Origin of the sequence: Methylobacter sp. (assembly GCF_036845245.1) — a bacterium.
Lineage (GTDB): Bacteria > Pseudomonadota > Gammaproteobacteria > Methylococcales > Methylomonadaceae > Methylobacter_A.
Map to the genome: position 1 here is coordinate 1 of NZ_DAIUEH010000034.1, position 42,056 is coordinate 42,056.

33 protein-coding genes and 2 tRNA genes are annotated in these 42,056 nt (G+C 47.6%); 14 read left to right on the forward strand and 21 right to left on the reverse strand.

The genetic code is table 11. The features are described from left to right. Positions 1–112: 112 nt before the first annotated feature. The 4 genes from V7051_RS15205 to V7051_RS15220 all read left to right on the forward strand — a co-directional run bounded on the left by V7051_RS15205 (position 113) and on the right by V7051_RS15220 (position 7,217). Positions 113–388 (forward strand): hypothetical protein, encoded by a 276-nt coding sequence (locus V7051_RS15205; RefSeq protein ID WP_333876274.1) that lies wholly within the window; start codon positions 113–115, stop codon positions 386–388. Between the two features lie 219 nt (positions 389–607). Further along, positions 608–4,120 (forward strand): sensor domain-containing protein, encoded by a 3,513-nt coding sequence (locus tag V7051_RS15210; RefSeq protein WP_333876276.1) that lies wholly within the window; start codon positions 608–610, stop codon positions 4,118–4,120. Positions 4,121–4,224: 104 nt separating this feature from the next. Next, positions 4,225–4,440 carry a hypothetical protein gene (locus V7051_RS15215; RefSeq protein WP_333876277.1) on the forward strand — a complete coding sequence of 72 codons (216 nt, stop codon included), beginning with the start codon at positions 4,225–4,227 and terminating at the stop codon, positions 4,438–4,440. Next, positions 4,344–7,217, forward strand: coding sequence for a bifunctional diguanylate cyclase/phosphodiesterase (locus tag V7051_RS15220; RefSeq protein ID WP_333876278.1), 2,874 nt, complete (start codon positions 4,344–4,346; stop codon positions 7,215–7,217). The genes V7051_RS15215 and V7051_RS15220 overlap by 97 nt, the downstream gene beginning before the upstream one ends. 49 nt (positions 7,218–7,266) lie before the next feature. On the opposite strand, the gene V7051_RS15225 is transcribed toward V7051_RS15220, so the two are convergent. From V7051_RS15225 to V7051_RS15255, 7 genes are all read right to left on the reverse strand, one after another. Next, positions 7,267–8,862, reverse strand: coding sequence for a sensor histidine kinase (locus V7051_RS15225; protein ID WP_333876280.1), 1,596 nt, complete (start codon positions 8,860–8,862; stop codon positions 7,267–7,269). Then, complete coding sequence (locus V7051_RS15230; RefSeq protein ID WP_333876282.1) at positions 8,859–9,380, reverse strand: YfiR family protein; 522 nt, start codon at positions 9,378–9,380, stop codon at positions 8,859–8,861. Before V7051_RS15230 ends, V7051_RS15225 begins: the two co-directional genes overlap by 4 nt. A gap of 52 nt (positions 9,381–9,432) precedes the next feature. Next, positions 9,433–11,424: a TonB-dependent receptor plug domain-containing protein gene (locus V7051_RS15235; RefSeq protein WP_333876284.1), complete on the reverse strand. Its 1,992-nt coding sequence runs from the start codon at positions 11,422–11,424 to the stop codon at positions 9,433–9,435. 545 nt (positions 11,425–11,969) lie between these two features. Then, positions 11,970–14,438 carry an EAL domain-containing protein gene (locus V7051_RS15240; protein WP_333876285.1) on the reverse strand — a complete coding sequence of 823 codons (2,469 nt, stop codon included), beginning with the start codon at positions 14,436–14,438 and terminating at the stop codon, positions 11,970–11,972. A 32-nt stretch (positions 14,439–14,470) separates the two neighbouring features. Then, the gene (locus V7051_RS15245) at positions 14,471–14,914 is read right to left on the reverse strand and encodes a response regulator (RefSeq protein ID WP_333876287.1); all 444 of its coding nucleotides are present in this window, start codon (positions 14,912–14,914) and stop codon (positions 14,471–14,473) included. 152 nt (positions 14,915–15,066) lie between these two features. Next, positions 15,067–15,672 carry a TetR/AcrR family transcriptional regulator gene (locus V7051_RS15250; protein WP_333876289.1) on the reverse strand — a complete coding sequence of 202 codons (606 nt, stop codon included), beginning with the start codon at positions 15,670–15,672 and terminating at the stop codon, positions 15,067–15,069. A 22-nt stretch (positions 15,673–15,694) separates the two neighbouring features. Continuing rightward, positions 15,695–16,612 (reverse strand): LysR family transcriptional regulator, encoded by a 918-nt coding sequence (locus V7051_RS15255; protein WP_333876290.1) that lies wholly within the window; start codon positions 16,610–16,612, stop codon positions 15,695–15,697. Between the two features lie 188 nt (positions 16,613–16,800). Here V7051_RS15255 and V7051_RS15260 point away from each other — a divergent pair, with 188 nt between their 5' ends. The 7 genes from V7051_RS15260 to V7051_RS15290 all read left to right on the forward strand — a co-directional run bounded on the left by V7051_RS15260 (position 16,801) and on the right by V7051_RS15290 (position 22,681). After that, positions 16,801–17,382 carry a beta-class carbonic anhydrase gene (locus tag V7051_RS15260; protein WP_333876292.1) on the forward strand — a complete coding sequence of 194 codons (582 nt, stop codon included), beginning with the start codon at positions 16,801–16,803 and terminating at the stop codon, positions 17,380–17,382. A gap of 293 nt (positions 17,383–17,675) precedes the next feature. Then, complete coding sequence (locus V7051_RS15265; RefSeq protein WP_333876294.1) at positions 17,676–18,182, forward strand: NUDIX hydrolase; 507 nt, start codon at positions 17,676–17,678, stop codon at positions 18,180–18,182. Next, entirely contained in the window at positions 18,179–18,943 is a 765-nt protein-coding gene (locus V7051_RS15270) for a Nif3-like dinuclear metal center hexameric protein (RefSeq protein ID WP_333876296.1), read from the forward strand. Before V7051_RS15265 ends, V7051_RS15270 begins: the two co-directional genes overlap by 4 nt. Before the next feature lie 57 nt (positions 18,944–19,000). Continuing rightward, positions 19,001–20,947 carry a heavy metal translocating P-type ATPase gene (locus V7051_RS15275; protein ID WP_333876298.1) on the forward strand — a complete coding sequence of 649 codons (1,947 nt, stop codon included), beginning with the start codon at positions 19,001–19,003 and terminating at the stop codon, positions 20,945–20,947. A gap of 13 nt (positions 20,948–20,960) precedes the next feature. Then, positions 20,961–21,656 carry a VIT1/CCC1 transporter family protein gene (locus V7051_RS15280; protein WP_333876300.1) on the forward strand — a complete coding sequence of 232 codons (696 nt, stop codon included), beginning with the start codon at positions 20,961–20,963 and terminating at the stop codon, positions 21,654–21,656. Between the two features lie 4 nt (positions 21,657–21,660). Then, positions 21,661–21,936 (forward strand): GIY-YIG nuclease family protein, encoded by a 276-nt coding sequence (locus V7051_RS15285; protein WP_333876301.1) that lies wholly within the window; start codon positions 21,661–21,663, stop codon positions 21,934–21,936. Between the two features lie 97 nt (positions 21,937–22,033). Then, entirely contained in the window at positions 22,034–22,681 is a 648-nt protein-coding gene (locus V7051_RS15290) for a uracil-DNA glycosylase (protein WP_333876303.1), read from the forward strand. A gap of 117 nt (positions 22,682–22,798) precedes the next feature. Here V7051_RS15290 and V7051_RS15295 read toward each other — a convergent pair. The 14 genes from V7051_RS15295 to V7051_RS15360 all read right to left on the reverse strand — a co-directional run bounded on the left by V7051_RS15295 (position 22,799) and on the right by V7051_RS15360 (position 39,131). Beyond that, positions 22,799–22,875, reverse strand: a tRNA-Pro gene (locus V7051_RS15295). 102 nt (positions 22,876–22,977) lie between these two features. Continuing rightward, positions 22,978–23,331 (reverse strand): MerR family transcriptional regulator, encoded by a 354-nt coding sequence (locus V7051_RS15300; protein ID WP_006893012.1) that lies wholly within the window; start codon positions 23,329–23,331, stop codon positions 22,978–22,980. Continuing rightward, entirely contained in the window at positions 23,315–23,611 is a 297-nt protein-coding gene (gene ihfA / locus V7051_RS15305; protein ID WP_292549411.1) for an integration host factor subunit alpha, read from the reverse strand. The genes V7051_RS15300 and ihfA overlap by 17 nt, the downstream gene beginning before the upstream one ends. 2 nt (positions 23,612–23,613) lie before the next feature. Next, on the reverse strand, positions 23,614–25,989 hold the full coding sequence (gene pheT, locus V7051_RS15310) for a phenylalanine--tRNA ligase subunit beta (RefSeq protein WP_333876312.1): 2,376 nt from the start codon (positions 25,987–25,989) through the stop codon (positions 23,614–23,616). Between the two features lie 68 nt (positions 25,990–26,057). After that, positions 26,058–27,077, reverse strand: a complete 1,020-nt coding sequence (gene pheS / locus V7051_RS15315) for a phenylalanine--tRNA ligase subunit alpha (protein ID WP_333876314.1) — start codon at positions 27,075–27,077, stop codon at positions 26,058–26,060. A 132-nt stretch (positions 27,078–27,209) separates the two neighbouring features. Further along, complete coding sequence (gene rplT / locus V7051_RS15320) at positions 27,210–27,572, reverse strand: 50S ribosomal protein L20 (protein WP_333876316.1); 363 nt, start codon at positions 27,570–27,572, stop codon at positions 27,210–27,212. 14 nt (positions 27,573–27,586) lie between these two features. Continuing rightward, positions 27,587–27,784 (reverse strand): 50S ribosomal protein L35, encoded by a 198-nt coding sequence (gene rpmI, locus V7051_RS15325; protein WP_292433401.1) that lies wholly within the window; start codon positions 27,782–27,784, stop codon positions 27,587–27,589. A gap of 146 nt (positions 27,785–27,930) precedes the next feature. After that, positions 27,931–28,455 carry a translation initiation factor IF-3 gene (gene infC, locus V7051_RS15330; protein WP_333876370.1) on the reverse strand — a complete coding sequence of 175 codons (525 nt, stop codon included), beginning with the start codon at positions 28,453–28,455 and terminating at the stop codon, positions 27,931–27,933. Positions 28,456–28,476: 21 nt separating this feature from the next. Then, positions 28,477–30,384, reverse strand: coding sequence for a threonine--tRNA ligase (thrS, locus tag V7051_RS15335; RefSeq protein ID WP_333876319.1), 1,908 nt, complete (start codon positions 30,382–30,384; stop codon positions 28,477–28,479). Positions 30,385–30,446: 62 nt separating this feature from the next. After that, positions 30,447–30,523, reverse strand: a tRNA-Val gene (locus tag V7051_RS15340). Between the two features lie 96 nt (positions 30,524–30,619). Continuing rightward, entirely contained in the window at positions 30,620–34,321 is a 3,702-nt protein-coding gene (locus tag V7051_RS15345) for a pyridine nucleotide-disulfide oxidoreductase (protein WP_333876321.1), read from the reverse strand. A 599-nt stretch (positions 34,322–34,920) separates the two neighbouring features. Then, on the reverse strand, positions 34,921–36,648 hold the full coding sequence (locus V7051_RS15350; protein WP_333876323.1) for a hypothetical protein: 1,728 nt from the start codon (positions 36,646–36,648) through the stop codon (positions 34,921–34,923). A 327-nt stretch (positions 36,649–36,975) separates the two neighbouring features. Continuing rightward, a complete protein-coding gene (gene rsgA, locus V7051_RS15355; RefSeq protein ID WP_333876325.1) occupies positions 36,976–37,863 on the reverse strand; it encodes a ribosome small subunit-dependent GTPase A in 888 nt (295 codons plus the stop codon). After that, the gene (locus V7051_RS15360; protein WP_333876326.1) at positions 37,863–39,131 is read right to left on the reverse strand and encodes a M48 family metallopeptidase; all 1,269 of its coding nucleotides are present in this window, start codon (positions 39,129–39,131) and stop codon (positions 37,863–37,865) included. Before V7051_RS15360 ends, rsgA begins: the two co-directional genes overlap by 1 nt. A gap of 88 nt (positions 39,132–39,219) precedes the next feature. Between V7051_RS15360 and orn the strand changes: the two genes are divergently transcribed. From orn to serS, 3 genes are all read left to right on the forward strand, one after another. Beyond that, the gene (gene orn, locus V7051_RS15365) at positions 39,220–39,765 is read left to right on the forward strand and encodes an oligoribonuclease (protein ID WP_333876328.1); all 546 of its coding nucleotides are present in this window, start codon (positions 39,220–39,222) and stop codon (positions 39,763–39,765) included. A gap of 3 nt (positions 39,766–39,768) precedes the next feature. Beyond that, the gene (gene crcB, locus V7051_RS15370; protein WP_333876330.1) at positions 39,769–40,476 is read left to right on the forward strand and encodes a fluoride efflux transporter CrcB; all 708 of its coding nucleotides are present in this window, start codon (positions 39,769–39,771) and stop codon (positions 40,474–40,476) included. Positions 40,477–40,633: 157 nt separating this feature from the next. Then, entirely contained in the window at positions 40,634–41,905 is a 1,272-nt protein-coding gene (gene serS, locus V7051_RS15375) for a serine--tRNA ligase (RefSeq protein WP_333876332.1), read from the forward strand. The last annotated feature ends 151 nt before the right edge of the window (positions 41,906–42,056 follow it).

The following is a 42,056-nucleotide window of genomic DNA, read 5'->3' on the forward strand; positions in this document are numbered from 1 at the left end:
TTTAGAGTCATTTTCCAGTATTTTTGTATTTGCCGGGTAATCACGAAACACAAAAAATGGGTAACGACTATGAGTAAGCTTTAGACTACAATAATAATGAGGAATATATAAAATGAAGTTGTTTGAGCTCGGAAAAATCACTATGACTCCATCGGCGATTTCGATTATAGCTAGCTTTAAGGTGCCGATTGGAGATCTGCTGGACAGGCATGAGAGAGGTGATTACGGGGATGTGTCAGAGGTGGATTGGCGTGAAAATACGCTTGCCTTATTACCTGAATCGGTGGAAAGAATAATGTCGGTCTATAACATTGAAACTGAAAAACTATGGGTTATTACTGACCCGGACAGAAAATTAACAACGTTATTAACAGAGGAAGATTTTTAACGAATTTGTTTTACCTGCATGGGAGCTGTTACCGAGGAGCGCATTTTGCTTATTTTTCATCACCAGATTCCCTGTTCATAGCGGCTGTAAAAGTATTATCCATTTTGGTGGTTAGTACCGTTTAATCTGCGTTTTGGTTTGGCAAGAAAGCATATCAATGGAGTACAAGACGGAATGTTTGCTTGGTTTAATGATTTACTAGCAGGAACTAGCGGTTTTATGCCTCACGGTGCTTGTTATTTATGGCTACCGTCAATCTTGTGGCTGCATATTATTAGTGACAGCATTATTGCACTTGCCTACTTTTCCATTCCGTTTGCCTTATTGTATTTTGTCAAAAAACGCACCGATTTGGCTTATCGCTGGGTGTTTGTGCTGTTCGGCGTTTTTATTTGCTTGTGCGGTACCACTCACTTAATCAGCATCTGGACGATTTGGCATCCCGATTATTGGCTGGATGGCTTAATAAAATTGGCCACGGCACTCGTTTCGATAGTCACTGCCGTGCTGATTTGGCCGCTGATTCCAGAGCTGTTACGGTTGCCTAGCCCCCAGTCGCTGAAAACAAGCGAAACCTATCTACGCGCTATTTTCGATGCCACACCGGATGCCATGCTAATCAGTAATGAGCAAGGCATTATTACCATGGCCAATCAACAGGCCGAGCGCTTGCTGGGTTATCCGATTAACGAACTGCTCGGGCTATCGATTGATATGTTGGTGCCGGAGCGTTTTCGGGCAGTGCATCCGGGACTGCGGAAACAATTTTCCGCTTCGGTAGCTGCTAGGTCGATGGGCGTAGGCCGGTCAGTCATGGTACTACGAAAAGACGGCAGTGAATTGGATGTGGAAATCAACTTGAGTCCGATCCAAACCAACCAAGGCTTATTTTTCGCCAGCGCTTTGCGAGACATTACCGAAAGGAAACAAGCCGAGGCTACGCTACGGGCAAGTGAGGAGCGGTTTCGACGGATGGCCAACAGCACGCCCATTATGGTCTGGATTACCGATGTCGAAGGAGATCCTACTTTTGTCAATCAAGCTTGGCTTGATTTCACAGGCATTGATCCTGTGTATGCACAGACTATGACGCATGAGGGTTGGATGAGTATTATTCATCCGGACGACAGAGAAACCGCTTTCGTGGCGTATTATCAGAATACCAACACTTACGAAGCCATAACTACAGAATACCGCTTACGCAACGCGAACGGTGATTGGTGTTGGGTGTTAGATAAAGGTATGCCGCTTTATGATGAAAGCGGCGTGTTTACCGGTTATATCGGTTCGGCAATCGATATAACCGAACGTAAACAAGTGCAGGAAATATTACAGGACAAAGAGCAGATGTTGTCCGAATCGCAACGTATCGCTCATGTCGGCAGTTGGTCCGTGGAATTGGAGACAGGGTTCGTTAGCTGGTCGGACGAAATGTATCAAATTTATGGCGTTACCCAAGAGACATTCGATCCTTCCACAAGAAGGTATCTCGATCTCATTTATCCTGATGACCGTGCCGCAATGAAAATGTGGCTCAGTAACTGTCGGGCCGGAAAGGAAACGCGGGAACTTGATTTTCGTATCATGCTGCCGGACGGCACCATTCGATTTATCCGCGGCAGCGGCGGATTGCAATATGATGAAATGAACAGACCGCTACGTATGGTAGGCAGTGCGCAGGACATCACCGAACGTAAGCAGGCTGAGCAGGTACTGCATCAAATCAAAGCGATGATCGATATCTCATTGGACGGATTCTGGATCGCTGATTTGATGGGGAATGTAGTGCAAGTGAATGAAGCTTACGCAAAAATAATTGGCTATTCGAGTGATGAACTCGTCAACATGCATATCAGTCAATTGGAGGCGATGGAAGGGCCGGAGCAAGTAAAGAAGCATATTGCAAAAATTGTTGCACAGGGTTATGACCTGTTCGAAACCCGTCACCGACATAAAGATGGACATCACATTGATGTTGAAGTCTCTGTCGCCTTCTTGCCTGAATTTCAGCAGTTCTGTGCTTTTTCGCGCGATATCACCGAGCGCAAACGAATAGAGTTGGATTTACGCATTGCCGCCGCTGCGTTCGAAACCCAGGAAGCAATGGTCATTACGAATATGGCGAGCGTCATTCTACGGATCAACAAAGCCTTTACCGAAACTACCGGCTACACGGAACAGGAGGCTGTGGGGCAGAAAATAAGCATCCTCAAATCCGGTCGTCATGATGCGGCTTTTTATGCATTGATGTGGAAGAGCATTCTGAGCGCCGGCGTGTGGCAGGGAGAAATCTGGGATAGACGCAAGAACGGCGAAATTTATCCGAAGTGGCTGTCTATTACCGCGGTAAAAGGAAATGATGGCGTCGTCACGCATTATGTCGGCACCCATACTGATATCACCGAGCGTAAGGCTGCTGAGGAGCAGATTAAGCAGCTGGCTTTTTTTGACCCGTTGACCCAGCTGCCCAATCGACGACTGTTGCAGGAGCGGCTCAAGCACGGTATTAATGTAGAACGGCGTGACGGCAAGCAATTGGGGCTATTGATGCTTGACCTGGATCGTTTTAAAGCGATTAACGACAGCTTGGGGCATTTGGCTGGCGACGATCTGCTGCAGCAAGTTGCCGAACGTATTACAGCACGATTGCGTGATGTCGACATGGTCGCCCGTTTGGGTGGCGATGAATTTATCGTGCTGTTGGAAGACATCGCACAGCCGGAAGATGCCGCAAGGGTGGCGAAAGAAATTATCGCCGATTTGACCCAACCCTTTTATTTGGCTCAGGGCGGCAACGTCCAGATTGGCGTCAGCATCGGCATTAGTTTATATCCGCAACACGGTGACAATCCCGAGCTACTGATGGATCATGCCGATGCAGCGTTGTATCAAGCTAAAGACGCCGGGCGCGGCTGCTTTGCCTATTTTTCCGAAGACCTGACACTCGCTGCTCGAGAACGCATAGCGTTGGAGACACGTTTGCGTTATGCGATTGAGCAACAAGAACTGCGCGTTTTTTACCAGCCGCAGGTGGATATTGCCAGCGGCCGCATAGTCGGCGCCGAAGCGTTGGTACGCTGGCTGGACCCGGTTGAAGGCTTGATTCCACCGATCCGATTTATCCCGATTGCCGAAGAAACCGGCCTGATTCTTGTGATTGGCGAATGGGTGTTGCGAGAAACCTGTCGACAAGGTCGCCAGTGGTTGGATGAGGGGTTGACGCCGTTAACCTTGGCGGTCAATATGTCCGCTCACCAGTTCCGTCGTAGCGATATTTGTGCTTTGGTAGCTACTGCGTTGAGCGACACCGGTTACCCGCCTGAGCATCTGGAACTGGAAATAACCGAAAGTGGATTAATGGGGAATCAGGATAACGCCACGGCTATTCTTAAGAGTCTCCGCGCTCAAGGCGTTCGTCTGGCTATTGACGATTTTGGCACCGGCTATTCATCTTTAGCTTATCTCAAACACTTTCCGCTGGATGTATTGAAAATCGATAAGAGCTTTATTGATGATATTCCTCATCTACAAGACGATATGGAAATTGCATCCACCATTATTGCGATGGGGCATATTCTGGGCTTTAAAGTCCTGGCTGAAGGCGTGGAAACTATCGAACAGCTGGCATTTTTGCAGGAAAAAGGCTGCGATATGTATCAGGGCTACCTTGAAAGCAGGCCTCTACCGGCGCATGAGTTTAACGAGCTATTACGTGCTCAGCAGTATTTATAGGTTGGCTTAAATGTTTTATTTTTAGTTCAGTCTATCGAAGCTTCAAATGGGCTGCCTAAAGGAGCAGCCCACAAAAAATCGTAGCAAGGAAAAAAATAATAATAATGATAAATTTTCATCAACTTGCCGTGCTGCTAAAGCAACTCGGCGTAGCCGTACTTTATGCGTTGCTCGGTTTGACTGTTCTGGCCTGTTGGTCGGATAACGGCCTCGTCAGCATCATGTGGCTACCTGCTGGATTGGCGCTGTCGGCCTTGTTGATGGGCGGGAACGGTACGCCTTCGCAGTATTCCTCGGTGCTCTCGTTGTTAATGTCATAACAATCAACTCTTTTTGGGTCGCCGTAGCCATTGCTGCCAGCAATACTCTGGAGGCGCTTTTGGGGGCATTGCTGCTGAAGCGTTACGACATTTCTGACCAACCGGCGCTATCTACGCATAACTATCTAAGGTTGCTGATAGCCGGCGGCATTGCCAGTGTTACAGCCGCATTACTTGGAACCGCAATATTAAGTTTTTCAGGGTTCCTGAACGGAGAAGATTTTTTTAACAGTCTGGCTTATTGGTGGATGGGAGATACGCTGGGTATTGCCTTGATGGCTCCGCTGATTTTGGTTTGGCGGCGAGCGCCTGACGGTGGATTTGATTCGAAGCGGTTGGTCGAGTTCATATTACTGATTAGCCTGGCGTTTTTGATCAGTCAGGTGATATTTTTTGACTGGATGCACGATTCGGTAGGCCATATCGCCAAAGGCTACTGGATGTTCCTGATTATAACGTGGGTTGCTGCGTGTCTGGAGGCTCATGGCGTAGTAATCATTCTGGTCATGTCCGCAGGCATGGGGCTTCTTGGCGTACAGAAAGGAATCGGCTACTTTGCACGGGACCTAGCCCAAAGCTATCCTTTGGCGGGGCTTAATATAAGTCTGGTTAATTACTGGTTTTATATAGTGATACTGTCGGTGACCGGCATGACGCTGGCTACCTATTTCGTCGCGCGCAGGCGAGTCGAACAGACGCTGACAGTCAGTGAAGGATATCAACGTGCGATCTTTAATGCCACGCCTGACGCGATGTTGATTAGTGATGCGCATGGCATTATTACCCAGGTCAACCGGCAAGCCGAGTTAATGCTGGGTTATAAGCTTGGCGAGCTGGTTGGTCAGTCGATTGAAGTTTTGGTGCCGGAAAGCTTTCGCTCAAAGCATCCCGAGCTGCACGCCAAATATGTTGGTGCACCGGTTGCCAGGCCGTTAGGGGCAGGGCGGACAGTACAGGCACGACGAAAAGACGGTAGTCATTTTGACGTGGATATCAGCGTAAGCCCGATTAAGACGGAACAAGGCTTGCTTTTTGCCAGCGCATTACGGGATGTCACTTTACGTAAACAAGCGGATGCCCATCTTCGCGTTGCCGCCATTGCCTTCGAGTCGAATGAACCGATGGTTATCACCGATGCGGATAATTTTATTTTACAAGTTAACCGAGCCTTTACTAAATCTACCGGCTACACAAAAGAAGAGGCCGTTGGCCGGAAGATAAATTTACTTAAATCCGGTCGTCATGGCGAGGCTTTTTATGCCGCTATGTGGGAAACCATCAAGCGCACAGGGACATGGCAGGGAGAAGTCTGGGATAGGCGCAAAAATGGCGAGATTTACCCCAAATGGCTGATTATTTCGGTGGTGAAAGGCGATGACGGCGCAGTTACCCATTATGTCGGCACCCATATCGATATCACCGAACGCAAGGCTGCTGAGGAGCAGATCAAACAGCTGGCTTTTTATGATCCATTGACCCGGCTACCTAATCGTCGGCTATTGCAAGAGCGATTAAAACACGGCATTGATGTAGAACGGCGCGATGGCAAGCAGTTGGCATTGCTGATGCTTGACCTGGATCGATTTAAATCGGTGAACGACAGCCTGGGGCATATGGCAGGCGACGAGTTGCTGCAACAAGTTGCTGTACGAATTACGACCCGGCTGCGTGATGTCGACATGGTGGCTCGTCTGGGGGGTGATGAATTTATTGTGTTGTTGGAAGACATCGCACATCCTGAAGATGCCGCACGGGTGGCCGAAAACATTATCAGCGATTTAAGCAAACCTTTCGGTGTGGAGCAGGGCGAGGACATACAGATTGGCGTGAGTATCGGCATTAGTTTATATCCGCAACACGGTGAGAATCCCGAGTTACTGATGGATCATGCCGATGCTGCGTTGTATCAGGCTAAAGACGCCGGGCGCGGTTGTTTTGCCTATTTTTCGGAAGATTTGACGATTGCGGCTCGCGAGCGCATTGCTCTGGAATCGCGTCTGCGAAAAGCGATTGAGCAACAGGATCTACGTGTTTTTTACCAGCCGCAGGTGGATATTGCCAGCGGCCGCATAATCGGCGCTGAAGCATTGGTACGCTGGCTGGACCCGGTTGAAGGCTTGATTCCACCGGTTCGCTTTATCCCGATTGCCGAAGAAACCGGCCTGATTCTTGTGATTGGCGAATGGGTGTTGCGGGAAACCTGTCGACAAGGTCGCCAGTGGTTGGATGCGGGTTTGCCGCCGTTAACGTTGGCGGTTAATGTTTCTCCCCAGCAGTTTCGCCGTAGTGATATCTGCGGCTTGGTTGCTACAGTATTGAAAAATACCGGTTTTCCGTCCAACCAGCTGGAACTGGAAATAACCGAAAGCGGATTGATGGAAAATCAGGGTAACGCGCCTGAGATCCTGAACTGTCTGCGCGCTCAGGGCATTCGTCTGGCCATTGACGATTTTGGTACCGGTTATTCATCTCTGGCGTGTCTTAAACATTTTCCGCTGGATCTGTTAAAAATCGACAAGAGTTTTATTGATGATATTCCTCATCTACAAGACGACATGGAAATTGCATCGACGATTATCGCGATGGGGCATATCCTGGGCTTTAAGGTCTTGGCCGAAGGCGTGGAAACGATCGAGCAGCTGGCGTTTTTGCAGGAAAAAGGCTGTGACATGTATCAGGGCTATATCAAAAGCCGTCCGATACCAGCAGAAGAGTTTGTCGAATTATTGCGTAATCAACAACAGCATGAAATGAGTGAGACTTGGGCCGATTCATAAATAACAAATCTTGTAGCGGTAACTCTCTGTAGGGCGGGAATAAGACTGCTCAAACCTGTCCTGGGTTTGTCGAAGTGGCCTGTAATTCCGGGTTTGCGTCTATTTCTTTAGGTAGTGTAAAGCTGAAAGTGCTGCCATGGCCGACAGTGCTTTCTACTGCAATGGTTCCGCCAAGGCGTTTAATCGCCGATTTGACGTAATTCAATCCCACGCCTTCTCCTTCTACAGAATGATTGCTGCCGCGACGGAACATCTCAAAAACTTTCTTTTGATCCTTTTCCGAAATACCCAAGCCGTTATCTTTAACAAAAAACCTGAAGTAGTTGTCCTGATCCTCAGCCCATATCTCAATCTTGCCGGGACGTTTCGGGTCCAGGTACTTAATCGCATTCGATAATAAATTGGCAAATATCTGGGTCAGCAAATAAGGGTCGGCCTGCACTTGCGGCAAGGCCTGAACCTGAATCTCGGCTTTAGCTCGGTCGCTCTGGTATTTTATTGCCACGATGTCATCGTTCACCAAGCGCTGGGTGTCGACTGCACTGATGTTCAATTCCTGCCGACCCAAGCGGGAAATCTTTAAAATTCCGCCCAGTAACTGATTCATTTTGGCGATACCGCCGGTAATGAAACGTGTGGATGCCGGGATATCCTCGTCTAAGATGTCCAGTAACTCGGTTTTTTTATGCTCGGGCATGAGTTCCATCACGGTATCCAAGTTATGACGCAAGTCTTTCAGGCTTAAGCCCAATTCGTTAACAAAGCCCTGAACATTAATCATCGGCGCACGTAAATCATGAGAAACAATATAAGAAAAATCCTTAAGTTCCTCATTGGACTCACTCAGCTGCTGTACTGTCTCGCTCAGGCTTCGGGTGCGCTGTTCTACCAGTTGTTCCAGTTTCCGGCTGTGCGCATTGAGCATTTCATCCCTGAGTTGAATTTGTTCAAGCATCGCATTAAAGCTTTCGGTTAATTGTCCGACTTCGTCATTGGCATATTTTTTTGCCCGTAATGCATAATTTTCATCATGGCTGATGGCTATTGCAATATTGGCTAAATGCCGTACCGGCCTGGCGAGTATAGTTCCCAGACGATGAGCGGTCAGAAACGCCAACAGGCCGACAACCGGCAACACGCCGGAAAATATTGCCAGCAGTCTGCCCAGCTCTTTGTATAAGCGCAATAAATCCGCCTGCAGATAGAGCCTGCCCAGTATGTCGCCATCCATTTCTACAGGTATGCATAAAATAACCTGCTGCCGGGTAAAAACCGCTCTCCGGCAAAGCTCTTGATTAATATTTTGCTGTGCAAAAACGACTCCGGCCTTTTTATCGGACGTAAATCTCGCAAAGGGGACGCCGGCATTATTGAGATAAAGCTCCGCAGCCAAAAGATCCGGCTGAGTCTCCAGCGCTTGCAATATTTTTTGTGCCGCCAAGTTATCGCCGAATAACATGGCCGGCGCCACTGCAAAAGCGCTGACTCCTGCAATACTGTTTAGCTCATGAGCGATAGCTTCACGGGATGAATAAAACTGGCTCACTACCAGCACGATACTGCAAATAGTCAGGACAATTATTGCCGTTATGGTAATGATGAAGGTCAGCTTGCGTGCAATGGAGTTATTTCGAAAGGAGGTCATGGTGTAGGCCTGTTATTTTCATCGTAAACAACCAGCGTCAAACTGAGCAATCGGGAGCTGATCACTAGCCCGGCTTCTTGAGCGGCAAGCAAATTAATTGCAAAGCGGATCTTCTCGTCTGTTTTTACCAGTCCGATTGCGCCGCCCATCTCGGCAAAGCGATCCATGTCGCTGACGGTTAGAGCATGTTGCTGATGCGCCGACTTCAGCAGTTGCGCTACTTTGTTACGCTCGGAAGCGGCAATAAAGACGATATGACAGTCTTTTAACTCATCTGATTTATTTAACAGTTTTATGACTAATTGCTTTTCTTGAGCAGTACGCCCATCGATAGCTTTCAATGCCGAAAATCCTAACGGAGATTCGCCCAAAATACACAGATTGATAGATTCACTGATTTTGTCTGCCGGCCATTCTACAAATTTGGCAAAGTTATACACGAACGCGGCCTTAACCTCGTCTTCGTGAATTTCCTTGTCATCAGCGCTCGCGCTACCGGCTATCACAGCCGATAGCATAAGCAGCGCCAGAGCGAATCTAAATATCATAAAATGAGTGACTTTATTTGTCTTACCAGGTCACAACCGCTTTGCCGTAAACACTACGCGGTATTTGGCTGGCCACAATATCGTCAGCTATGAACTCAGGATGTCTGCCATCCAGCAGGTTCTGCCCGGCCACACTTAACTCCAAGGCCTTGATCGGCCTCCAGCCCAGCCTCAAATCCAGGCGGGTGTAATTAGGCACTTTGATCATTGGGTTTTGGAAGGTGCTTGTATCTCTAAGGTTATCCACATAGTACACGCTGGTATCGAACTCAATATTGTGCGGCAGGCTCAGTTGTGAGCGTATTGAATACTGATTTTGAGGACTGCTGCCTTCATTTTTTAATGCCAGTCCGGTATCGATATTACTGCTTTTGGTACGCGTATCGACGGTCAGCCAGGTATAGCCGGGCTGCAATCGCCAACTATCGGTCACTTTCCAGTTTGCGTACAATTCGGCGCCATAAGATTCAGCCTCCAAGCCGTTCACCATGACAGACAGGTTTTGCGTCAAGCCCGGAGATTGAACGACTTTAGGGTATGAAGAAAGCAAGTTGTTATAGGTATTGTAAAAAGTTGCAACATCAAAGGAGAGATTTTGAGACATTTGTCCCCGATATCCCCATTCGAATGCAATCACTTCTTCCGATTTAAAGCCCGTATCGCCGACGATAGCTCCTGCTGTTGCATTGGGTAAAAAAGGAGGAATTGCCGGGATTCTGTATAAGTCGATCCTGATGTCCTGGAAACCGCGTGTAGGCGTACGCACGGCGCGCGACGCGCTGGTCCAGGTACTGTGATTTTCATTGAGCTTCCATAATAAGCGGGCATTGGGCTGATATTCAAAACCGGAATAATCGTTATGCTCTACCTTACTGCCTACGGTAAGTCTCAGATCATCGGTAATACTGAATTGATCCTGTAATAAGGCGCTAAATAACTGGGTCGCCCGGCTGGCAGGCGTAAACGATACGCCATTGAAGTCGGTCAGCTCATCGGAGACCAATCGATAATCCAGGCCCCAGGTAACGGCATTGCGCTGTCCGGCTTGAAAATTATGCTGAAACTCGACATCAAAAGTATCGATGAGCTGGTTTAGAGAATAGCCGCGGCGTTCATCAGTTAAATAAAAACTTTGCAGATACCACTCGCCATTTTCGGTTTTATGGGTTAGTTTCGCAGTCGCATTGGCGTTTCTTTGTGACATTGAGCTGTCAACAGGGGTTCTCAAACCGATAGTTTCATCGCCTTCCATTTCTTGAATATCGCCGCTAAACAATAACTCATCTTTTCCGGTAAGCGCATAATCGGCGCGGAAGCCGCCTTGTCCTGCACTCCATTGATCATGCGCGTTCTGGTTTTGGCGGTTAAGATAATCGCTGTTTTGTTTACCTTTGGCATAAACCCGGTATGTGCCTTCTTTTCCCAACTCGCCGCCATAACGGACTGATCCGCCATTCTGGTAATTACCGCCTTGTGCTGAGACCAATCCGCCTTGGGTATTTTTACTGTGTTTAGTGCGGATATTGATTACACCGTTAACCGCATTAGCGCCCCATACCGTACCGCCGGGGCCGCGAATAACTTCGATGCGATCTATGTCCTCTAAAACGACATCCTGCGCACTCCAATAGGTTCCGGAGAATAATGGCGAATAGACCGTACGGCCATCAATCAGCACCAACAGTTTGTTAGAAAACCGGTCATTAAAACCGCGTATGGAAATAGCCCAGTCATGAGCATTTATTTGCGCCACCTGCACACCCGGCGCCATCCGCAACGCGTCAGGAATGCTGGTTGCCCCTGATCGGCGAATGTCTTCCTGGGAAATAACGAAAGCCGCTGCCGCAGTATCCGACATTGCCTGCTCTTTTTTAGCGGCTGAATAAATTTTTACATCCATCAGTTCTTCCAAGCTAAGGTCAGCCACTTCCGCATCGGGAGCTGCTTGAGCTGTCGCTATGCCAAAGCCCGCAGAGATGACAGTTAAAATCAGGGTGTTTTTTATGTTTCTCATCGCACTGTCTTGTAAAAATATTAATAACCGACGCTAAGCACTGTTCTCTAAAACCAGCGAAAAACTGTCTTCGTGAGGCAGCTCTATACCTGTTTCATGCACGCAGAAAGCGCTTTAATGCGATTGCCCGGAATAAAGAGACTCAACTGATGCAGTACTTTTGTGCGTCTATTTTTTCTGATGTTCGAGCACTGTGCGTAATATCAGTTAATTACTGATGTTACGCACGGACGGTAATTCTCCCGTTTGCCGCGCCGAGCACCGGAGCTTTTATCGAGACCAGCCCGTGAGGGGTGCGGCAGGGATGCCGCACGTCAGCAGAGGGGCAGGAGCCCCTTCTGCTGACCCTCGATAAAAGCGAGGAGCGCAGGAAGCAAGCGGCAACCGGGCCGCCTTTTCTTTGGTTACTTTCTTTTGGCGGAGCAAAAGAAAGTAACTCGCCTTCGGGTGCGACAAACCCGATTCAAATAACCGTCGCGCTAGCGACACGTTTAACAATAAACAATGTTAATGCAGTCTAAATTCGAATAACTGCGTAACATCAGTTAATTAAACAAAAAGTCTTTTTGTAGAAGTATTAAAAGATCTTCTGCCGGGATAGGTTGACTACACAAAAAACCCTGCCCAAAGTCGCAGCCCAGACGTTTCAGGTATTCCAGCTGTTCCGCAGTTTCTATGCCTTCGGCAATAATTCGGCAATTCATGCTATGGGCCATCGAAATAATGGCTTCAATCACATTACACCGCCCTTGTTGACCTATTTGGCTGACGAAACTCCGATCAATTTTAATAAAATTAAGCGGCATGCCGGTTATCCGGGATAGCGAAGAAAAGCCGGTTCCAAAATCATCCAGAGAAATTTCGATGCCTGATGCCTGTGCATGGCTTAATATGTCCATCAGTTTAAGGGTGTCGCCCATCAGGGCTGTCTCGGTAATTTCAAGCTTGATTCTGTGCGGTTCAATATCATAGCCGGTTAAAACCTCATACATTTTAGCTAGCCAAGAATCCAATTGACGAAACTGGGTTGGCGACAGATTGATGGCTACCGAGATCTTGTTCAACTCAGCATCATCCCAAGCTTTAATTTGTTTGACGGCCTCGTTGACAACAAACAAACTCAGATCGTGTATAAAGCCGCTTTCTTCGGCAACGGGAATAAAGTCGTCCGGCATGACCATGCCCCATTCAGGATGCAACCAGCGCACCAAAGCCTCTACTGCTGTGATGTGCCCGTCATTCATCCGCCAAATCGGCTGAAAGAACACTTTAAACTCGCCTTTTTGCAAGCTGTCCTTAAAGGCGATTTTAAACTTTTGATGTTTGCCGGCTTCTCGATTCATTTCAGCGGTAAAAAACTCAAAGCCGTTTCTGCCGGTTTCCTTAACCCGGTACATGGCGGCGTCGGCATATCTGATCAGTGTTGCATCGTCCTCGCCGTCCGAAGGAAACATTGCAATACCGATACTGGCAGAAATAGCGGCATCAACACCGGCAGCCAAAGAAAACGGTTTTTCCAATAAATCCAGCATGGATTTGGCAATGTGCTCTATGTCATAGTTATTACTTAAATTATTAAGAATAACGGTAAACTCGTCGCCACCTAAACGGGCCAGTGTATCGCTTTCGCGGACGCATTCATTCAGCCGCTTTGCCACTTGCATAAGCAATCTGTCGCCGGCCTCATGCCCGGCGCTGTCATTAACTTCCTTAAAACGATCAAGGTCTATAAACAATAACGCCAGTTTTGTGTTGTTGCGCTTGGCCGACGCTACCGCTAAATGTAATCGGTCTTGAAACAGCTGGCGATTGGGCAAGTCTGTTAGCGGGTCGTAATTGGCTTGGTAATATATTTTCTCTTCCGCTTGCTTTTTTTCGGTCACGTCGCCAAAAATGGCTATGTGCCGTTTAACTTTGCCGACTTCGTCGTAAACATAGGAAATCGATGCCGATTCCGCGTACATCGCTCCGTTTTTATGCCGGTTCCAAAGCTCGCCTTCCCAATGTCCATGATTATTTAAAGATTGCCATAATGTCGTATAAAAATGGCCATCCTGAAGTCCGGAGCTGAGTATCCGTGGATTTTGCCCTTTAACGTCATCGAAGCTGTACCCTGTAATTTTTATAAATGCCGGATTCACGACTTCGATGCAATTATCGGCATCGGTAATCATAATTCCTTCATTGATAGTATCGAATACCAGTTCCGCCAGACGCTGTTTTTCCATAGCGTGTTTTGATTCGGTAATGTCGATCAAAAATCCGCGCACGACATAAGACTGCTCAGAATCCATCTCTACAACTGAAATAATCTGTCTAAGCCAAAGCGGGCTGCCGTCTTTTTTTAACAGCTGAAATTCAAGCCCTCGTTCTTCCTGAGTATGCGTTTCAGAAGCACAAAATGCGGTGATCTTGGAATAATCATCAGGATGTAAACTGGCTTGCCAAAAACCTTCTGAAGTCCATTCTTTCAAACTATGTCCGGTCAGTTTTTCCGCTTGCGTTGAAACATAGCTGAATCGCCCGGCACTAGGCAGGTATTCCCACGCGACAACATTTGTATGCTCAATTAATGAGCGATAAAATGCCTCGTTTTTGTTTTTCTCCCGTTCAGCCGCTTCTTTTTCTGCGATTAAGCGTTGCTTGAGCAACACCTTGCCCAGCGTCGTAGGCAGTAATTCTAAATAAGCGCCCCCGGAGTCTTTGAGGACAAAATCTTCCGCGCCTTGCTTGATCGCATTGACCATCAACTGCATGTCATCGACGCCTGAAATCATGATGCAGGTCGCCTTGGGTTTGAACGAATGAATAGCAGTCAATACCTCCAGGCCATTCATATCCGGCAGATAAAAGTCGATCAGCACCGCATCAAAATTCTGCTCGTGTAGCAGCATCATAGCTTGGTGACCAATTGATGCGTGTACAACATCATAGCCTTCGCGCTTGAGTTTCAGGCGCACCAACTCTGCAAGACCTAAATCATCTTCTATATATAAAATTTTGGTAGAAGGCATAGTGGACATATTGAAAAAACAGAAAAAGGATGTTATTTAATGGAAGGGACGGCAATAAGCCCTATCATCAGTCCTAATTGGCGCACCACTTCGGAAAAACGATTAAACTCGACAGGTTTGGGGATATAGAGGTTGCATCCAAGACTGTAACATTCGTCTATTTCACGCTGATCGTCGGTGGATGTTAAAATGATGACAGGGACTTCGCGTAACTTATTGTCCTGTTTAAGAATATGTAATAATTCCACGCCGTTCATGACCGGCATGTTGATGTCCAGCAGCAGTAGCGTCGATTGATTTATAGGATGGTCCTGAAAATTACTCTGACCCTTAAGATAGTCCAGGGCTAGCTGGCCGTTTTCAAAGGCCTTGATAGGGTTTTCGAGGCCGCCTCGCCGTAAATTCTTTTCAATTAGTTTCGAATGGCCAGGATCGTCTTCCACAATTATGATGGTTACAAATAGACTTTCAAGCACTTTAATAACCCAAAAAATCGATGATTATAGAGCAAAGAAACTATTCGTAGGATAAATCTTACGACATACTTCCTTGACTGAAAATCACGGCTGTTTAAAGAATGACGTGATCATAAACTTATTTTCTAAGCATAGCGGATAATACCGATTTATTATTTTTGATTTTCAGGAAGTAATGAACTCACCCAGCCACCGATAAAGCTTTTCACCAGCAGGGCGACAGCGTCTTCAGTCTCTTGAATATCAGTTGCATCCAGCTCGCGGGTCAGGGACAAGGTACAAATTCCATGAACGCCGCACCAAAGTGCCTGCGCCGCCTGTTTGCGTTGTTGCACTGAACAAATCGGTGCAAGTTGTGCAAGCTGCGCCTCTAGCCCGCTAAAAAGCTGCTTGATTTTTTGCTGATACCATTCAGGTATTTCGGTATCTCGAACAAAAATCAGACTCCATCTGTTAAAGTTTCGGGCTGCAAAGTCCACATAAGTCTTGGCCTGTTCTGCAATGTATTGTTCAGGAAGGCAATTAGGCACCTGTTGCATCTGTTCGCTAAGGTCATCTACAGTGCCGGCATTGATATGCATGACCAAATCGGCCATGTTGGCAAATACCATATAAATGCTGCCGACTGTATAACCAATGTCCATCGCAATCCTGCGCGCGGTTAACGCCGAATAGCCTTCATTGATAATGATGGTTTCCGCGGCAGCCAACACCATTTCCCTTATCTCGTCCAAACTGTGTTTATTTCGTCGTGCCATATGATGTGTTTTTAGATGAATTTCAGGTTATGGAGTGAGCGTTTATGAGCCTATTGTCCTCTGCAAAGTACTTAATTAAAAACTCTACAAACGTCGCCAACTTGGCGGGTAGAAAGCGTCTTTGTAAGTAAGTGGCGTAAATTTTCAGCGATGGGATACGAAAAGCCGGCAAAATTTCTATTAGCTTACCTTGATCCAAATAATTCATCACCGATAATTCAGGAGCTTGGGTTATGCCCATGCCCAAAGCGGCCGCCTGGCATAGAGCCCTGCCATTGTTTGAGGCAAAGTGCCAGTTCGCCTTGATTTTAATATCCTCGCCACGGTCATTAAACAACCAATAATCTTTATGCGGGGTGTCCATATAATGCAAACAGCGATGTGAGCTTAATGCTGCAATAGTTTGCGGTTCACCGTATTCGGCGATATAGCGGGGAGATGCATAAGTGCATAACCGGGTTTGGGCAATTTTTCTGGCAACCACGCCTAAATCAAGCGTATCCGTCACCAGAATCGATAAATCGAAACTGCCCTCGCTCAAATTAACCTGGCTGTTGTGCAAGGTCATCAAAATCTTAACATCGGGATATTCGCGCTGATAGGCATCAATAGCCGGCACCATATAAAGTCCGCCAAAATCGATCGGCGCGCTGATTTTTAAAGTACCTTTTACCTGTAAACCCAGCTGCGAGGTATATTCCTCCAGTTCCGCAAAATCATCCAGCAGTTGTTTGCTGCGATGATAGTATATTCTTCCGGCTTCCGTCATGCTGAGCTGCCGGGTTGTCCGATTTAATAAAGCAACGCCTAAAGATTCTTCCAACTGAGCCATATATTTGCTGATCATCATCGCCGAGAGATTCATTTCGCGGGCGACCGCTGCAAAAGTGCCTAATTCAACAATCCGGCAAAATACTTGGGTGTTATTTAATTTAGCCATTTTTAATCTTTTATAAACTTTAAGTTTATATTGTATAACCTATATCGCTATTTGAAACCTTGATTTATTGGAGTAGACTTTCAAGTGGAGATAGTAATTTAATTACCGCTTGGTCTTCGTCATTTCCCCTTAGTGACCAGGAACAAGCGGTTTTTTTATGGACCAACAAAAAATAATAAGAGGTATTTATGAGCAAAATTCTTAATGAAGTTTTAGCAGCAAACAAGGATTACGTGAATGATTTCGGTGACAAAGGCGAATTGCCTATGCCTCCTGGAAGACATTTTGCCATTTTGACCTGTATGGATGCCCGATTGGATCCTGCCAAATATGCCGGTTTATCAGAAGGTGACGCCCACGTTATTCGTAATGCAGGCGGCCGCGCCAGTGACGATGCTATCCGTTCTTTAGTTATTTCCTACAAGTTATTGGGAACCCGCGAATGGTTTGTCATTCATCATACCGATTGCGGCATGGAAACATTTAATGACGAGATCATGCGCGGTCTGTTGAGCAGCAGCTTGAAAACTGCTTCCGTCGATGCCGACGGTTGGCATGATTGCTGTGAAGGCCCAGGTTCCGCTGAAGGCAAATACATTGATTGGCTGACCATTAAAGATCAGGAAGAAAGTGTTTTGGAAGATGTAACCCGTATTAAGAATCACCCGCTGGTTCCTTCAGACATTCCTGTTTACGGTTATATCTACGACTGTAAATCAGGCCGGTTAATTGAAGTGCCTGCCGCAACTGCAGTAGGCAGAGCCGGTTAATCACTGTTCAAACAAGCTCACGTCTCAGGACGTGAGCTTCGCTTTATTTCGTACGATGGGTAGAGGCGCTGGCCGAAACCCATCATGCGAACTCGATGCGATAGTTTTCGCGTTGCTCTACCCATCCTACACTGCTACCATCTATCTCCAACGTTATGCGACTATGCTTGCTTAGATTTTGTAAAAGTCTAGAATTCATTTTTGCGTAATTTCTAATATTCACCATGAAGACACGAAGTTTGGGTTAGCTCTTCATGTCTCTCCGCGATGAATAAAATTCTTTAATCCTAATAATGAATAACGAATTACTCTCCGTCGTTGATGAAAACGACCGCGTTATCGATACCTGCGCGCGCCATATTATCCATGCGGCAGGTCTTAGGCACCGTGCCGTACATATTCTGGTTTTTAATGAGCAAGGGCAGTTGTTCCTGCAAAAACGCTCGATGAAAAAAGATCTCAACGGCGGCCTTTGGGACACTTCGGCGGCCGGTCATGTTGATGCCGGTGAGGACTATGACGTGAGCGCCGTCAGGGAGATAGAAGAAGAGCTGGGCATTAGCGCAGCACATATTCTGGAGCCGCTATTTAAATTACCGGCTACGGCCGCTACCGGCATGGAATTTACCCAAGTCTACCGTTGCATTCATAACGGCCCGTTCAATCTGTCGCCTGACGAAATTGACGAAGGCGGTTGGTTCAGCGTCGCTGAAATAACCGGGCGCATCGCGGAGGATGATCAATGCCTGACCGAAACCTTTAAAACCATCTGGCGACAATTTGAGGCGGCAACACTATGATTACCCGTGACCAGCTCAGCGATTATTACCAAGCCCTGCTTCGTCCCGAAACCTACGCCGATTATTGCCCTAACGGCTTGCAAATAGAAGGAGTCGAGCACATTGAACGTATCGCTTTTGCGGTGTCCGCAACCCGCGATTCCATAAGTCAGGCTGTCGAAAACAAGGCTCATGCATTGGTCGTTCATCATGGCCTGTTTTGGACATTTCATGGCGCAAAACCATTAACCGGCACATTCGCCCGGCGAGTTTTTCCTCTGATAACAAGCGGCATCAATCTGTTCGGTTATCATCTGCCGCTGGATGGGCACCCGGACATAGGCAATGCAGCGGTCTTAGGGCAGCTGATAGATTGCAACCAGCAACAACCCTTCGGCGATTACAAAGGTTCGGCGACCGGCATTAAAGGCGTGCTCGAACAGCCGCTGACCGCCATCGCGCTGCAACGACAACTGGAAGCTGTGCTCAAGCATAATGTCATTCTGGCAACGCCCGATAGCAACGCATTAATCAGGTCGGTCGGCATCATTACCGGTGGCGCTAACAGCGAATGGCGCTTGGCCGAAAAAGAACATCTGGACGCCTATATTACCGGCGAAATCAGTGAACACGATTGGCATGAAAGCCAAGAGGCCGGGATACACATGTTTGCCGGCGGCCATAATGCGACCGAGCAGTTCGGCATACGGGCTTTAATGGAAAGAACCCAACAGCAATTTGCGGTGGAGTGCTTTTTTATCGATAGCGAAAATCCAGCGTAGGGCGTGCGGTGCGCGCCTTACACCTATTGAATGTCACTACTTTGCAAGGCTGAAACGATGACCGACAAGCAAGCAACGATTCCCCGCGCAACGTCCGAAAATATCATTGCCGTTTTGAGCCTGCTCGGCATCGGCAGTTATTTGGTGCTGCGCTATGGGCTTGATATTGGGCATCAGGTCTACAGGCTATCGTTGAATGCGGCTTTAAGCTCGGCAGATGCCGAGCTCTATCAGGGGCGGTTCGTTTTCGCTATCGAACTGGTGTCTGTACCCCTGCTTGCGGTGCTGGCGGTGGGCGGCATTCCGCTGGTTTACCAGCTCGGCGTGAAACTGGGGCAGGGCGATTGGGGGGCGGACCTGCTGGCAGGCATTTCGATAGTGACGGCGGTCTTGCTGGACGAATACTTGGCCGGCAGTCTGGTGGTGCTGATGTTGTCCGGCGGCGTGGTGCTGGAATCCTATGCAGTGCGCAAAGCCTCTTCGGTGCTTGAGGCGTTGGCCAAACGGATGCCGTCGGTCGCACATAGACTATCAGGCGATCAACTCACCGACATTACTACGGAACAGGTTAATATCGGCGATACTTTATCGATATTACCGCATGAAATTTGTCCTGTTGACGGCACGGTGCTCGAAGGCTCCGGCACCATGGATGAATCTTATTTGACCGGCGAACCGTATATGATGTCGAAAGTCAGCGGTTCCCAGGTGCTTTCCGGGGCGATTAACGGCGATTCGGCGTTAACAATTCGAGCGGACAAGCTGGCTGTCGACTCCCGCTATGCCAAAATCATGGAGGTGATGAAGTCTTCAGCGCAATATCGCCCAAACATCAGGCGGCTGGGCGATCAACTGGGCGCACTGTACACACCGCTGGCCGTTGTCATTGCGTTGATTGCCTGGGCAATCAGCGGCGATGTGGTTCGTTTTCTGGCCGTGCTGGTTATCGCTACGCCTTGCCCGTTGCTGATCGGCATACCGGTCACCATCATCAGTTCGATTTCGCTGGCCGCGCGGCGGGAAATCATCATTAAGAATCCGGCCATTCTGGAAACCATCGGTACCTGTCGCACGGCGATTTTCGATAAAACAGGCACTCTGACCTATGGACGTCCGTCGCTGACGGCGCTGATTGCAGGCGAGGGGCATAACGAGCAGGACCTGTTAATGCTAATTGCCAGTGTGGAGCGCTATTCCAAACATCCGTTATCTCGCGCCATCATTCACGCGGCGGAAAAATCGGCATTATCTTTATTGAATGTGACCAATATCACCGAGTTGCCGGGAGAGGGACTTAAAGGCAATGTGGCCGGAAAAAAAATCCAGATTATTAGCCGTAAAGAAATTGTCGAGCGACACCCGGATGTCGCCGGGATATTGCCGCCCGTGATAGGCGGTCTGGAATGCGTGGTATTGATCGACGATGCTTACGCCGCGACCCTGCAATTTCGCGATGAGGTACGCACCGATAGTTCATCATTCATCAACCACTTGAAACCCAATCATTTATTCGACAAGGTGATGCTGGTATCCGGCGACAGGGAATCGGAAGTACGCTTTCTGGCTGACCAGGTCGGCATCGAACATGTTTATTTCAGCCAAAGTCCTGAGCAGAAACTGGAGTTGGTATGTGCTGAAACCAAAAAGGCAAAAACCGTGTTTCTGGGCGACGGCATCAATGACGCACCGGCTTTGACGGCCGCGACGATCGGCATAGCCTTCGGTCAAAATAGCGACATTACCGGCGAATCGGCGGATGCAGTGATCATGGACAGTTCGTTGTTAAAAGTTGATGAGTTGTTTCATATCGGACAACGGATGCGTAAAATTGCCCTGCAAAGCGCTGTGGGTGGCATGGTGCTGAGTTTGATAGGTATGGCTGTTGCAGGACTGGGTTATTTGACTCCGGTAGCCGGAGCCATTACTCAGGAAATTATCGATGTGCTCGCGGTATTGAATGCCTTGAGGGCGGCTATTCCGCCGAAAACGCTTTCGGATTTTTAAAAAAGGAGACTCAATGTTACCTCATCATCATGAAATACACCGGACTCATCGCATCGGCTGGCTACGTGCGGCCGTGCTTGGTGCGAACGACGGCATCGTATCCACGGCCAGTTTAATCGTGGGTATTGCCGCCTCCCATGCTGCGCATAACGATATAGTCTTGGCCGGTGTTGCCGGCTTGGTTGCCGGAGCGATGTCGATGGCGGCGGGCGAATACGTATCGGTCAGTTCGCAAGCCGATACCGAGCAGGCCGATTTAAAGCGTGAGCGTAAAGAGCTGGCTGATGATGAACATTACGAGAAAAAAGAGCTGGCATTTATCTATGTGTCGCGTGGACTCGATCCTTTGCTTGCCGATCAGGTCGCACAGCAATTGATGGATCATGATGCGTTAGGCGCGCATGCCCGCGACGAACTGGGCATATCTGAAACGAACACCGCAAAGCCCATACAGGCTGCGTTGACGTCGGCGGTCACTTTTGCCGTCGGCGCGGTGTTGCCTTTATTGATAGTTCTTTTTGCCCCGGAAACCGACTTAATCGTGTTGGTGTCATCGGCATCGTTGTTGTTTTTAACATTGCTGGGCATTTTAGCGGCTTATACCGGCGGATCAGGCATCATTAAAGGCGCTTTCCGTGTCGCTTTTTGGGGCGCACTGGCTATGGGGCTGACGGCAGCTGTTGGTTCCGTTTTCGGAACGGTCGTATAACACTGTGAATTGGCAGGTTTACATCATCCTTTGTACCGATGACTCGCTTTATACCGGCATCACCATTGATGTTGCGAGACGCTTTAATCAGCATGGGGACAAACAGGGCGCTAAATATTTTCGCGGCAGGCAACCAAAGCAACTGGTTTATGTCGAGACCGGGCATGACCGCAGCTCTGCCAGTAAACGGGAGATCGTCATAAAAAAATTGCCTAGACTTGAGAAATTACAATTGCTGGCTTCTGATTGTAATAGGGTAGGTGATTTTTCGTCACTTTGATGCATAGCCATCAAAACAATTCGTCATCCCGGCTGGAATTGCCGGGATCCAAGGCACAGGGATAGAGCTCTGATACAGAAACCAACCTTAACAAGACATGTATCCAAAACAAATATTCGACCAGGATTGCAGGCAATGTAAACGACTGGATGACTTCCTTTGTGAAGTTAAGCAAAAGCATCCAGATTATCATGCGCGCCCGGTTGCGCCTTTTGGCGACAGCTCCGCCCAATTACTGATAGTTGGATTGGCCCCCGGTATGCATGGAGCGAATGCCACAGGCAGGCCGTTTACCGGAGATTATGCGGGATTGTTGCTTTATGAGGCGCTTTACGAGTTCGGCTATAGCAATCAAGTAAAATCCGAGTCATTGACGGACGGTTTGATGCTTAAAAACTGTCGTATTACCAATGCTGTTAAATGCCTGCCGCCGCAAAACAAACCGACCAATGCCGAAATTAACCAATGTAATAATTATTTGGCTGCCGAGTTAAAAACCTTGCCGGAGCAATCGGTCATATTGGCTTTAGGTCTGGTTGCCCATCAGGCGGTATTAAAAGCCTACGGATTGAAACAGAGTAGCGCGAAATTTGCCCATAATGTCCAGCATGCCTTGCCAGATGGCCGTACGCTGGTTGATTCTTATCATAGCAGCCGATACAACGTACAGACCAAACGGCTGACTAAAGAAATGTTTACTGATATTTTTAAGACAATTGAGCTGCAACATTCGAAAATCATTTAGAGGTAATCGAAATTACAAAGCTACCGATTCGGCATTGCTCTATTCAGGGCGGCTTGCTGGATCTCGAGAAACTGTCAATATGCCCAGTCGGGTGATTGTATTATTCTTTGTTTCAATTGGTCGGGACGACAGGATTTGAACCTGCGACCCCTTGTCCCCCAGACAAGTGCGCTACCAAGCTGCGCTACGCCCCGACAGTTTGAAATAAAGAATTTAAAGCGGAAAGGATTGTGAACACAACCCAATAATTCAATGCGACAAATTGTACTACATTTAGTCGCATTGAATGAAAAAATCTACTTTAGCAGCTCCAGAATTTCTTCCAGTTCGCTAACCATTTGATGAATCAGCTGCTTGGTGCGGGTTGAGTCTTCTTTGGCATCGTCACTACTTAAGTGAGCTCGGGCACCGCCGATAGTGTAGCCTTGTTCATACAATAATGATCTTATCTGCCGGATCATTAGCACGTCATGGCGCTGATAATAACGACGATTGCCGCGCCGTTTTACCGGGCTAAGTTCTGTAAACTCTTGTTCCCAATAACGCAGCACATGAGGTTTTACGCCGCATAATTCGCTGACTTCACCTATGGTGAAATATCGTTTTGCCGGTATGACCGGCAGCTCATTATTATTACTCGGTTCCAGCATAAGCTTCCACTCTGGCTTTTAGTTTTTGACCTGATCTGAATGTTACCACGCGACGGGCCGTTATGGGGATCTCTTCGCCTGTTTTTGGGTTCCTGCCTGGGCGACTGCTTTTGTCTCGCAGTTCGAATTTTCCAAAACCGGAAATTTTTACCTGCTCACCATGTTCAAGAGAGCCTTTAATTTCTTCAAAAAACATTTCGACCATATCTTTTGCTTCGCGCTTGTTTAAGCCCAGCTCGTCAAACAGCCTTTCGGCAAAATCGGCTTTAGTTAATGCCATTGTTAATCCCTCAGCTTCGCACTTATTTTTGTGGTCAATGTTTCTAACAGTCCGCTAAATATAGCATCAATTTCAGAATCTGTTAGGGTTTGTGAAAAATCTTGTATTATTAAACTTAAGGCAATGCTTTTACTGCCTTCTTCGATGCCTTTTCCACGATAAATATCAAAAACCACGATGTCTTGTAAAGTCTGTTCTGCACAATCTTTAATGCAATTGATTATCTCACTAACGGCAACTTCTTCCTTAACAATCAAGGCGATGTCGCGACGTACTGATGGATATTTCGATAGCGGCTTGAATTTAGGGATTTGTTTGTTCAGCAACAGGTCTTGATCCAATTCAAACAGGAAAACTTGGGTATCAAAACCCAACTGTTTTTCCAATGTTGGATGCAACATGCCCAGCCAGCCGATGCTGTCGCCTTGCTGCGACAGGATTTCAGCCGTTTGCCCGGGATGCAATGCGGGGTGCTTAGCAGGGACAAATTGTGCATCGCAACCGGTCAATGAAAATAACGCTTGTACATCGGCTTTAACGTCGAAAAAATCGACTTTACGAGTTGCGACACCCCATTGCTCGGAATAGGCGCTACCCAAGGCCAGGCCGGACAGCATTTTCTGTTGTTGCGTGTTGCCGTCTTTATTTACAAAACGTAAGCCGGTTTCAAAAAAACGGACTCTGTTTTGCTGGCGGTTAGTATTGTGCAGCGCGGCCTTCAATAATCCGCACCAAAGGGTAGAGCGCATTACCGATAAATCGGCAGAAATCGGGTTTTTTAAGCGGACAACTTCATCATTAGGGGCGATCGCTTGCTGTATTTCTTCATCGACAAAACTATAGGTAATCGCTTCCTGATAGCCTCTGTCAACCAGCAAGTCTTTGGCGCGATCCAGATCCAGCACCGCTTCGGTGGCTTTGCCGAGTTCCGAGCGCATTAACAGGCTGTTGTTCGGCAGGTTGTTATAGCCGACGATACGGGCTATTTCTTCAATTAAATCGGCTTCAATAGCAATATCGAAACGACATCCCGGAGGCGTCACAGACCAGCTATCCGGTTGTGCTTGTACCGCCATGCCGAGACGTTGAAAAATATCAATAACTTGTTCGTCCGCCAAGGCAATACCCAAGGTTTTTTCCAGGCGCTGTTTTCTGAGTAATACGGCAGAGCGGTGCGGCAGGGTGGCCACCGTTGTCACGTCGGTGATTGTACCGACGCTGCCGCCTGCGATGTCGATAATCAATTGGGTGGCGCGTTCTATCGCGCGTTCCTGCAAAGTCGGGTCAACGCCGCGCTCGAAACGGTGAGATGAGTCGGTATGCAAACCGTAATTCCGTGCTTTACCGGCGATGCTTTGCGGAGTAAAAAACGCGCACTCCAGAAAAATATCTTGGGTGTCGTTACTAACTGCGGACTCGCTACCGCCCATTACGCCGGCCAATGCCAACGCTTGTTTATCATCGGCGATAACCAGGGTTTCATTATCCAATTTAATGGTCTGGCCGTTTAACAGGGCGACATTTTCATCGGTTTGGGCATAGCGCACATTAATGTTGCCGGTTAATTTTACGGCATCGAAGGCGTGCAGCGGTTGGCCCAGTTCGATCAGGACATAATTGGTAACATCAACCACGGCACTCAAGTTTCTTACGCCTGAGCGACGCAGACGTTCCTGCATCCATAACGGGGTTTCGGCTTTAGAATTTACGCCTTTAATCAATCGGCCCAAATAGCGCGGACAAGCATCTGTAGCTGTCACGGACACAGTCAAGGTGTCAGTATGACTAATTGCGGACTTCTCAACCTGAACGGCCGACCAGTCCATTTTGTTCAGCACCGCCACTTCGCGCGCAATGCCTTCAACGCTCAGGCAGTCGGCTCTATTCGGGGTTAAATCGACTTCAATGATATTGTCGTTGAGCGACAGGTATTCGCGTATATCAACGCCTACCGGAGCATCGGCAGCCAGTTCCATTAAGCCGTTGGCATCGGCGGCCAAGCCCAGCTCTTTTTCGGAACACAACATGCCGTAGGATTCTATACCGCGAAGTTTTGATTTTTTAATTTTAAAATCACCCGGCAATACTGCACCGATCAATGCGGCTGGAATTCTCAAGCCGACCCGGACGTTACTGGCGCCGCAGACAATTTGTAAAGGTTCCGCCTCGCCTACCGTGACTTGGCAAACTCTCAAGCGGTCTGCATCGGGATGTTGTTCCATGGCAAGAACTTCGCCGACAACCACGCCGCTGAATACTGCTGCCGCAGGCGTTATCGAATCGACCTCAAGGCCGGCCATGGTCAATTGCTCGACCAATTGTTCGGTGCTTATTGCCGGATTGACATATTCTCTTAACCAGGCTTCACTAATTTGCATGACTCAAACATTATCTCCAGGGATGGGGTGTATGCCGCAAGCCTGCCGGGAGCAGGCGCGGCGCCTGTTTAATTAAATTGTTCCAAAAACTTAAGATCGTTCTCGAAGAACAATCTCAAATCGTTAATGCCGTATCGCAACATCGCCAAGCGTTCTACACCCATGCCAAAGGCAAAGCCGCTATAGGTCTCGCTGTCGATATTAACCGCCTTAAAGACTTCGGGATGTATCATGCCGCAGCCCATGACTTCCAGCCAGCCGGTATGGCTGCATACGCGACAGCCTTGGCCACCGCACATTACGCATTCAATATCGACTTCCGCCGACGGCTCGGTGAACGGGAAATAGGAAGGCCTAAAGCGTACCTGAATGTCTTTTTCAAAGAAAGCTCGCAAAAATTCATAAACCACGCCTTTTAAGTCGGCAAAGCTGACATCGGTATCAACCAGAAAACCTTCTACCTGATGAAACATCGGCGTATGGGTAATGTCCGAATCGCAACGATATACGCGGCCTGGTGCAATCACTTTCAGAGGTGGCTTTTCCGATTCCATAACCCTGATTTGTACCGGCGAGGTATGGGTTCTTAATACGGTGTGCGCATCAAAATAAAATGTGTCATGCATCGCCCTAGCCGGGTGATGTGCTGGAATATTCAGCGCTTCGAAATTATGATAGTCATCTTCGATTTCAGGTCCTTCAACAACTTGAAAGCCGACGCTGGCAAAAATCTTGGAAATTCGGCGCAATGTGGTTGTAACCGGATGCAAGCCCGCAACAGCTTGACCTCTTCCCGGTTGGGTGACGTCTATACCTTCACTGGCCAGTCTTTCTTCTAAGGCGGCATTTTGCAGCACATCTTTTTTGGCTTCCAGTTGCTCTTGAAATTGATCTTTGGCCTGATTAATGACTTGTCCGGCGGCGCGTCTTTGCTCAGGATCGAGCGCGCCCAATTCTTTCATCTGCAGGGTAAATAAACCCTTTTTGCCGAGATAATGAACACGAACCAGATCGAGTTGGTTTAGGTCTTGTGCGTCGCGAAGCTGCTGTAATGCCTGCGCGAGAATTTCTTCTAGGGTAGCGGACACGGTTTAGCTCGCTGTGTGTAGGTGGTGGGAATGTTTTTTAAAGGGAAAGGCTAAAACTAAAGCCTTAATTCCCCTCCCGGAAAGAGGGAGGGGAATGGTAGGATCTAAGTTAATTAAAATCCAGATCGTTCCTTAAGGCTTACTTTGGTGTTCTTTTGCAATTTTCGCAATTTCCGCAAAAGCGTTAATGTCGCGAACTGCAATATCAGCCAGGACCTTACGGTCTATCTTGACATTGGCTTTAGTTAAGCCATTGATGAAGCGACTGTATGACATTCCGCTTAGACGTGCGGCCGCATTAATACGAACGATCCACAACGCACGGAATTGACGTTTTTTCTGTTTACGGTCACGGTACGCATACTGACCCGCTTTGATAACCGCTTGTTTGGCAACGCGATAAATCCGGCTTCGTGCGCCGTAATAACCTTTCGCTTGCTTTAATACTTTTTTATGTCTTGCTCTGGCTGTTACGCCGCGTTTAACTCTAGGCATGATCTACTTCCTAATTAACTGTACGGCATCATACGTGCAGCCATGCGCACATCTGATGGATGAATAGTTGCCGGTGAGCGTAACTGTCTTTTTCTCTTAGTCGATTTTTTAGTCAGAATATGACGTTTGTGGGACTGGCCACATTTAAAACCGCCGTTGCCTGTGCGTCTGAAACGCTTGGCAGCTCCACGGTTAGTTTTGATCTTTGGCATTTGTTTGCTCCAATTAATTAAAATAAATCCCTGAGTTGTAACCCAGCAAGGCAAAATGCATGGCCCTAAAGAATTACCGGCATCATTTATATGATGCCTAGCAGCTCATCCTGAGCAGCTGTAAAAGGTTGTAAGCGTTTTTGTTATTATTTTTTCTTTTTAGGCGCCATAACCATAACCATTTGACGGCCTTCCATTTTAGGAAACTGCTCGACGATGGCTATTTCTTCCAAATCCGTTTCTATCCGTTTCAGCAGATCAACACCGATTTCCCGATGCGCCATTTCGCGTCCACGATAACGTAAGGTTATTTTGGTTTTATCGCCGTCATTAAGGAATTTGGTTAAACTTCTGAGCTTAACTTGATAATCGCCTTCATCGGTTCCAGGTCTGAATTTGATTTCCTTGACTTGAACCTGTTTTTGCTTCTTTTTGGCGACGGCCAGTTTTTTATTTAGCTCAAACTGGTATTTTCCGTAGTTCATCACCTTGCAAACCGGAGGATCCGCATTTGGCGATATTTCTACTAAATCTAAGTCTGCAGCGTATGCAATCTGTTTGGCTTCATCTAACGAGATAATACCTAACGCTTCACCATCCGGACCTGTTACTCTCACTCGTCTGGCAGTGATTGAGTCATTCAGGCGCGTTTCATCTTTTTTAGCAGCGATATCCTAATCCTCCAAAATCATTTATTGTCTGCCTGTAATCTCTTGTCTCAACCGTCCGGTAAATTCATCGATCGACAGGCTACCTAAGTCATCACCTTTTTGCGTACGTACCGTAATACTTTGTTGTTCTAATTCTTTGTCACCGATAATGACAAGATACGGCACGCGCTGCATAGAATGCTCGCGAATTTTAAACCCGATCTTCTCATTTCTCAAGTCAATTTTTACCCGGATGCCTTGTTTTTCAAGGTCTAGCATAATTTGCGATGCATATTCCGCATGCCGGTCGGTAATATTAAGTACAACTACTTGTACCGGAGAAAGCCATAGTGGGAAGGTTCCGGCGTGTTGCTCAATCAAAATACCGATAAAGCGCTCCAGTGAGCCGAGTATTGCTCTGTGTAGCATGACCGGTACTTGCCGTGATCCGTCTTCAGCAATATAAGTTGCATCGAGACGGCCCGGCATCGAAAAATCCACTTGAATCGTGCCGCATTGCCAAACGCGTCCGATACAGTCTTTTAATGAGAATTCGATTTTAGGTCCGTAAAAGGCGCCTTCGCCCGGTTGCAAGTCCCATTTCAATCCTTTGGTATTAAGCGCCAGTTCCAGAGCGTTTTCCGCTTTATCCCAGACCGAATCGTCACCGACCCGGTTTTCAGGGCGTGTGGATAATTTAATGATAACTTCTTCAAAGCCAAAATCTTTATAGACATCGAACAGCATGTCGATAAAGGTTGATACTTCGTCCTGGATCTGGCCTTCAGTGCAGAAGATATGCGCATCATCCTGAACAAAGTTCCTGACCCGCATTAAGCCATGCAAGGTTCCGGAAGGTTCATTGCGATGACAGGAACCGAATTCCGCTAAACGAATAGGCAAATCACGGTAGCTTTTAAGGCCCTGATTATAAATTTGCACATGGCAAGGGCAATTCATCGGCTTGATTGCGTAATCACGATTCTCGGAATGCGTGGTGAAAATCATGTCACCGAATTTTTCCCAGTGCCCCGATCTTTCCCATAAAGAACGATCTACGACCTGTGGTGTTCTAACCTCGCCGTAACCGTTGACTCGTAACTTCTCGCGGATATATTGTTCGACCTGCTGATAAATGACCCAGCCTTTCTCATGCCAGAACACCATTCCAGGGGCTTCTTCCTGGGAATGAAATAAGTCCAGTGTCTTTGCTAATTTCCGGTGATCGCGCTTTTCCGCTTCTTCCAGGCGGTGCAGGTAAGCCTGCAAGTCTTTTTTATCGCCCCATGCTGTACCGTAAATGCGTTGCAGCATTTCGTTGTCGGAATTGCCGCGCCAATAGGCTCCGGCAATCTTCATTAGCTTAAAGACTTTTAATTTGCCGGTGCTGGGCACATGAGGGCCACGGCACAGGTCGGTAAACCCACCCTGTTCATACAAAGATAAATCTTCATTGGCCGGGATAGACTCGATAATTTCGGCTTTATAGGTTTCGCCCAGATCCCTGAAAAACTTGACGGCTTCATCGCGCGATAACACCGAGCGATGAACCGGATAGTCTTCAGCTGCCAGCTGCTCCATCTTTTTCTCAATTGCGCTCAGGTCTTCCGGCGTAAAAGGTCTTTCATAAGAAAAATCGTAAAAAAAGCCGTTTTCGATAACCGGTCCGATGGTCACTTGCGCAGAGGGGAATAACTGTTTGACGGCCTGGGCCAATAGATGTGCGGTTGAATGGCGAATAACGCTGATGCCGTCTTCATCCTTTGCGGTAATCAGTTGCAGAGTTGCATCTTGATCGATTAATGCGCTGGCATCGACCAGGTTGCCGTTAACCTTGCCCGCCAGGGTTGCTTTAGCTAAGCCCGAACCGATAGACGACGCAACGTCCATCGCCGTTACGGCTTGGTCATACTCACGCTTGGAACCATCAGGAAGAGTAATTACCGGCATCTTTTATTTGTATTTTAGTGTCTACAATAAAAAAAGCACTGCGGTGCAGTGCTTTAAATGTTTGGTAGGCACGAGTGGACTCGAACCACCGACCCCCACCATGTCAAGGTGGTGCTCTAACCAACTGAGCTACGCGCCTGAAGTCTATGCAACTTCGAGCCAGCTATTATACCTATAGATTTTTGTTGTGCAACTATTAACGCAATATTTGCTCTGTAGCGTATTGATATTGTGTTTAATTCCGCTGCTGTTTTTCCAATAAATAATCCAGCCAAAGATTAGATAGTTTTTCCTGCACGGTATTTTGCCGTAGACGGGCATTCAAATGCGGGAAATCAACTTTGTCCAAATCCTGATCCTGATCGTAGCAGGAATACACGAAGTATTCTTTGCCGGTCTCTGCGTCGACATGTTTACATAAACATTGCGCGCAAATGCCTTTCATCATGCACTGCATCGGCGAGTTGATCGAACCGATCGCGTGATGCGCTTTGTTCAGATAAGGTTTCAGCACATCGAAGCGGGCGCTTTTTACCGCTGCCATCATGCGATCAGAGCCGATTACGATAAGATGGTCAACATCCGCCAACGAAATGGGTTGTTCACCTAAATCGCCTTGGGCGTAAGCCAGCATGCATTCCAGGATATTGCCGACAAAAGTCTTGTCCTGCGGACGCGTCGGGGTGATCGCAGTGACGCCTTCGCCTTTATCGACCGACCAGACGATGATGTCTGCGGCGGCTTCGACATCCTCGACTTTAAAGCGGTCTTGCGCGTATTTGTAACCGGCAAAATAAATTACCTTATTACCTGCGGCTCTTAATGCTTTGCCGATAGAGAACAGTACCGCATTACCCAATCCGCCGCCGAGCAACAATACGGTTTTGCCGGTCGGTATGTCGGTCGGCGTACCGGTTACGCCCATGATCACCAACGGATCGCCGACTTTCCAGGTAGCGCACAGACGCGAGGATGAACCCATTTCCAGTGCGATCAGGGAAATCGTGCCTTTTTCCTTATCGACTTCCGCGCCGGTCAATGCCAAACCTTCGGCCGCAAGTACTGTGCCTTCAACAACAGGTGCAAAAGCTTCATAGTTTTGTACACGGTAAAATTGTCCTGGATGAAATTTTTCCGCTGCCATCGGCGCTTTGACCACGACTTCGATAATCGTCGGCGTCAAGCGGTTAATAGCGACGATAGTCGCTTTAAACGCATCGTCCAAGCGGGCAAACAAGGCTTTTAATGCATTATCGCGTTCCGGTTGCTGAGCAGAATTCAATCCGGCGAGTTCCTGTTCAAACAGTTTGACCACGTAGGGGTAGCCGTTTTTGGCGCTGGCCATGGCTTTAACCACGTTGCCGGCGTATACGGGATGGTTGTCGCCGTAAAAGCTGATGAATTTGCCGTCTTTTTGATAAGACGTCAGCGGGGCGGGTTTGCCGAGTTTGGGCATGGTTTCATCGTTCATCGGTACTAATTCTACCGAGTCGTTGTTCCATTCGGGTTGATAACGTTGGAAGAACCATTTATCCATCGCAAAAGTATCGGGATATTCGCTTTGATAAATCGTATTGGGCGATGTGCCTGCCGCAACGTATAAACTGCGCAACGGCACATTGATGGTCTGTCCTGAATTGTTCCAGCGTCCGTCTTCCAAGACCAGTTTTTCAAATTCTACCGCGTTTAAATGCCCGTATTCGTCAGCTTGTGCGCCGAGCGGGCTCATACCTTCGGCCAAAGCGATGCCTTCTTCCAGCGCTTTAGCGATTTCTTCATGGTTTTGGCGATAAGCGGGCGCATCGTAAATGCCTTTGCGATAAAACAGCGTGACGCCGCCCCATGCTTCGACCAGCGGTTGGAAATCGGGTTGTTCATCTGCGGCTTCGGCGCGTTGGCGTTCGGCGACGATGGCTTTGCCGTGTGTCAGGAATTCATCGAGTATGATGGTTTCTTCCTGGTCGTAACGATTACGAACGCTTTGCTCGCCGTATGCGTTGACCAGCGTTTCATAACGATGCAGGACTTTTTCAACCTGTACCGGATAATAAGCCATTAATTCGGTTGCGGTATCCATAGCGGTCAAGCCGCCGCCGATAACGCCGGCCGGCAAACGTACCTGCAAATTCGCCAGCGAAGAAGCTTTTGCGGCTCCGGTTAATTGCAATGCCATCAAAAAATCAGATGCTTTGCGTATGCCACGCATCAAGTTGTTTTTCAAGCCGATAATGGTCGGTTGGCCTGCGCCCGAAGCGATACAGATATGGTCGAAGCCCATGCTCCATGCGTCTTCAATTGTAATGGTGCCGCCAAAACGCACGCCGCCGTATGCACGAAATGCTTGACGTCGTTGCAAGGTCAGGTAAATGACTTTCAGGAAGTTCTTATCCCAACGAACGGTAATGCCGTATTCAGCCACGCCGCCAAAACCGGCCAGGATGCGCTTATCCAAGTCTTCATACAGGTCTTGAAAGTTTACAATCGGGGCGGGCAGGGTTTCAGCGTCGCCGGTCAGTTCCACAGGCAGCGGCTCCAGTTTTAAGCCGTCGATACCGGCGACGCCGAAGCCCTCATTCAATAAATAATGGCTCATCGTGTAACCGGCGGGCCCCAAGCCGACCACCAGCGCATTTTTGCCGTTGTAAGGCAGCATATACGGACGCTTGACGTTCAGCGGGTTCCAGCGGGTCAGCAGGCTATATATTTCAAAGCCGTAAGGCATGAACAACACATCGGTCAGTACATTGGTTTCAATTTGCGGAATGTCAACCGGATCGGTTTTTTGATAGATACAACCTTTCATGCACTCGTTGCAAATACGATGGCCGGTGCCGGGGCACATCGGGTTGTCGATAATGACAATCGCTAAGGCGCCAATATTATCGCCGCCACGTTTAACCAGATTCATCTCCGAGATTTTTTCATCCAGCGGGCAACCGATTGTCGTCACGCCCAACGGATCAACTTTGAATGTATTGGTTTTTTTATTGCGCATACCTTTAGAGCATGAATCGGTATCGCGCTCATGACAGTAAATGCAATGATTGACTTCGGATAATGTCTGGCGTTGATTGAAACGTGGGTCGGTCAGTTTAAAGCCATCCCGGCGACGACGGTGCTCCTGCTCGCCCATCCAGGCCTTAAACTCGCCGCGATCGACAAGTTCATGCCCAACCAGATGGTCGAAGTCGCGTTTTTGCGGGAGTTTGAAACTCGGCCAGTTTGCGACCACATCGTTATCCTGTTGGGCTACAAAACTCCAGCGCAGCAAGATGTCCATCACGCCATTGATAAACTCGGCCGGATCTTGCAGGCTAATGAGGTCGTTAAATTCAGTCGCCGCATCTGCGTGTGCGGAAAGTTTGGCGCGCAATGCCTCTGCGACTAAATCGGCATTTTCGTAATTGCTGTCTTTGCCTTTAGCGATTAGTTTGTAATGGCTATACAACAAGCCAATAGTTGCGCCGACTCGTGCAACGCGGTGTTCGGGGTCGTCATCCTGATTGGCTTCAGGGAAGCCGGCGTCAACCAGCAGGTCAAAACGATTCAGGATTGCCGGAATAGCCCAATCATCGGTATTCTGGCCTTTAAAGAAGAAATCCAGTTTATCGACGACTTCATTTTTATAGGTAAAAATGCTGTCAATCTCGTCCTTGATTTTTACGCCCTGGGCCTGATGCTGTTCGGAAACATCAAAAAGCTTGGCGACGAACTGGCCCACATAAGGCCCCATGCGCACCAGCAGGTCGGACACCGCCTCTGCCGACAACCCTACGCCCTGATTCTGGCGGTAAGCCTTGAATTCACTATGCAGTTGCGAATCATGGCGTTCAACCGAAGCATCAAACACATCCAGCAAATCTTTCAGACGCGCAGAATCATATAAATCGGGATAGTTAAAGCCGGGAATGCCTAGGGTAAGATTGTGTTGTTCCATAATTCTCGTGTTTGATGATTAGATCGTTTGTTCATACAGGCGCACAGAAATGGCTTTGCCTGTACTTAAAAAGGTTATCGAAAATAATAAAGTTAACCGCATATTGTAAGGAGATATGACTTTGTTTGCCACAGATAATCGTTCCGTTCCCAAGTCCCCGTATAGCTTTCATTAAGTTAATCTGAAACGGAGTGCAAGGCTTGTCTTGCACTCCAAGTCCTACCATAGTTTGTTCGCTAACTTAATGGCGGTGACGTTCCAGTATGAGAACGACACTTTCAAACTTAAGTTGCAGGAAATGCTGTCAGTTGGTTTTTATCGATTAGGGCATTGTGAATGTCGTACAGTCAGGCAATGGATACACCAATTGCTCATGGTTTAACAAAGTATGTAGCGTGGGCTTTCCGTTCTCAAACATCACCAGACCTATATTAGGTTCAGGGTGCACTCGTATTTCTGAGCCCGTGGGTAATATCAGGTATACCCAGTTTTGCCAAGAAGCAATCGGTAGCCAAGGAAACAGCTCTTTAAGTTTGTTAGTATGTTGAGTGCTGGCATGACAAAACTTACTGGCGATTTCTATATCTTTACCTTGTTTGTCATTGGGGCAGTTTTTTAAGGAGGAACTTGCTAATTGATAGCAATGCATCCGTCCCTTGTTCATAAATGTACCTGCCCATTGCACTGAAGGAATAATGCACATCACCGGAAAGAAACACGCATTGCTTAATCTGCATGTCTTCGCTTAAACAATTCATTAGTGTTAGAAAGCTTGGCTTGTTTGAAGACCATGCTTCAACATCGGCTAAGCCAATAATTTTTTTAGTTAAATAAGCTTCTTTACCGATGAACCATTCAAAGTATTTTACATACTGGAAGCCTTCTAGCACTTCAACAAGCCAGTAAGCGGCTTTTTGTACTCGCTCTAACACGGAAAATCCCAGCACGGGGGTCGTCGTAATAAAAATAGGGCAAGTATCGGCGGAAATATTTTGTCCTGTTTTTAGTTTTGCCCATTCCACACGCAGCCAGTCGCGAGCATAACGATCCAATAACACAGGTAGGTAACTATTCGTAGTCGGCATCCGCTGTGTACGCGAATCAACGGCGATAATAGGCGGACTGGTTGGCACAGAAAATCCCCAACCCCGATATTTCCAAGTATGTAGATCGTAGCGTTCGTTGATTTCCGGGCTATTTGCGGCATCCAACAAATATTGACTGATTGTTAGCTGTAAGTCTTTATCAAAATTATCAGGATCATTACCCCAGCCTTGGAACGCCCAATATGAAGCCAGCGCATTGGCAACAATACGTCGCCCTAATGCTGAACTACGAACTCCGTCGTACCAGTCATTGGTGATATTCCAATCATCAGTGACATCATGGTCGTCGAATATCATGTAAGTTGGGATATTTGCCAACAACCTGCGCACATTGGGCAGCGTTGACTGAAACTTATCAACGGCGGCTTGTTGATTGATAAATGCCTGTTCGGCTTTTTTGGATTCTTTAGTGTCTGCAATGAATTGTTGGGCTAATAATGCCCACTTTTCTGCAGGTTGCCAATTTTGCGTATTACCGAAAACGTAAATATACATGGTGGCGAATTCGCCAAAGCTCATTAAGTGATTTTCGGATTCGTCGGAAGTAAAGCCTGATTTATACTCTTTGAGGAAACTTTTCCGTCCGTGTAAAGGGATGTTTTGTGAGTCTTGATAGATTGTGAGCCCTTTCGCGTCTTTGTCATAGGGCAGTAATTCAGGCCTTCCTATCAGTGCAGCCGCTTTTTCTTTCAGCATTGCCAATACAGAAATTGGAACGTCATCCGCATAAATTTGATCGCCTGTCATTAGCAACACGGCGGGACGTTTAGTCAAATCATCATGCGTGGATTCCAACAAGCTATCGGCATAACTGAGTGCATCCGGACTGTTCTCACCGCCATGCGGTTTACGACAGCTGCCGTGTAACAGCTGTTGTAATGCATCGGGAATAAAGAATTTAGGATAGGGCGTTGATTTGTCGTAAGTTAATGCCGATAAGTCCAAAGGCGTGTCAGTGACCGCATCAATAAGCCGGTAATAAAGAAAAGCGTCCACCGGATAGGTTTGTGTGGGGTCATTACAGCGAGCCTGCAGCAAGTATACAAATAGATTTTGACCCAATCGGCAATAATTATTTTGAGTGCTTTCGCCAAGCACTTTGCCATCTTTTGAAATAATTTGAAGCGTTAAGTTAATCAGTTCTACGGTAGCAAACCACACGCAAACACGATTTGGTGTTGCGCGCCGCAGAATAGGTCCAGCGAGTAATGATGTATTCATATTTCGACCTTGATTAAAAAGGGTTAACCAACAAAATCAGCATCTTGTTTTTTACAATCGATATATTGCTGTGATATTTTTTGCTCTCAGATTAGAGCGTTACCGCCATTAACTTTAGACTTGCTACGTTCTCCATGAGGTATGTCGAAAGTTGAGCGGAACAAGTCATTAAGCGATTTGTGGTTTAAAAAGCGCGCCGCGAACGGCTTAGCTTAATAGTCGAGACATTGGAGTAAGTGAACGATACAGCCTCCTCGTTCAATATTAGGCAATTTACTATTTAAAGCAAGTTTTCTGTCTTTAAGTGATTCTTTTGGTTGATTTTTGTCAGACAGATGCCGTCGGCATTTTTTCCCTAAGCTTTAAAAATCGCTGATACCGCGTCATGGAAATATCGCCGTTTTCCGCAGCTACCCGTACTGCGCAACCCTTATCAACCAGATGACGGCAATTCTTAAATTGGCATTGATCAATCAGCGGCTGAAATTCACGGTAGCCGTAAGCCAGCTGCTGCTCGGATAGGCCTGCCAGCCCGAAAATCGCAACGCCGGGGCTGTCGATTAAATCACCACCTTGGGCCATATGGTACAACGTCGCTGCGGTGGTGGTATGTCGCCCGTGTTTAGTGGTTTCCGAGATGGTATTGGTCCTGAGCTCTTTGTCGGGAATGATCACATTGGTTAACGATGACTTACCGACGCCGGATTGCCCGGTTAAAATGCTGACCTGATCTTTTAAAGCCTGCTTGAGTTCATCCAAACCTGATGCCGCTGTAGCGCTGACCCGGTACAGCGTGTAGCCCAGGTTGGTATAATCCAGCAGTTCCTGTTCAATACCTGCCGATTGCGCCAGGTCGGTTTTATTCAGCACTAACGCCGCGTCGATATTGCGGTTTTCGCAAATAGCCAGATATTGGTCTATCAATAAAAAATCGCAATAAGGTTCGACAGCAAAGACGACAAAAACGGTGTCGATATTGGCGGCAACCGGACGCGTTTTGCCGTTTCTGGATGGGCGCATCAATAATGAACGCCGGGGCAGGATTTCTTCTATGCGTCCTTGATCTGGCGAGGATTGCGTCCATAAAACCCTATCGCCGACTGCGACGGTTTCAAGCCGCCGCAGAGTCTGGCAAAGCACAATCTTATCGTCATGTTCAACAGCAATGCCCTGGCCTAAATGGGAGATGACGAGTCCTTCAATTAAATTAGCCATCACGCAGGGCGTATTTGCGATTCTAAATTGGCGATACGGATAGCCGCGGGCGGATGGCTGTAATGGAAGGCCGAATATAAAGGGTCCGGCGTTAAAGTGCTGGCGTTTTCTTCAAACAGTTTGACCAACGCGCTGATCAGTTTTTCGGCTTTGGCATTGCTTGAGGCAAAATTATCGGCTTCAAATTCAAATTTGCGTTGCACATAGGCGATGATGGGCTGGATAAAAAAGGTAAACGACGATGACACCAACATAAACAGTAATAAGGCGGCGGCATGAGACAAGGAGGTCGTATATGACGGGAGCTCTACACCCAGTCCATTGTAAAACCATGGCTGATCGATCAGCCAGCCTAATACCGCGAAACTGACCAGGGTCATCACGGCATTGGCGACCAGCATCTTGATAGTGTGTTTGCACTTGAAATGCCCGAGTTCATGAGCCAGAATTGCTTCCAGTTCTTCATCATCGAGAGAATTGATCAAGGTGTCGAAAAACACGATGCGCTTGTTGTTGCCAAGGCCGGTGAAATAGGCATTGCCGTGTCCTGAACGTTTGGAGCCGTCCATAATAAATATGCCTTGGCTGTTAAAGCCGCAACGAGCAAGCAAGCCTTGAATCCGCTCTTTTAATGAACCTTCTTCCATCGGGGTAAATTTATTGAATAACGGCGCAATCACGGTCGGGTAAAGCCAGCTCATCAATAACGAAAAGCTTATCAGTATGCCCCAGGCCCATAACCACCACAGTGAACCTATGCTATCCATAACCCACAAGATTAAAGCCAGTAACGGCATACCGATAGCGGCGACTAAAACCAGTTGCAGCAATTGATCTTTGATGAATTGCTGCGGGGTGCTTTTGTTGAAACCGTATTTTTCTTCAATTACAAAGGTTTGATAGACGCTGGTTGGAATCTCCACCAAAGTCATGACCAGAAAAACACTGGCTAATGCGGCCAAGCCGGCTATCAAAGGGGATTGCACAGTGGCCGCCCAAAATTCGAATGCCCAATTAATGCCGCCGCCGAGGGTCAATATTAACAGTAGCGCCACACTGATGATGCTGTCTATTTTGCCCAGCCTGCTTTTTTCCAGCGTGTAGTCGGCCGCTTTTTGGTGGGCTTCCAGAGAAACGGTTTCTTTAAAAGCTTCAGGCACGGCGGAACGGTGTTTGGCAACGTGATCGGCATGTCGTTTAGCCAGCCAAAACTGGACTGAAAAAGACAGGGTTAGTGCGATTAAAAAGATGACGGTAAAGCTGTTCATAAGCGCGATTCTTCAAAGTTTAAGAGTTAGACGTACACATTAGCCAATGCTACACTAACCGCCACCTTCAATACAATGGAATCAACAAATGGCGCAGGATTCATCGCATCTTATCTGGATAGACCTTGAAATGACCGGGCTCGATCCGGACAACGATTTGATCATCGAGATTGCTACGATTGTTACCGACAAAAATTTGAATATTCTGGCCCAAGGCCCTGTTCTGGTCGTACATCAGTCCGATGCCGCGTTGGCGGCAATGGATGAGTGGAATCAGCAACATCATGGACAATCCGGCTTAATTAAACGCGTTAAAGAGTCCTCCATTGACGATGCTGAGGCCGAACGGCAAACGCTAGAATTTTTAAAGCATTGGGTGCCGGAGAAGGCTTCGCCGATTTGCGGAAACAGCATTGGTCAGGACAGACGCTTTTTGTATCGTTATATGCCTAAACTGGAAGCGTATTTTCATTATCGTAATATCGATGTTTCAACGCTGAAAGAGCTTGCTGCCAGATGGGCGCCGGATGTCAAAGAAGGCTTCAAGAAAAAGTCGTCGCATCAGGCCTTGGACGATATTGTCGAATCCATAGAAGAGCTGCGTTATTACCGCGAACACTTCATCAAGTTTTAACGTATGAATCAGATTATTGCAGTTGCGCTGGGCGGATCGTTTGGTGCAGTGATTCGGTTCCTGGTTTCGTCGGGCATTTACCAGTGGCTGGGCCGCGGTTTTCCTTATGGCACCTTAGTCGTCAATGTTATCGGTTCGTTTATGCTCGGCTTATTGACCGAATCGTTGATATTGCAACGCGTCACCATTACCTTCGAATACAGAGCGGCTATTTTGGTTGGCTTTATCGGCGCATTTACAACTTTCTCCACGTTTTCGCTGGAAACTTTTTATCTGATAGAGCAGGGCAATTTAACCAAAGCAGCGTTGAATATCTTTACCAGCGTTTCGGCCTGTATATTTGCAATCTGGATTGGGTTATTGTGCGGCCGAGGCTTGTTTTATTATTCGGAGGGCGTCATTCAATGGTCGGGCGGCATCATTCCTTATGCGTTGATGACGATTAATGCGATATTCGCTTTTTTGATCAGCATGTTGGCGACTATTTTGTTGCAGAAAGTGGCGCTGTCCGTGGAATATCGCGTGGTATTGACGGTGATTTTAGTCGGTGTTTTTTTAACCCTGTCCGGCTTATATTTATTGCTGTATTTGGTGGAACACGGTTATTCATTCGATACCAACTTGAACTTAATGTTGGGTACATTTGTTGGCAATAGCCTGATTTGTATTTTGGTGATTTGGATGGGTTTGTTGGTGGGTAAGCAGATATAGATTTATCGTTCTCCGTGCGTATCAGTTTAACAAAAGCATTTCACCACGAAGACACGAAGTAAAAAGCAAAAGTAAACTTCGTGTTTTTCATTTTTAAACGGTGCGTAGATGCGCCAAATAACTACATATTTTTAATTAATAAGGTAATCACGCAGTCATGTTAGATCCCCGCTTATTCAGAACCGAACTTGATTTTGTTAAGGAACAGCTAAACAGGCGTTCATTCGATTTTAACCCTGAGTATTATTCCGAGCTGGAAGCCCGGCGCAAAGATATTCAGGTTAAAACCCAGGAATTGCAAAACGAACGCAACAGTAGCTCAAAAGCCATCGGTATCGCCAAGGCTAAAGGCGAAGACGTGCAGCCGTTGTTGGATCAGGTTCAGCATTTGGGTGATGAATTAAAAGCTGCGGAAGCCGAATTGTCCGATATTCAGGCAAAAATGACCGCCTTGATGGAAGGCATTCCCAACCTGCTTGATGAGTCCGTACCGAACGGCAAGAGTGAAGACGACAACTTAGAAATCAGCCGTTGGGGAGACATTCCGACTTTCAATTTTGAACCCAAAGACCATGTCGATTTAGGCGCAAAGATCGGTATGGATTTCGAGCTGGGCGCGAAAATCGCCAGCGCAAGGTTTGTGGTATTAAACGGGCCGCTTGCACGATTGCAACGAGCCATTATCCAGTTGATGCTCGACACTCATACTGCCGAACACGGCTATATCGAAACTTACGTGCCTTTCCTGGTCAATGCCGACAGCTTGCGCGGTACCGGCCAGTTGCCCAAATTTGAAGCCGACCTGTTCAAGGCCAGCGATGATCCTGCGTTGTACCTGATTCCAACCGCCGAAGTGCCGGTCACCAACATCGTCAGGGATGTGATTATCGATGCCAAAGACCTGCCGCTTAAATTCGTCTGCCACAGCCCTTGTTTCCGTAGCGAGGCAGGTGCATATGGCCGCGATGTAAGAGGCATGATCCGCCAACATCAATTCGAAAAAGTCGAGATCGTGCAAATCGTAAAACCTGAAGATTCAGCTGCGGCTCATGAAGAACTAACCAAACACGCCGAAGCCGTGCTGAAAAAACTCAACCTGCCTTACCGCAAGATGTTGCTATGCGCAGGCGATACCGGCTTTTCATCAAGCAAAACCTACGATCTGGAAGTGTGGCTGCCGGGGCAGGGTACTTATCGGGAAATATCGTCATGCAGCAACTTTAAAGACTTCCAAGCGCGCCGGCTGCAAGCGCGTTGGCGCAACCCGGAAACCGGCAAACCTGAACTGGTACATACCCTGAACGGTTCAGGCCTGGCGGCAGGTAGAACCCTGATTGCGGTCATGGAAAATTATCAGGATGCCGAAGGACGGATACATATTCCTGATGCATTGCGGTCTTATATGGGTGGGTTGGAAGTTATTGGATAGTTTTGAGCGGGATGAAGTGTACGCCTCTTGATGTTTGATTTATGTTGAGAGACGTAGGATGCGCTGAATAGGGTGAAGCGCATCGTTCGCGTAGGATAGGATAGGATAGGATAGGATAGGATAGGATAGGATAGGATAGGATAGGATAGGA

What these genes read in the sequence shown, in the direction of transcription:
- V7051_RS15205 (WP_333876274.1), top strand. Translation starts at nt 113, where the DNA reads ATGAAGTTGTTTGAGCTCGGAAAAATCACTATGACTCCATCGGCGATT.
- V7051_RS15210 (WP_333876276.1), top strand. Translation starts at nt 608, where the DNA reads ATGCCTCACGGTGCTTGTTATTTATGGCTACCGTCAATCTTGTGGCTG.
- V7051_RS15215 (WP_333876277.1), top strand. Translation starts at nt 4,225, where the DNA reads ATGATAAATTTTCATCAACTTGCCGTGCTGCTAAAGCAACTCGGCGTA.
- V7051_RS15225 (WP_333876280.1), bottom strand. Translation starts at nt 8,862, where the DNA reads ATGACCTCCTTTCGAAATAACTCCATTGCACGCAAGCTGACCTTCATC.
- V7051_RS15230 (WP_333876282.1), bottom strand. Translation starts at nt 9,380, where the DNA reads ATGCTATCGGCTGTGATAGCCGGTAGCGCGAGCGCTGATGACAAGGAA.
- V7051_RS15235 (WP_333876284.1), bottom strand. Translation starts at nt 11,424, where the DNA reads ATGAGAAACATAAAAAACACCCTGATTTTAACTGTCATCTCTGCGGGC.
- V7051_RS15240 (WP_333876285.1), bottom strand. Translation starts at nt 14,438, where the DNA reads ATGCCTTCTACCAAAATTTTATATATAGAAGATGATTTAGGTCTTGCA.
- V7051_RS15250 (WP_333876289.1), bottom strand. Translation starts at nt 15,672, where the DNA reads ATGGCACGACGAAATAAACACAGTTTGGACGAGATAAGGGAAATGGTG.
- V7051_RS15255 (WP_333876290.1), bottom strand. Translation starts at nt 16,612, where the DNA reads ATGGCTAAATTAAATAACACCCAAGTATTTTGCCGGATTGTTGAATTA.
- V7051_RS15260 (WP_333876292.1), top strand. Translation starts at nt 16,801, where the DNA reads ATGAGCAAAATTCTTAATGAAGTTTTAGCAGCAAACAAGGATTACGTG.
- V7051_RS15265 (WP_333876294.1), top strand. Translation starts at nt 17,676, where the DNA reads ATGAATAACGAATTACTCTCCGTCGTTGATGAAAACGACCGCGTTATC.
- V7051_RS15270 (WP_333876296.1), top strand. Translation starts at nt 18,179, where the DNA reads ATGATTACCCGTGACCAGCTCAGCGATTATTACCAAGCCCTGCTTCGT.
- V7051_RS15275 (WP_333876298.1), top strand. Translation starts at nt 19,001, where the DNA reads ATGACCGACAAGCAAGCAACGATTCCCCGCGCAACGTCCGAAAATATC.
- V7051_RS15280 (WP_333876300.1), top strand. Translation starts at nt 20,961, where the DNA reads ATGTTACCTCATCATCATGAAATACACCGGACTCATCGCATCGGCTGG.
- V7051_RS15290 (WP_333876303.1), top strand. Translation starts at nt 22,034, where the DNA reads ATGTATCCAAAACAAATATTCGACCAGGATTGCAGGCAATGTAAACGA.
- V7051_RS15300 (WP_006893012.1), bottom strand. Translation starts at nt 23,331, where the DNA reads ATGCTGGAACCGAGTAATAATAATGAGCTGCCGGTCATACCGGCAAAA.
- ihfA (WP_292549411.1), bottom strand. Translation starts at nt 23,611, where the DNA reads ATGGCATTAACTAAAGCCGATTTTGCCGAAAGGCTGTTTGACGAGCTG.
- pheT (WP_333876312.1), bottom strand. Translation starts at nt 25,989, where the DNA reads ATGCAAATTAGTGAAGCCTGGTTAAGAGAATATGTCAATCCGGCAATA.
- rplT (WP_333876316.1), bottom strand. Translation starts at nt 27,572, where the DNA reads ATGCCTAGAGTTAAACGCGGCGTAACAGCCAGAGCAAGACATAAAAAA.
- rpmI (WP_292433401.1), bottom strand. Translation starts at nt 27,784, where the DNA reads ATGCCAAAGATCAAAACTAACCGTGGAGCTGCCAAGCGTTTCAGACGC.
- thrS (WP_333876319.1), bottom strand. Translation starts at nt 30,384, where the DNA reads ATGCCGGTAATTACTCTTCCTGATGGTTCCAAGCGTGAGTATGACCAA.
- V7051_RS15345 (WP_333876321.1), bottom strand. Translation starts at nt 34,321, where the DNA reads ATGGAACAACACAATCTTACCCTAGGCATTCCCGGCTTTAACTATCCC.
- V7051_RS15350 (WP_333876323.1), bottom strand. Translation starts at nt 36,648, where the DNA reads ATGAATACATCATTACTCGCTGGACCTATTCTGCGGCGCGCAACACCA.
- rsgA (WP_333876325.1), bottom strand. Translation starts at nt 37,863, where the DNA reads ATGGCTAATTTAATTGAAGGACTCGTCATCTCCCATTTAGGCCAGGGC.
- V7051_RS15360 (WP_333876326.1), bottom strand. Translation starts at nt 39,131, where the DNA reads ATGAACAGCTTTACCGTCATCTTTTTAATCGCACTAACCCTGTCTTTT.
- orn (WP_333876328.1), top strand. Translation starts at nt 39,220, where the DNA reads ATGGCGCAGGATTCATCGCATCTTATCTGGATAGACCTTGAAATGACC.
- crcB (WP_333876330.1), top strand. Translation starts at nt 39,769, where the DNA reads ATGAATCAGATTATTGCAGTTGCGCTGGGCGGATCGTTTGGTGCAGTG.
- serS (WP_333876332.1), top strand. Translation starts at nt 40,634, where the DNA reads ATGTTAGATCCCCGCTTATTCAGAACCGAACTTGATTTTGTTAAGGAA.